The sequence below is a fragment of the Streptomyces sp. NPDC001599 genome, from assembly GCF_042893535.1.
Lineage (GTDB): Bacteria > Actinomycetota > Actinomycetes > Streptomycetales > Streptomycetaceae > Streptomyces.
Genome location: NZ_JBIAVA010000018.1, coordinates 56,529 through 114,199, shown reverse-complemented (window position 1 = coordinate 114,199; position 57,671 = coordinate 56,529). Strand labels below are relative to the sequence as shown.

Here is a 57,671-nt window from a genome sequence, read left to right as displayed (position 1 = left end):
CCGACGCCTCCCACCAGCTGCGCAACCCGCTCGCCGCCCTCCTGCTGCGCATCGAGCTGCTCGCCCTGGAACTGCCCGAGGGCAACGAGGAGATCGCCTCCGTCCAGACCGAGGGCAAACGCCTGGCCCGGGTCCTGGACGACCTGCTCGACCTGGCGCTGGCCGAGCACAGCCAGGCCGACCTGAAGGTCACCGACGTCGGCGCGCTGGCCGCCGAGCGGGTGGCCGCCTGGTCACCGACGGCCGACGCCAAGGGCGTACGGCTGGTCGGCGACTGCCCGCCGACCACGGGCTGGGCCGACCCGGTGGCCCTGTCGAGCGCCCTGGACGCGGTCATCGACAACGCGGTGAAGTTCACGCCCGACGGCGAGAGCGTCCGGGTCGAGGTCGCCTCCACCGGGGACGCCGCCACCGTCGTCGTCACCGACAACGGTCCCGGCCTCACCGACGAGGAGCTCACGCGCGTGGGCGACCGCTTCTGGCGCAGCGGACGGCACCAGAACATCAACGGCTCCGGCCTCGGCCTGTCCATCTGCCGGGCGCTGCTCGCGGCGGGCGACGGGGCGATCTCCTTCGGCCGCCACGAGCCGCACGGACTCCGGGTCACGGTCACGGTGCCCAGGACCGGCACGGTGCCCACGGAGCCCGAGCGGGCCTACGGCTTGACCGACCGGTAGTAGCGCCGGGCGCCCTCGTGCAGTTCGAGCGGGTCGGTGTAGATCGCGGTACGCAGGTCCACCAGCTGCGCGGAGTGCACGTGCGCACCGATGCCGTCGCGGCTGTCGAGCACGGTCCGGGTCAGCCACTCGGTGAGCCGCGGATCGACGTCCGCGCGGGTCACCAGCAGGTTGGACACCGCCATCGTCGGCACCACGGCGCCGTTCTGGACCGTGGGGTAGGCCGACTCCGGCATGTTGGTGGTGCGGTAGTAGCGGGTCGCGCCGCCCGACCGGTGCAGCTTGGTGACCAGGTCGTCGCCGATCGGCACGAACCGGAAGGCGGAGCTCTCGGCGATCTCCTTGAGGCCGTCCGTCGGCACCCCGCCGGACCAGAAGAACGCGTCCAGCTCGTCGCCCAGCCGTCCGGGGCCGGTGTCGATCCCGTCCGCCCGGGGCGTGATGTCCGTCTCCGGGTCGATGCCCACCGCCTTCAGCAGCCGGGTGGCGATCAGCCGTACCCCCGAGTTGGGCAGCCCTATGGCCACCCGCTTGCCACGCAGGTCCCGGACCGACTGGATGTCCGAGTCGCTCGGCACGACGAGCTGCACGTAGTCGTCGTAGAGCCGGGTGACCCCGCGCAGCCCTTCGGCACCCGGGCTGCCGGCCAGCTTGTACGTCTCGACCGCGTCGGCCGCGGCGATCGTGAAGTCGGCCTCCCCGGACGCCACCCGCTCGACGTTCTCCTGCGAGCCCGCGCTGGTCATCAGCCGCACGTCCAGGTCCGGCATGTCCTTGCGCAGCTCGGTGCGCAGCAGCTCGCCGTACTTCTGGTAGACGCCCGCGCGGGTACCGGTGCTGAACGTGATCGTCCCGCTCGGCGGCTTCTCGCCCAGCGGCAGCAGCCACCACAGCAGCAGCCCGAGCACGACGGCACCGGCGAGCGCGCCCTGGACGGCCCGGCGCCTGCCGATACGGGAGAGCAGCGTGGACATGGGGGCGATCCTGCCAGCCCGCACCCGCGCTGACCAGGGCCCACTGTCAGTGGCGGTCGCTACAGTCGTCGGCATGAGCAACACCCCGCCCGCCGAGACCGGCATGCCTTCCGCCGAGAGCGGCACCGCCTCCGCCGAGGGCCGCACCCCGCCCGCCGAGGGCAGGACGTCGCCCGCCGACCTGGTCCGTGCCTTCCACCTCGCCTTCGGGCTGGACGCCCGCAGCACTCCGACCGAGGTCCCGCCCGGCCTGGCCGCGCACAGAGGCGAGCTGCTCGCCGAGGAGGCGGCCGAGGTCGCCGAGGTGTCGGTGCGGGGCCCGCTCGACCGGCTCGCGCACGAACTGGCGGACGTGGTCTACGTGGCCTACGGCACCGCCCTCGTGCACGGCATCGACCTGGACGCGGTGATCGCGGAGGTCCACCGCTCCAACATGACCAAGCTGGGGCCCGACGGCCGCGTCAGCCGCCGGGCCGACGGCAAGGTCCTCAAGGGCGACCACTACGAGACACCGGACGTGTCCGGCGTGCTGCGCCGACAGGGCTGGACACCGCGGACGCCGGACGCCCCGGAGCCGACCGGCACCTGACCCCGGCGTACGACGACTCCGGCGCCCGACCCCGGAACACGACGACTCCGGCACCCGGGTGCCGGAGTCGTGCCGAAGGGCTGAGCCCGGTGCCGGTCAGTCGCCCACCGAGGCTTCCGCCTCCGCCGCGGCGGCCCGGGGTGTGCCCTCCGCGGGACCGCTCGGGCGGTCGGGGTTGTCGCGGCGCCGGAAGAGGCGCATCGCCAGCGGCTCGGTGAAGCGTGCCGTGAGGGGGCCGAGGACGACCAGGATGAGGACGTACGCCGTGGCCAGCGGGCCCAGGGACGGCTCGATGCCGGCCGAGACCGCGAGGCCCGCGATCACGATGGAGAACTCGCCGCGTGCCACCAGCGCACCGCCCGCCCGCCATCGGCCCTTGACGGAGATCCCGGCGCGCCGTGCCGCCCAGTACCCCGTGGCGATCTTCGTCACGGCGGTCAGCAGTGCCAGCGCCAGAGCCGGCAGCAGCACCGGCGGAATGCTGGCCGGGTCCGTGTGCAGCCCGAAGAAGACGAAGAAGACGGCCGCGAACAGGTCCCGCAGCGGGCTCAGCAGCGTGTGCGCGCCCTCCGCGACCTCTCCCGACAGCGCGATGCCCACCAGGAAGGCGCCCACCGCGGCCGACACCTGGAGCTGCTGCGCGACACCGGCGACGAGGATCGTCAGACCCAGCACCACGAGGAGCAGCTTCTCCGGGTCGTCGCTGGAGACGAAACGGGAGATGAGGCGGCCGTAGCGCACCGCCACGAACAGCACCAGGCCCGCCGCGGCCAGCGCGACCGCCAGCGTGATGCTCCCGGTCATCAGACCGGCGCCGGCGACCAGGGCCGTGACGATCGGCAGGTACACCGCCATCGCCAGGTCCTCCAGGACCAGCACGCTCAGGATCACCGGCGTCTCGCGGTTGCCGACCCGGCCCAGATCGCCGAGTACCTTCGCGATCACACCCGACGACGAGATCCACGTCACGCCCGCCAGGACGACGGCGGCCACCGGGCCCCAGCCCATCAGCAGCGCGGCCACCGCGCCCGGCACGGCGTTGAGCGCGCAGTCGACGAGACCCGCCGGATAGTGGGACTTGAGGTTGGTGACCAGGTCACTGGCCGTGTACTCCAGGCCCAGCATCAGCAGCAGGAGGATGACACCGATCTCGGCGCCGGTGGCGACGAACTCCTCGCTCGCGCCGAGCGGCAGCAGGCCGCCCTCGCCGAAGGCGAGACCGGCCAGCAGGTACAGCGGGATGGGCGACAGCCGGTAACGGCCGGCGAACCGGCCGAGCAGCCCGAGGCCCAGGATGATGGAACCGAACTCGATCAGGAGTACCGCGGAGTGCACGCGCTCACTCCTGCCCGAGTATCGCCGCGGCGGCGTCGACGCCCTCACGGGTGCCGATGACGATCAAGGTGTCACCACCCACGAGCCGGAAGTCCGGCGCCGGCGACGGAATCGCCTCGGCCCGCCGCAGCACCGCCACGATCGAGGCACCCGTGTCGGTCCGCATCCGGGTGTCGCCCAGCAGCCGTCCGTTCCACCGGGACGTGGCCGCCACCTCGATCCGCTCGGCGACCAGGCCCAGATCGGTGGTGTAGAGCAGGCTCGCGCTGTGGTGGGAGGGCTTCAGCGCGTCGATCAGCGCGCCCGCCTCGGGCCCCGTCAGCCGCAGCGAGTGGGCGCAGGAATCGGGGTCGTCGGACCGGTACACGTTCACCGTGCGGGCACCGTCGCGGTGGGCCACCACCGACAGGTGGCGGTGCTCGCGGGTCACCAGGTCGTACTGGACCCCGATACCCGGGAGCGGCGTCGCCCTCAGGCGTGGAGCTGACACGTGCTTTCCCCTCACTCGTCCTGCGTTGCCTGCCGCGTCTCCAGCTGCGCTTTCCGCACGTGGGTGCCGTGCCCGCGACCTCGCCATGCTGCCATCCGCACGTACGGTGGCGATATGGGTGTCGTGACGGATATACGCAGCCGGTCGCGGTCGGCGAAGCTGGCCGCGGGGGCGTCGTGCGAGCAGGCCGGGAGGAGCGGGAAGAGGAACGTGTCGCTGTTCTGGCGGATCTTCTCGCTCAACGCCGCCGGCCTGGTCGTCGCCACCGCACTGCTGCTGGGACCGGTCACCGTGTCGACCCCCGTGCTGGCCGGGGAGGCCCTCGTCCTGCTGGCCGGACTCGCGGCCCTGCTGGCCGGAAACGCGGTCGTCCTGCGCATCGGGCTCACCCCGCTGCACCGGTTGGGCCGGGCCATGTCCACCGCCGACCTGCTGGTGCCCGGGACCCGGCCCGAGGTCTCCGGACCGGCCGAGGCGGCGCAGCTCATCGCGACGTACAACACGATGCTGGACCGGCTCCAGGCCGAACGCGCCGCCGGTGCCGGCCGGGCCCTTCAGGCCCAGGAACGCGAACGCCACCGCATCGCCCGCGAACTCCACGACGAGGTGGGCCAGACCCTGACCGCCGTACTCCTCCAGCTCAAGCGCGTCGCGGACCGGGTTCCCGGGGAACTGCGCGACGAGGTGACCCTGGCGCAGGAGGCCACCAGGGCCGGGCTCGACGAGATCCGCCGTATCGCCCGCCGGCTGCGTCCGGGCGTCCTGGAGGAACTCGGTCTGGCCAGTGCCCTGCGCTCGCTGGCCGCCGAGTTCACCCACCACGGACTGACCGTCCAGCACCACATCCCCGGCGACCTGCCCCCGCTCGCCCCGGAGGACGAACTCGTGCTCTACCGGGTCGCCCAGGAGGGACTGACCAACACCGCCCGCCACGCCGACGCCGCCCGCGCGGCGCTCACCCTGCGCCCGCTGCCGCCGTCCGAGGGCGCCGGTGTCGAACTGCTCGTCCGCGACGACGGCACCGGTCTCGGCACGGCCGCCGAGGGCGCCGGTATCCGCGGGATGCGGGAGCGGGCCCTGCTGATAGGAGCCGAGATCCACTTCGAACCCGCCCCCGGAGGGGGCACCGACGTACGCCTGCGCGTCCCCGCGCCGCCGGGGGACCGTTTTGCAGACCGAACCGGAGACAGCCCCTGATGTCCGCACGGCCCCCGATCCGCGTCCTGCTCGCCGACGACCACACCCTCGTACGCCGCGGAGTCCGTCTCATCCTGGACGGCGAACCCGATCTGACGGTGGTCGCCGAGGCCGGTGACGGTGCCGAAGCGGTCGCTGCCGCGCGGGCCACCGAGATCGACCTGGCCGTCCTGGACGTCGCCATGCCCCGCATGACCGGCCTCCAGGCGGCCCGCGAACTCTCCCGGCGCCTGCCCGAGCTGCGCATCCTCATCCTGACCATGTACGACAACGAGCAGTACTTCTTCGAGGCCCTCAAGGCGGGCGCCTGCGGATACGTCCTCAAGTCCGTCGCCGACCGCGACCTGGTCGAGGCGTGCCGGGCCGCCGTGCGCGACGAGCCGTTCATCTACCCCGGCGCCGAGCGGGCCCTCGTCCGCTCCTACCTGGACCGTGTGCAGGGCGGTGGCGGCCTGCCCGATCGGCCCATCACCGAGCGCGAGGAGGAGATCCTCAAGCTCGTGGCCGAGGGACACACCTCTAAGGAGATCGGCGAGCTGCTGTTCATCAGCGCCAAGACCGTCGAACGCCACCGCGCGAACCTGTTGCAGAAACTGGGCGTACGCGACCGCCTGGAACTCACCCGGTACGCGATCCGCGCGGGCCTCATCGAGCCCTGAGACGCCGCCGCCGAAGCCGACCTGCCCCGCTCCCCGCGTGGCCGTCTGGCCCTCGGGGCGTCGGTCGGTGTCGGTGCCGGTGTCGGTGTCGGCGGCGGCGGCGCGCGCGGTCAGCAGCCGATCGGTGCGGAGCCCACGGCCACGTCGTCGAACCAGACCGTGTCGTCGCCCGTCGCGTAGCTCTCCCAGCCCAGTCGCAGGGCGGTCGGCCGGGGTGCGGTGCCGCGGGCGAGCCACTGCTGGTCGACGTCCTGCGTCGGCACCCCGTCGGCGTGCAGGCCCGGAACCCGCTCGTCGCCGAGCCAGGTGTCGAGGTTGGCGGCCGAGGTGTCGATCGCGAACCGCAGGCACTGCCAGCCGTCCGTCGGCAGCGGCCTGCTCAGCGCCACCCCGGCCGGGCTCTGCGCGGGCAGGGTGGCGTCGTCGCTCTCCCGGTTCCACTGCAGCGCGCCGTTCTGGCCGCCCACGCGCAGCGCCCGGCCCCCCTGCGCCGAGTCCGGCATCGACACGAAGGTGACGTGCGAGGTCGGCAGCGCGGTGGTGTGCCGGACCCACATGCGCACGTACATCACCGGGCCGACCGACGACAGGTCCGCGGTGTGGGCGACGAAGGCGTGGTTGCAGTACCCGGCCCGGCCGTCCACCCGGAGCGACCTGCCGCCCTCGTGCGACACCGCCGAGTCCACGGCGGCCGTGCCCGTGCCCTGGCAGTCGGGCGCGGTGAACCGCCAGTCGCCGGCGGGCTCGGGGCCGGTCTGGTCCTCGAAGCCCGAGCAGATCACGGCGTCACCGCACTCCGCGGACGGCGGTGGAGTCGTCGTGGGAGGCGTGGTCGGTGGTGTGGTGGGCGGTGTGCCGCCGTCTTCGCCGCAGGAGGTGCCGTTGAGCGCGAAGTCGTCCGGCGCGGGGTCGGCGGACCGCCAGGTCCCCTGCACTCCGAACTCGGCGGTGCCACCCGTGGACAGGGCGCCGTTCCAGCCGGCGTCGACGGCGACGACGGACCCGCCGGTCTGTGTGACGGTCGCGTTCCACGCCGACGTCACCTGCTGGTCGCCGGTGTAGGTCCAGGTCAGCCGCCAGTCGCTCACCGCGGGGCCGAGGTTGGTGATCCTCACCTGGGCGGTGTAGCCGCCCGCCCACGCGTCGACGCTGTAGTCGACCCGGCAGGTGGCCGCCGTCGCACCGCTCGCGGGCATCGCCACCAGGACCGACACCACCAGCGCCACGGCGGCCACCGCCGCGGTCCAGGGCCGGCGCAGTAATCGAAGGACTCGGGTGCGCACAGGGTGCCTCCAGTACGGGAGAAGGGATGCGTCAGCGCATGCCGGGGAGCACGCTCAGGAGCATGCATGGGAGCGCTCCCATGCATGACACCGACTCTGACTGTGTACTGTCAATACGTGCGCGGCGTCGGACGCGATCGTGACTCGCCTACTCTTGTTGCCATGAGCAGCATCGACCGGAGCCAGTCAGTGGGCGGCACGCGAACCTACGAAGTACGCACCTACGGGTGCCAGATGAACGTCCACGACTCCGAGCGATTGTCCGGCCTGCTGGAGGACGCGGGCTACGTCCGCGCCCCCGAGGGTGCCGACGGCGACGCCGACGTCGTCGTCTTCAACACCTGCGCCGTACGGGAGAACGCCGACAACAAGCTGTACGGCAACCTCGGCCACCTCGCCCCGAAGAAGGCGAGCCGCCCCGGCATGCAGATCGCGGTCGGCGGCTGCCTGGCGCAGAAGGACCGCGACACCATCGTGAAGCGGGCCCCCTGGGTGGACGTCGTCTTCGGCACCCACAACATCGGCAAGCTCCCGGTGCTGCTGGAGCGCGCCCGCGTGCAGGAGGAGGCGCAGGTCGAGATCGCCGAGTCCCTGGAGGCGTTCCCGTCCACGCTGCCCACCCGGCGCGAGAGCGCGTACGCGGCCTGGGTCTCCATCTCCGTCGGCTGCAACAACACCTGCACCTTCTGCATCGTCCCCGCGCTGCGCGGCAAGGAGAAGGACCGCCGCCCCGGCGACATCCTCGCCGAGGTCGAGGCCCTGGTCGCCGAGGGCGTCAGCGAGATCACCCTGCTCGGGCAGAACGTCAACGCCTACGGCTCCGACATCGGCGACCGCGAGGCGTTCAGCAAGCTGCTGCGCGCCTGCGGGAACATCGACGGCCTGGAGCGCGTCCGCTTCACCTCCCCGCACCCCCGCGACTTCACCGACGACGTCATCGCCGCCATGGCCGAGACGCCGAACGCGATGCCGCAGCTGCACATGCCGCTCCAGTCCGGCTCCGACCCGGTCCTCAAGGCGATGCGCCGCTCCTACCGCCAGGAGCGCTACCTGGGGATCATCGAGAAGGTGCGCGCCGCCATCCCGCACGCGGCGATCACCACCGACATCATCGTGGGCTTCCCCGGCGAGACCGAGGAGGACTTCGAGCAGACCCTGCACGTGGTGCGCGAGGCCCGCTTCGCCCAGGCCTTCACCTTCCAGTACTCCAAGCGCCCCGGCACCCCGGCCGCCGAGATGGAGAACCAGATCCCCAAGGCCGTCGTCCAGGAGCGCTACGAGCGCTTGGTCGCCCTCCAGGAGGAGATCTCCTGGGACGAGAACAAGCAGCAGGTCGGCCGCACCCTGGAGCTCATGGTCGCCGAGGGCGAGGGCCGCAAGGACGGCGCCACCCACCGCCTCTCCGGCCGCGCTCCCGACAACCGCCTGGTGCACTTCACCAAGCCCGACCAGGAGGTCCGCCCCGGCGACGTGGTGACCGTGGAGATCACCTACGCCGCACCGCACCACCTCCTCGCCGAGGGCGCGGTGCTCGACGTGCGCCGCACCCGCGCGGGCGACGCCTGGGAGAAGCGCAACACGACCGAGCAGGCCAAGTCGGCGGGCGTGCTCCTCGGCCTGCCGAAGATCGGCGTTCCCGAGCCCCAGCCGGTCGTGGCGAGCGGCTGCGGCTGCGACTGACCGCGGGGGGTGCCGCCGGGTGCGGCGGTACGGGGATACGCTGCCGATCATGCTTGTCGCCGCCGCCGTCTGCCCCTGCCCGCCGCTCCTCGTGCCGGAGGTCGCTGCGGGTGCCGCACCCGAGCTGGACGCCGCCCGCGCCGCCTGTACGGATGCGCTGGGCGTGCTCGCAGCGTCCCGGCCCGACCGGCTCGTGGTGGTCGGGCCCGCGGACTCCGCCGGGCCCGAGGTCTATCCGCGGGGCGCGCGGGGTTCCTTCCGCGGCTTCGGCGTGGACGTGGAGGTGTACCTGGGCGCCGACACCGGCGGTGCGGGCGGAGCCGAGCTGCCCCACGGCCTGGCCGTCGGCGCCTGGCTGCTGGGGCGGACGGGGTGGACCGACGCCCCCGTCGACGCCATCGGGGTGGGGGACGGGCTGTCCGCCGAGCGCTGTGCCGCCGTCGGCTGGGACATCGCCGCGCGGGCCGGACGGACGGCGCTGCTGGTGCTGGGCGACGCCAGCGCGTGCCGCACGCTGAAGGCGCCCGGCTACCTCGACGAGCGGGCGGCGCCCTTCGACGCGGGGGTGGGCCGCGCCCTGGAAGCGGCGGACCAGGCCGCGCTCGCCGCCCTGGACGTCGATCTCGCCCGCGAGCTCAAGGCGTCGGGCCGGGCACCCTGGCAGGTCCTCGCGGGCGCGTCCGGCGACTCGGACCTGGGCGGGGCGCTCCTGTACGAGGACGCGCCCTACGGGGTCGGCTACGTCGTGGCCACCTGGTCGTAGCGGCGGAGCGGCCACCGTTGGTGGCGGTCGGCGCGACACCCCGGACGGGGGCGGCAGGCGCGTCCGCGTGGTCGCAGCGGCGACGCGCGACTTGGTCGTACCGGCGGCGCGGCCATCTGGCCGTAGCGATCGACGCGGCGCCCCGGACGTCACCGGCGGACGTGGCGGCGCGGTCGCAGCGGCGAGGCGTCACCTGGTCGTAGTGGCGGTGCGGCGTCTGGTCGTAGTGGTCGGCGGGCGCCGCCCGACGTGGTGGCAGGCACGGCTGCATGGTCGTAATGCTCGTCGGTCGTCGCCCCCGGCGTGGTGGCAGGCGCGGCTGCATGGTCGTAGCGGTGGTGCGGCCACCTTGTCGTGGTGGCGGACGCGGCGCCCCGGCGGCAGCGGCCGACGCGGCGCCGCGCCACCTGTCCGCAGCGGCGGCGTGGCCGCCGTGGCGTAGTCGTCGGTGCGCCCGCGGACGGTCCGGAGGCGGCCCGGGGGCCGGGCTCCGTGACCGTCCGGCGGCGTACCGGGTCAGGAAGCCGGAGGCGGGCCGGCCGGAGGGGTGCCGCCGGGTGTGCCGCCGTCTTCTTCCCCGCCCCTGTCGTCCTTGTGGGCGAGACGGTCCATGGCGCCCTTGGCCTTGCCCGTGCCCGTCTGGATCCGGTCGCTGTACTTGCCCTTGGTCCTCTCGTCGACGGTCCGCGCCATCTTGTCGAGACCGCGATCGATCTTGTCACCGTGCTGCTGCGCGAGGTCGGAGACCTTGCCCTTCGCCGGTTCGAGTCTGGCCTTCAAGTTGTCCAGGAGACCCATGGTTCGCCTTCCCTCACGGGGCAGTCAGGTGCGGGCGCCCTTGTCGGCCTCGGCCTCGTTGTCGACGGCCTCCCCGGCGGACTGCTGCTTGGGGATGCCGACGCTCTCCGAGTCACCGGCCTCGGCGGCGGTCCCGTCGGTCTCGCCGGCCCCCGCCGTGTTCCGCGGGCCGGCGTCGGCCGCCTTCGCCTCCGCCGCGCTCCCGGTGTCCGGGATGTCGGTCCGCGTCTCCGCGCCCGACGCCTCCTCGGTGTTCTTCGACCTCCGAAAAAGCCGTGCAAAAACGCCCATATCAACTCCATACGTTACTCGTGCGGGCGAAATCCCGCGGCATCCGGTGCGTCCGTTTGCGTGGCCGGGGCCATGACCCGGTGGCCCGGGGAGCGGGAACCTCGCAACGGGCAACGACCCTGGACGCGGACCGTCACGTAACTCGTTCCAGGGCGAGGTGAGAGGTTTGCGAGACTGGTGCGGTGAGCAGCGCACCCCCCGCCCCCCGCGTCATCGCCGTAGTCGGACCCACCGCGGCCGGAAAGTCCGATCTGGGCGTCTTCCTGGCCGAGCGGCTCGGCGGCGAGGTCGTCAACGCCGACTCCATGCAGCTCTACCGAGGGATGGACATCGGCACCGCCAAGCTGACGCCCGAGGAACGCGGCGGCGTCCCGCACCATCTGCTGGACATCTGGGACGTGACGGTCACGGCGTCCGTCGCCGAGTACCAGCGCCTCGCGCGCGAGCGGATCGACGCGCTGCTCGCCGAAGGGCGCTGGCCGATCCTCGTCGGCGGTTCCGGTCTCTACGTCCGCGGGGCCGTCGACAACCTGGAGTTCCCCGGTACCGACCCCGAGGTCAGGGCCCGTCTCGAGGCGGAGCTCGAACTGCGTGGCCCGGGTGCGCTGCACGCCCGGCTGGCCCTCGCCGACCCGGAGGCGGGGCGGGCCATCCTGCCCAGCAACGGGCGCCGCATCGTGCGCGCCCTCGAAGTGATCGAGATCACCGGCAGGCCCTTCACCGCCAACCTCCCCGGTCACGACTCCGTCTACGACACCGTGCAGATCGGCGTCGACGTGGCCCGCCCCGAGCTGCACGAGCGCATCGCCCTGCGCGTCGACCGGATGTGGGAGGCCGGTCTGGTCGACGAGGTGCGCGCACTGGAGGCGCAAGGGCTGCGCGAGGGGCGTACGGCGTCCCGCGCGCTCGGCTACCAGCAGGTCCTCGCGGCGCTCGCCGGCGAGTGCACGCTCGACGAGGCGCGCGCCGAGACCGTCCGTGCCACCAAGCGCTTCGCGCGCCGTCAGGATTCATGGTTCAGGCGCGACCCGCGGGTGCACTGGTTGAGTGGGGGTGTGGCGGATCGCACGGAACTTCCGCGACTCGCCCTGTCGTTGGTCGAACGACCGGTTACAGCCTGATCACGTGATGGCATCGGGACGCCCCGGCCGTCATCCGGGCCTTCGGCGGCGTGCCATCATCGAGCTTCGATCGACCGAGTGAGTCCTAGTTGGGAGGGCGCGTGGCGATGGAGGCCGGCCCTCGCGACACCGCACCGAGCACCGAACACGGCACCGCCGACCACGGCGGACCGGAGCCGGACGGCGGCGCCCTGAGCCCCGACGGTCCCGACGAGACGCCGGACGGTGTCGCCGACGGCCCCGCGCCCGACGAGATGTACGGGGACGAGGTCGAGGTCGAGTTGCGGCCCCAGCGCCGGCTGCGGATCTGGCAGCTCGCGCCCATCGTGTGCCTGGCCGCGCTCGGCTCCCTGATGTTCGCCTTCCCGCTCGCCTTCGACTTCGGCGACAGCGGCGCCGTGATCGCGATGCTGGGACTGCTGATCTGCTCCTGCGCGGCCGGCTGGGGCATGATGGCCGCCCGCCGGGTCGGCTACACCTGGCCGGGCCTGCCCCAGCGCGGCTCGGGGCGCCGAGCCGACTGGCGGACGATCCTCGTGTACGCCCTGGCGGTCGCCGCGGTCGTCGCCCTGGCCGTGTGGCGGGTCGCCCGCCTTCGGAGCTGACGGGCCCTCCCGCCCCGGGCCCGGCTCCGCCCCTCGTCGTCGTGGCGCACCCACCCCGTACGATCGAGGAATGAGCACGCGGATCGCCTTCCTCAAGGGTCACGGCACCGAGAACGACTTCGTGATCGTTCCCGACCCGGAGAACGCCCTCGACCTGCCCCCCGCCGCCGTCGCCGTCCTGTGCGACCGCCGAGCGGGCCTCGGCGGGGACGGGCTGCTGCACGTGGTGCGGTCCGCGGCGCACCCCGAGGCCCGGGACATGGCCGCCGAGGCGGAGTGGTTCATGGACTACCGCAACGGCGACGGCTCGGTCGCGGAGATGTGCGGCAACGGCGTGCGGGTCTTCGCGCGCTACCTCCAGCGCGCCGGGCACGCCGCCGAGGGGGACCTCGCCGTCGCGACGCGCGGCGGCGTGAAGCGCGTGCACATCGCGAAGAACGGCGACGTCACCGTCGGGATGGGCCGGGCGCTGCTGCCCGAGGGCGAGGTCGAGGTGAGCGTGGGCGAGCGCGACTGGCCCGCGCGGAACGTGAACATGGGCAACCCGCACGCGGTCGCCTTCGTCGCCGACCTCGACCACGCGGGCGACCTGTACGCCCCGCCCTCCCACGCGCCCGCCGGCGCCTATCCGGACGGGGTCAACGTCGAGTTCGTGGTCGACCGGGGCCCCCGCCACGTCGCGATGCGCGTGCACGAGCGCGGCTCCGGCGAGACCCGCTCCTGCGGTACGGGCGCGTGTGCCGTCGCCGTCGCCACCGCCCGCCGGGACGGCCTGGACCCGGCGGTCACCGGAACCCCGGCCACCTACACCGTCGACGTGCCCGGCGGCACCCTGGTGATCACCGAGCGCCCGGACGGCGAGATCGAGATGACGGGGCCGGCCGTGATCGTCGCGGAGGGCGAGTTCGACTCCGCCTGGCTGGAAGGGGTACTCGCCTGAACCACGACCCGGTGACCGGAACCGCGGTGAACCACAGCGCGGTCCAAGACACTCAGTGCGAAAACGTAAACCCTCGGACCATCGCTCGAATGGGTGATCCGTTTCACGCTCGGCGAGAGGCGGTCGGCCGCACGTGATGGGCTCGATAGCATCAAGCACCGGCCCGGACGGGGGACCGACAGCATCCCCTGAGCCGTGTCCGCCCTGGGATTCCCCGTCCGCCGGTCCGCGCAGCCGGAGGTGCCCATGAATGCGGAGGCCGTGAATCCAGCGAGCCCGGGACCCGTGCCGCCCGCGGCCACCGGTGCCGTCACGCCGGCGCCCCGCAGGAAGGCCCGCCCCCGGATCGACCTGCGCCGTCTCGGCCGGGCCGCGCTGCTCGGCTCCGCCACCCGCAGCCGGGGCCTGCCCGACGCCATCGGCCACGTCGTCGAGGCCCATCGCGCCCACCACCCCGACGCCGACCTCGACCCGCTGCGCCGCGCCTACGTCCTGGCCGAGTCCTCGCACCGCGGGCAGATGCGCAAGAGCGGCGAGCCGTACATCACCCACCCCCTCGCCGTCACCCTGATCCTCGCCGAACTGGGCGCGGAGACCACCACCCTGACCGCCTCGCTCCTCCACGACACCGTCGAGGACACCGAGGTGACACTCGATCAGGTCGGCGAGCAGTTCGGCGCCGAGGTCCGCTACCTCGTGGACGGCGTCACCAAGCTGGAGAAGGTCGACTACGGCGCCGCCGCCGAACCCGAGACCTTCCGCAAGATGCTCCTCGCCACCGGCAACGACGTCCGCGTGATGTCGATCAAACTCGCCGACCGGCTGCACAACATGCGCACCCTCGGCGTCATGCGCCGCGAGAAGCAGGAACGCATCGCCAAGGTCACCCGCGACGTCCTCATCCCGCTCGCCGAACGGCTGGGCGTCCAGGCGCTCAAGTCCGAGCTGGAGGACCTCGTCTTCGCGGTCATGCACCCCGAGGAGTACGCGCACACGCGGGAGCTGGTCCAGGAGAACGCCGCCCGCGCGGACGACCCGCTCGCCGCGGTCGCCGACGAGGTGCGGGGCGTGCTGCGCGAGGCGGACATCCAGGCCGAAGTCCTCATCCGCCCGCGCCACTTCGTCTCGGTGCACCGTGTCTCCCGCAAGCGCGGCACGCTCCGCGGCGCGGACTTCGGCCGCCTCCTGGTGCTCGTCCAGGAGGACGCCGACTGCTACGCCGTCCTCGGTGAGCTGCACACCTGCATGACGCCCGTCGTCTCGGAGTTCAAGGACTTCATCGCCGTTCCCAAGTTCAACCTCTACCAGTCGCTGCACACGGCGGTCGCCCGCGCGGAGGACGGCCAGGTCGTGGAAGTCCTCATCCGCACCCACCAGATGCACAAGGTCGCCGAGGCCGGTGTGGTCGCGCTCGGCAACCCGTACGCGCCTCCGTCGGAGGAGCAGAGCGCGGGCGACGGCGAGCGCGCCGACCCCACCCGACCCGGCTGGCTCTCCCGGCTGCTCGACTGGCAGCGCGGCGCCCCCGATCCCGACACCTTCTGGTCCACCCTCCGCGAGGACCTCGCCCAGGACCGCGAGATCACCGTCTTCCGCCCCGACGGCGGCACCCTCGGCCTCCCCGAGGGCGCGACCTGCGTCGACGCCGCCTACGCCCAGTACGGCGAGGACGCACACGCGACCATCGGCGCCCGGGTCAACGGGCGGCTGGCGCCCATGAGCACGGTGCTGCGGGACGGCGACACCGTGCAGCTCCTGATGGGCCAGGACGCCGCCTCCGAGCCCTCCAGGGAGTGGCTGGAGCACGCCCACACCCCCGCCGCGCGGATCGCCATCCAGCGCCGGCTCGCCGCCCACCCGGAAGCGGCGCCCGACGCGCAGGAGCCGCCCCGCGGACCCGCCGTACCCGAGCCCCACGCCCACCCGGACGCGCCGCGACCGGCCCCGGACGCCGCACCCGCCCGCCCCGCCGCCACCGACGTCCTCGTCGACCCGCCTGGCGCGAACGTACGACTGGCCGGCTGCTGCACCCCCGTACCGCCGGACGAGATCACCGGTTTCGCCGTGCGCGGAGGCGTGGTGACCGTGCACCGCGCCCAGTGCGCGGTGGTGGCGCGCATGAAGAGCGCCGGGCGCGCGGAGGTCGGTGTGCGCTGGGGCGAGAGCACCGGATGCCGGGTGACCCTTCTCGCCGAATCGTTCGGCCGCCCGCACCTCCTGGCCGACCTCACCGAAGCCATGGCCCTCGAAGGCGCCGAAATCGTCTCCGCGACCGTCGAACCCCCGGACCGCCAGCGGGTCCGGCACAGCTACACGGTCGTACTCCCGGACGCCGCCCGGCTGCCCGCGCTCATGCGCGCCATGCGCGACGTGGCCGGCGTCTACGACGTCAGCCGCGCCCAGCCGCAGCCGACCGGCGCCTGAACCGGCACGGCGTCCCGTGCCCGTCTGATCCGGCATGGCGTATCGCGCCGGTCCGATCCGCTACGGCGTAGCGCGCCCGTCTGATCCGTGCGCCGCGCCGAACCCGTTCGGGTGCCCCGGGCGCGCGCCGTCGCCGCCGGACACGCGCGCGCTGATAGCCGTGAGGGATGCTGCACACCCCTCACCCCCCGACTCCGCGACTTCGCGCCCGCTCCCGGCGCCGGCTCAGGGCCGCGGCGCTGCTCGCCTCCGCCGTCTCCGTCGGCCTGGTCGCCGCGAGCGCCCCGCCGACCCCGCTGGGCGTCGGCGACCGCCTCTTCCCGCAGCTGGGCAACCCCGGGTACGACGTGGCGGCGTACGACCTCTCCTTCACCTACTCCGGCAGCAACAGCGAGCCGCTGAAGGCCGTCACCACCATCGAGGCCCGGACGACCGCCGACCTGGACCGGATCAACCTCGACTTCGCCCACGGGAAGGTCGACTCCGTCGAGGTCGACGGAGAGCCCGCCGGGTTCGCCACCGCGGGCGAGGACCTCGTCGTGACGCCCGAGGACGCGCTCGACGAGGGCGACTGGACGCGGATCACCGTGCGGCACAGCAGCGACCCGGTGTATCCCGAGGACCGCCAGGGCGGCTGGGTGCGCACCGCCGACGGCCTCGCCATGGCCAACCAGGCGGACGTCGCCCACCTGGTGTTCCCCTGCAACGACCACCCCTCCGACAAGGCGCGGTTCACCTTCCACATCACCGCCCCCGACGGACTCACGGCCGTCGCCAACGGACTGCCGACCCGCGTGGACCGCACCGGCGGATCGACCACCTGGACCTACCGGAGCCCGCACCCCATGGCCACCGAGCTGGCCCAGGTGTCCATCGGCCGCTCCACGGTGCTGCACCGCGCCGGGCCGCACGGACTGCCCGTCCGGGACGTGGTGCCCACCGAGCACCGCGCGGCGCTCGAACCGTGGCTGGCGAAGACCCCCGGCCAGATCACATGGATGGAGCAGAAGGTCGGGCGCTACCCCTTCGAGACGTACGGCCTGCTCATGGCCGACGCCACCACCGGCTTCGAACTCGAGACCCAGACGCTCACCCTCTTCGAGCGGGAGCTGTTCACCGAGCCGGCCTACCCGAAGTGGTACGTCGAGTCGATCATGGTGCACGAGCTGGCCCATTCGTGGTTCGGCAACAGCGTCAGCCCGGCCACCTGGTCCGACCTGTGGCTCAACGAGGGACACGCCACCTGGTACGAGGCGCTGTACGCGGAGGAGACCGCGGACAAGCCCATGGCGGCCCGTATGAAAGCCGCCTACGGAGCCTCCGACCGCTGGCGTACGGCGGGCGGGCCCCCCGCCGCCCCCAAGCCGCCGAAGAACGGCAGCAAGACCGGGATCTTCCGCGCCAACGTCTACGACGGCGCCGCGCTCGTGCTCTACGCCCTGCGCCAGGAGATCGGCCGCTCCGCCTTCGAACGCGTCGAGCGTGCGTGGGTCGCCCGCAACCAGGACGGCACGGCGACGACCGCCGACTTCGTCCGGCTCGCCTCCGAGACCGCGGGCCGGGACCTTAGCGGCTTCTTCCAGGCCTGGCTGTACGGCGCGAAGACCCCGCCGATGCCCGGCCACCCGGACTGGAAGCAGAACCCCGTCGGGAAGGCCGCCGGGAAACAGCCCGCCAAGGCGTCCCGGAAGGCACACGGGGAATAAGCCGGTGACGAGACGGCCCGTGCCGTGCGACCATCTTCGGGACGGCGCGGTACGGGCCCCGGGAATCTCCCCGGTGGTTCGCACGTTGTACAGCATGTCGCGGCCCGTGCGCCGCGCCGACCCCTTCCCAGCTACGTAAGGATCCAATGACCTCCTCTTCTTCCCCCTCCCAGGACACCAAGCGTCTCGCGCAGACCTATCCCGAGGGCCTCCGGGCCGATGCCCTGATGGAAGAGGACGTCGCCTGGAACCGCGGAAACGACTCGCAGTGGGACGGCGAGCAGTTCGACCGCTCCGACCGCGCGGCCCTGCGGCGCGTGGCGGGCCTCTCCACCGAGCTCGAGGACGTCACCGAGGTCGAGTATCGCCAGCTCCGTCTGGAGCGGGTCGTCCTCGTGGGCGTCTGGACCTCGGGCACCGTGCAGGACGCGGAGAACTCACTGGCCGAGCTGGCCGCCCTCGCGGAGACGGCGGGCGCGCTCGTGCTCGACGGCGTCGTCCAGCGCCGCGACAAGCCCGACGCCGCCACCTACATCGGCTCCGGCAAGGCCGAGGAGCTGCGGGACGTCGTGCTCGACACGGGCGCGGACACCGTCATCTGCGACGGTGAGCTGAGCCCGGGGCAGCTGATCCACCTCGAGGACGTCGTCAAGGTCAAGGTCATCGACCGCACGGCCCTGATCCTGGACATCTTCGCCCAGCACGCCAAGTCCCGAGAGGGCAAGGCGCAGGTCGCGCTCGCGCAGATGCAGTACATGCTGCCGCGGCTGCGCGGCTGGGGCCAGTCGCTGTCCCGGCAGATGGGCGGCGGCAAGGGCGGCGGCCTCGCCACCCGTGGTCCCGGTGAGACCAAGATCGAGACGGACCGGCGCCGGATCCGCGAGAAGATGGCGAAGATGCGCCGGGAGATCGCGGAGATGAAGACCGGCCGCGAGATCAAGCGCCAGGAGCGCAAGCGCCACAAGGTGCCCTCCGTCGCCATCGCGGGCTACACCAACGCCGGCAAGTCCTCGCTGCTCAACCGCCTCACGGGCGCGGGCGTACTGGTCGAGAACGCCCTGTTCGCGACCCTCGACCCGACCGTGCGCCGGGCCGAGACCCCCAGCGGGCGGCTCTACACCCTGGCCGACACCGTCGGCTTCGTCCGGCACCTGCCGCACCACCTGGTCGAGGCGTTCCGCTCCACGATGGAGGAGGTCGGCGACTCCGACCTGATTCTCCACGTGGTCGACGGTTCGCACCCCGTCCCGGAGGAGCAGCTGGCCGCCGTGCGCGAGGTGATCAGGGACGTCGGCGCCACCGACGTACCCGAGATCGTCGTGATCAACAAGGCCGACATGGCCGACCCGCTGGTGCTCCAGCGACTGCTGCGGGTCGAGAAGCGGGCCATCGCCGTCTCGGCGCGCACCGGTCAGAACATCGACCAGCTGCTCGCCCTGATCGACAACGAGCTGCCGCGTCCCTCGGTCGAGATCGAGGCGCTCGTGCCGTACACCCACGGCAAGCTGGTGGCCCGTGCCCACGACGAGGGCGAGGTGATCTCCGAGGAGCACACCCCGGAGGGCACCCTGCTCAAGGTGCGGGTGCACGAGGAGCTGGCGGCGGAGTTCGCGCCGTACGTTCCGGCGCCGCTCGCCTGAGACCGCACGGCCGGACCGCAGGCCGACCGACCGAGGGCCCGTCCCCTGCCTCGGCAGGGGACGGGCCCTCGGTCATGTACGGGCCCATGTACGGGCCCATGTACGGGCCCATGTATGGATCCATGTATGGATCCACGTACGGATCACTGACCGCCGTACGTCTTGCTCATGTTCTGGTACATCGCCTCGGCCGACGGACCGAGCTGCGGTCCCGCCAGCCAGGTGTTCTCCAGCGGGCCGATCGAGGTGTTCGAGACCAGCTTGGTCTCGCCGTCCACCACCCGGAACCAGCCGCCGCCGGACGAGCCGCCGGTCATGGTGCAGCCGATGCGGTACATCGTCGGCAGCGACGCGCTCAGCGACAGCCGGCCGGGCCGGTCGACGCACTTGAACATCTCCAGGCCGTTGTACGGCGGTGCCGCCGGGTAGCCCCAGGCGCCCATGCTGGACACCTCCGTCGCCGACGGGGCGGAGAAGTCCACTTCCAGCGCGGCGCCGACCGTCTCCTCCAGGGACTTGCCGCCCTGCTCCGGCTTCACGTGCAGCACCGAGTAGTCGTACGCGGCCCCGTCGCCGCCGCTCTCCGAACCGCCCTTGATCCACTGGTCCGAGGTCGCCGCCCAGTCGGCCCACCAGGTGCCGTACGGGGCCATCTCGGTGGTCGTCGCGTTCGCCAGCTCCGCCTCGGACTTGCCGTAGTCGTTGTACGACGGGACGAAGGCGATGTTGCGGTACCAGCCGCCGCTGCCGCCCGCGTGCACGCAGTGGCCCGCCGTCCACACCAGGTTGGACTTCCCGGGGTGGTTCACGTCCTTGACCACCGTGCCGGAGCAGACCATCGAGCCCTCGGGGGAGTCGAAGAAGACCTTGCCCACCGGGGCGGCGTTCTCGTGGTAGGGCTTCTTCTCGGCCACGGCCTCGACGGGCGCCGGTTCCGGGTCGGTGGCGCCCTGGTCGGCGGCCGCGTCCTTGGTGGTGACGGTCTTGTCGGCCTCCTTCGCGGACTTCATCCGGTCCGGCTCCCACAGGCCCTCGATCACCGGGTTGACGAAGTCCTTGGCCTCACTGAGCCACTTGTCCTCGTCCCAGTTCTTCCAGCCGCCGTCCTTCCACTGGTCGACGTCGATGCCGTGCTCCTTGAGCCGGTTGGCGAGGCCGGCCGCCAGCCCGCCCTCGCCGCCACCGGTGTCTCCCGCGTCGGCGGCCCGGGAGGCGCCGCCGCCGGGCTCGGCGTCGGCCTCGTCCTGCGCCGATCCGCCGCAGGCGGTCGCGGTGAGCGTGAGCGCGGCGACCAGTCCGGCCGCGGCGAGTGCGGTGCGCCGCCCGCGCCGTGGCGCGGCGGACACAGGTGTGGAACGCATGGTGCGACGACCCCCGTTGAAACGTGTGAATGCGTGCATGTCTGTCAAGGAACGCACGGCGGGGTGCCGGGCTCGGGCCCGGCGCACCCCACCGTCCTCACTGGTCGGCGAACTTGCCGCTGACCGCGTCGAACACGCCCTTGGCCTGCTCGCCCAGGCGCGGACCCGCCAGCCAGCCGGCGGTCACCGGGCCGATCGAGGTGTTGGAGACCAGTGCGGGCTTGCCGTCGGAACCGGCGGCGACCCAGCCACCGCCGGACGAGCCGCCGGTCATGGTGCAGCCGATCCGGTACATCGTCGGGTCCGAGGCGTTGAGCGACAGCCGTCCGGGCTTGTCCTGGCACTGGTACAGCTTCTGGCCGTCGTACGGCGGCGCGGCCGGGTAACCGATCGCCTTCATGCTCTCGATCTCCGGCACGGCGGGCGCGTCGAAGTCGACCGGGAGCGCGGCGCCGACCGTTTCCTCCAGCGACTTGCCGCCGCTGCCCTTCTCCGGCGTCACATGGATCACGGCGAAGTCGTACGAGGCGCCGTCACCGCCGGTCGCCCCGCCCTGCTCGATCCACTGGTCCGAGGTCTGCGCCCAGTCGCCCCACCAGACGCCGTAGGGAGCGAGCTCCTCCTTGGTGGCGTTCTGCAGCTCCTCCACGGACTTGTCCGCGTCGTTGTACGAGGGGACGAAGGCGATGTTGCGGTACCAGCCGCCGCTCTTGCCCGCGTGCACGCAGTGACCGGCCGTCCAGACCATGTTGGACTTGCCGGGGTGGGCCGGGTCCTTCACGACCGTCGCCGAGCACACCATCGAACCCTTGGGGGAGTCGAAGAGGAGCTTGCCGGCCGTGGCGGCGTTGTCGTGGTACTTGGCCGGTACGGCCTCCGCCTCGACGGGTGCGGGCTCCGGGTCGGTGACGCCCTGGTCGCCGGAGATGTCGTTCTCGTCGACCTCCTGGTCCGGCTCCTCGGCGTCCCGCATCCGGTCCGGGTCCCACAGGCCCTCGATGATCGGGTTGACGAAGTCCTGCGCCTCGCGCAGCCAGTCGTCCTTGTTCCAGTTCTTCCAGGCGCCGTTCTTCCAGTCGTCGACGTCGATCCCGTGTTCCTTGAGCTTGTCCTTGATGTCGTCCGGGATCCGGATGCCGCCGTTGCCGTCGTCCGCGGCGGACGCGGAGGCCGAGGCGTCGCCGCCCGCCTCGGGGTCGCCGTCCTCGCACGCGGTGGCGGTGAGCGCGAGCGCCGAGACGAGCGCCACGGCGGCGGCCGCGGAGGAGGTTCCGCGCCGTCCGCGTCTGTTTCCGCGCGTGCTGAACGACGGCCGTATGGATCGCATGGTGTTGACTCCCCCTGCTGTGAACGAACGTGGTGCCGCGGCCGAACCGCCGAACGACGACGACCGGGAACGGCACCACACACTATGCGGTGGCTGTGGGGGAGTTCCGACGGAACGGCAACGGTTCGGATACAGCCGCCTGACCTGGCACGCGTCGCCCGCCGGACCGGACCGCCGGGTCGCGGAGCCGGAGCGGACCGGGAAACGCCCGCGGAAATCCCCGTCCCGGCAACGATCTTCAGACAGGCCGTAACCCCGTGAACGGTCCTCGGTTGGTAGCGGTGGGGGGCCCGCTGTCCGGACGCGGTCCCCCATGCCGGGAGCGCCCGGCACGTCGGGTCGTGTCCGGACTGCGGGAGGTCGACGAGCCGTGGCGGGGTCCCCGTACGGAGGGTGCACGGGCGCGGGCGGGAACGCCGGGCAAAGGGGCGCTCTGAGGCGCCAGACGGCGCGGGAACCGGCGGCACGTACCTACGCGCGCGCCCTCCCGGTCGTACCCGTCCGCGCCCGGGGACTCACCATCGAGGGTGCCGACGGCCGCCGTTACCTGGACTGCGTCTCCGGCGCGGGCACCCTGGCCCTGGGCCACAACCACCCCGTCGTCCTCGATGCGATCCGGACGGTCCTCGACTCCGGTGCGCCCTTGCACGTCATGGACCTCACCACGCCGGTCGAGGACGCCTTCGTCACCGAGCTGCTGCGCACCCTGCCGCCGGGACTCGCGGACCGCGCGCGCGTGCGGTTCTGCGGCCCGGCCGGCACGGACCCGGTCGACGCCGCCGTCGCGCTGGCCCGCGCCGCCACCGGACGGACCCGGGTGGTCACCGTCACCGATGCCCATGCCCATGCCCACACCCATGCCGACGCCGACGAGACGGTTCTCGACGACGACCGCGACGGCCGGCCGGGACGGGAGCGGCCTGCCGGTCTCCTCCTGGAACCGGTCCGGAGCGAGGCCGGGGTGCGTCCGGTGCCGGACGGCCTGGTGCGGCGCCTGCGGGCCCGCGCGGCCGACCGGGCCGTCCCGCTCATCGTCGACGAGACCGGGACGGGCGTCGGCCGGACCGGCGCCTACTGGGCCTTCGAACACAGCGGAGTCACGCCCGACGTGGTGGTCCTCGACAAGGCGATCGGCGGCAGCCTCCCCCTGGCCGTGCTGGTTCACCGCGAAGACCTGGGCGAACCGGACCGTACGGCCGGCGCCTTCCGCGGCAACCAACTGGCCCTGGCCGCGGGAGCCGCCACCCTCGCCCACGTCCGCGAGCACCGGCTCGCCGAACACGCCGCCACGCTGGGCGGCCGGATGCTGGCCGGACTGCGCGCCCTGGCCGCGGAGTTCCCGTGCGTCGGCGACGTGCGCGGGCGGGGCCTGATGGCCGGTGTCGAGCTGGTGGCGCCGGACAGGGCGCCCGACGTCCCCGCCCATGGCGCCCGCCCCGGTACCGCCGTCCGCCCCGGTACCCCCGCCGACCTCGCCACCGCCGTCCGCCGGGAGTGCCTGCGCCGCGGGCTGATCGTGGACATCACGGGCCCGCGCGCGAACGTCGTACGGCTGCTGCCCCCGCTCATCGTGACCGAGGAGCAGATGTCCGCCGTCCTCGACCGACTCGCCGACGCCGTACGGGCGGTGGACCGCGACCGCCCCGGCGGCCCCGTCCCGTTACGCGGGGAGCGCGCCCCGAGATGAGACCCCCCGGACACGGCACGCCAGGAGGACCCGCGTTGCACACCGACCCCGCCCCCGAACCGGCCCCCGCGGCCACCTCCGCACCCGGGACCCCGGCTGCTCCGGGGCCTGTTGCCGCTCCGGACGCCGCGCGCGACGCCGCTTCGGCGTCCGACGGACCGCCGGACGCCGCATCACGGCTTGCCCCGGCGCACGCCGCCCTCCCCGGGCCGCGGCCCGCGCCGCACACCCTTCGGTCCGCGGCCGACCCCCTGGACGACCTCGATCCCTGCGCCGCCGCCCAGGCCGCGGGCGCGGAGAACCTGATCCGCTGCTGGGTCCGGGAGGCCGACGTGTCCGCCCCCGACGACGGCGTACTCCACGTGCCGCTCCCGGCCTCCGGTACGGCGCTCGTCGTTCCCGTCCGCTACTGGTCGCCGACCGGGGCACACCGCTTCGGCCCCCCGCGGCTTTCCGGTTCCCCCGCGTCGGCACCGCCCGTGGACGCGGTCACGCTCGCCGCGCTGCTCGTGCGCGAGACGGCCGGGGCCCGGGGGCCGGACGGTCCCGACCTCGTCGCGCGCGTGGCCGACTCCGTCCGCCGCACCGCCGTCTTCCTCCGGGACCGTGCCGGTCCAGGAGAACGCGGCGGACCCGACCTCTTCCTCGCCGCCGAACAGGCGCTGCTCCTCGGGCACCCGCTGCATCCCACCCCGAAGAGCCGGGAGGGCCTCACCGAGGACGAGGCACGCCGGTACTCGCCGGAGCTGGGCGGCTCCTTCCCGCTGCACTGGCTGGCCATCGCCCCCGCCGTACTCGGCACCGACTCGGCCTGGACCGAGCGCGGCCGCCCGGTCACCGCGCCCGCGCTCACCGCACGGCTCGCGGCGGACGGCCCGGCGGCACCGGAGGGGTACGCCCTCCTGCCTCTGCACCCGTGGCAGTTCCGCGCGGTGCTGCACCGGCCGGACGTCGCCGCCCTCCTGGACTCCGGGCTGGTCAGGGACCTCGGCGCCCGGGGGCCGGCGTGGCATCCCACGTCCTCCGTGCGCACCGTCCACCGTGGCGGCGCCCCCGCCATGCTCAAGCTCTCGCTGGGCCTGCACATCACCAACTCCCGCAGGGACAACCTCCGCAAGGAGCTCCATCGCGGCGTCGAGGTGCACCGCCTGCTGCGCCGCGGCCTGTCCCGCCAGTGGCAGGCGGCCCACCCGGACTTCGACATCGTCCGCGACCCGGCCTGGCTCGCCGTCGACGGACCCGACGGCGCGCCCGTGCGCGGGCTCGACGTGGTCGTCCGGCACAACCCCTTCCGGCCCTCGGACGACGTCAGCTGCGTGGCCTCCCTCGTGTCACCGCGGCCGCACACCCGGCTGGCCGAGCTGGTCACCCGGCTCGCCGGGCGGACCGGCCGTCCGCGCGGGGCGGTCGCCGTCGAGTGGTTCCTGCGCTACCTCCACCACGTCGTACGCCCCGTCCTGTGGTTGGACGCCCGCGCGGGGATCGCCCTGGAGGCGCACCAGCAGAACACGCTCGTCCTGCTGGACGCCGACGGCTGGCCCGCGGGCGGCCGCTACCGCGACAACCAGGGCTACTACTTCCGCGAGTCCCGGCGTGCGGAACTAGACGCCAGGCTCCCCGGGATCGGCGCACACAGCGACACGTTCGTGGCCGACGCCGTCATCGACGAGCGCTTCGCCTACTACCTCGCCGTCAACAACGTGTTCGGTCTCATCGGCACCTTCGGCTCCGAGCGTCTCGCCCCGGAGGGCACGCTGCTCGCGGCCTTCCGCCGCTTCCTCGGCGAGCTGGACTCGGGCCCCGACCCCCAGGGCGGCCCGCTCCCCGCCCACCTCCTGGACTCACCCGTGCTGCGCTGCAAGGCGAACCTGCTGACCCGGCTGCACGGCCTCGACGAACTCGTCGGCCCGGTGGACACCCAGTCCGTCTACGTCACCATCGCCAACCCCCTGCATGCCTGAGCGGGCCGCCCTCCCGAAGGAGCGACACTGTGAATCCCACCGACGCGAGCGCCGACGACACCCTGGACCTGCATGTGCCCGAGGAGTTCGTCGCCCTGTTCCGGACCGCGGTGAACGACCCCGCGGAAGCGGCGACGGCACGCGCGCGTGAGGACCTGCCCGCGCCTGCGGACCTGCGCGCGCGTGCCGACCTCCTCGACGGCATCGCCGACTGGGGGCCGAGCGACACCCCCGCCGGAGTCTTCCACCTGGTCCCCGTCGACCCGGAACGGGACGTCGCGCTCATCGCCCGCTGGATGAACGACCCCGCCGTCGCGGCGTACTGGAAACTGACCGGACCGCAGAGCGTGACCGCGGACCATCTACGGGCCCAGCTGACCGGCGACGGGCGCAGCGTCCCGTGCGTCGGGACGCTGGACGGGGTGCCGATGAGCTACTGGGAGATCTACCGCGCCGACCTCGATCCGCTGGCCCGGTACTGCCCGGTCCGGCCTCACGACACCGGCGTGCACGTGCTGATCGGCGACGGCACCCACCGCGGGCGGGGCCTCGGAACCGAGCTGATCGGGGCCGTCGCCGAACTCGTCCTCGCGAAGCGCCCCGCCTGCACGCGCGTGCTCGCCGAACCCGACGTCCGCAACAGGCCGTCCGTCGCGGCGTTCCTCGGCGCCGGGTTCCGGCCGACGGGGGAGGTGGAGCTGCCCGCCAAGCGCGCCGTCCTCATGATCCGGACACGGGAGGCCTGGGAACAGTCGCCGTGAAGCGCGGCGCCCGCCGTCCCGCCCCCGTTTCGCCGCCCAGGAGCCCCCTTGCCCCGCCTGTCCCCACAGTCACTCACGCCGCTCGCCCCCGCCTTGCCGACCCGTTTGTCAGTCCCGGGCCGTAGGGTGGTCGCGCTATGACGAAGCCCTCACTCCCCGAACTCCTGCACGCCGCCGTCACCGCCGTCGGCGGCACGGAGCGTCCCGGCCAGGTGGCCATGGCCGAAGCCGTCGAGGACGCCATCGACGGCGGCTCCCATCTGCTGGTCCAGGCCGGCACCGGCACCGGAAAGTCGCTGGGGTACCTGGTGCCCGCGCTGGCGCACGGGGAGCGCGTGGTCGTGGCCACGGCGACCCTGGCCCTGCAGCGCCAGCTGGTCGAGCGGGACCTGCCCCGCACGGTCGACGCGCTCCACCCGCAGCTGCGCCGCCGCCCCGAGTTCGCGATGCTCAAGGGCCGGTCGAACTACCTGTGCCTGCACCGGCTGCACGAGGGCGTCCCGCAGGACGAGGAGGACGGCCTCTTCGACCAGTTCGAGGCCGCCGCCCCCACCAGCAAGCTGGGCCAGGACCTGCTGCGGATGCGCGACTGGGCGGACGAGACCGAGACCGGCGACCGCGACGACCTGACGCCCGGAGTCTCCGACCGTGCCTGGGCTCAGGTGTCCGTGTCCTCCAGGGAATGCCTGGGCGCCACGAAGTGTGCCTACGGCGCCGAGTGCTTCGCCGAGTCCGCCCGTGAGCGTGCCAAGCTCTCCGACGTCGTCGTCACCAACCACGCGCTGCTCGCGATCGACGCCATCGAGGGGGCGCCCGTCCTGCCGCAGCACGAGGTGCTGATCGTCGACGAGGCGCACGAGCTGGTCTCCCGGGTCACCGGAGTCGCCACCGGCGAGCTGACCCCCGGCCAGGTCAACCGTGCGGTGCGCCGCGCCGCGAAGCTGGTGAACGAGAAGGCCGCCGACCAGCTCCAGACCGCCGCGGAGGGCTTCGAGCGGCTGATGGAGCTGGCGCTGCCGGGCCGCCTCGAGGAGATCCCGGAGGACCTGGGCTACGCCCTGATGGCGCTGCGGGACGCCTGTCGCACGGTCATCTCGGCGATCGGGACCACGCGCGACAAGTCCGTGCAGGACGAGGACGCGGTCCGCAAGCAGGCGCTGGCCTCCGTGGAGTCCGTGCACGACGTGGCGGAGCGGATCACGAACGGCTCCGAGTGGGATGTCGTCTGGTACGAACGCCACGACCGGTTCGGTGCCTCGCTGCGGGTCGCTCCGATGTCCGTCTCCGGTCTGCTGCGGGAGAAGCTCTTCACCGACCGCTCGGTGGTCCTGACCTCCGCGACCCTGAAGCTGGGAGGCGACTTCAACGGCGTCGGGGCGTCCCTCGGCCTCGCACCCGAGGGCACCGAGGGCGACGACGTGCCCCAGTGGAAGGGTGTCGACGTGGGCTCGCCCTTCGACTACCGCAAGCAGGGCATCCTCTACGTCGCCAAGCACCTGGCCCGGCCCGCGCGGGACGGCGACCGCGGCGACATGCTGGACGAGCTGACCGAGCTGATCCAGGCGGCGGGCGGTCGCACCCTGGGGCTGTTCTCCTCGATGCGCGCGGCCCAGCTGGCCGCCGAGGAGCTGCGCTCCCAAATCCCGGAGTACCCGATCCTGCTCCAGGGCGAGGAGACCCTCGGGGAGCTGATCAAGAACTTCGCGGCCGATCCGCGGACCTGCCTCTTCGGCACCTTGTCCCTGTGGCAGGGCGTAGACGTGCCCGGGCCCAGCTGCCAGCTGGTCGTCATGGACAAGATCCCGTTCCCGCGTCCGGACGACCCTCTGATGAGCGCCCGCCAGAAGGCGGTGGAGGAGGCGGGGGGCAACGGCTTCATGGCGGTCGCCGCCACCCACGCCGCGCTGCTCATGGCCCAGGGCGCGGGTCGGCTGGTCCGCGCGTCGGGCGACCGCGGGGTGGTCGCCGTACTGGACCAACGGCTGGCGACGGCCCGGTACGGCAGCTATCTGAAGGCGTCCCTGCCCGACTTCTGGTTCACCACGGACCGCAACCAGGTCCGCAAGTCACTCGCCGCCATCGACGCGAAGGCCAGGCAGACCGAGGGCTCCGAGCAAGCCGAGCAAGCCGAGCAGACCGAGGGCGACTGACGCGGCCGCGTGCCGGGGTGGCCGTGCGCCCGGCACGGCCGGTCCCCGAACAGCGCTGGGCCCCGGAACCGGCGCAGAGGTCCCGGGGCCCGGTCGGGTCGGCGGGGCGCTGTCGCGCGTACCCGCCCGCCGTGGCGCTCAGACGCGACGCAGTACGGCCACCACCTTGCCGAGGATGGTCGCGTCGTCACCGGGAATCGGCTCGTACGCCGAGTTGTGCGGGAGGAGCCAGACGTGGCCGTCCTCGCGCTTGAAGCGCTTGACGGTGGCCTCGCCGTCGAGCATCGCGGCCACGATGTCGCCGTTCTCCGCGACCGGCTGGCGGCGGACCGTGACCCAGTCGCCGTCGCAGATCGCGGCCTCGATCATCGAGTCGCCGACGACCTTCAGGACGAACAGCTCGCCGTCGCCGACCAGCTGCCGGGGGAGCGGGAAGACGTCCTCGACGGACTCCTCGGCCAGGATCGGGCCACCGGCGGCGATACGGCCGACCAGCGGGACGTACGAGGCGGCCGGCTTTCCGGCGGTGTCCGTGGGCTGCACGGAGGCGGCCTGGTCGGAGCCGCGCACCTCGTAGGCACGCGGGCGGTGCGGGTCCCGGCGCAGGAAGCCCTTGCGCTCCAGTGCCATCAGCTGGTGCGCCACGGACGAGGTGCTGGAGAGGCCGACGGCCTGGCCGATCTCCCGCATCGACGGCGGGTACCCGCGCCGCTGCACGGAGTCGCGGATGACCTCGATCACCCGGCGCTGGCGGTCGGTGAGCCCCGAGCTGTCCGCCCGGATGCCGGGAGGTCGTCCTGGCAGGGAGCGCTTGTGCCCCTCGGGATTCGCGGCGTCGCTCATCGCGTGCACCGGCTCAGGTCGGCCCTGGGGGCGTTCCTGGGCAGTGATGGTGGCACTGTCGGCGGTGGTGGTCACGTCGGCCCCTCTCGATGGTCTCCCTGCTGCACAACGGTAGTAGCTTTCGAAAGGTTGCGCCAAACACACGTTCGAGTGAAAAAACGCGAATCGCTCGCTCGTCTTGCATGTCTGGGTGTATGGCTACCGTGGCGCCTGGCGGACAAAAGGGCTCATTGCTGTACTCTTCACCGCCGTGGTGACAACCTCCGGGATGTCGCCCCAGTCTGCCATCCGGCATCCCGTTCGACGGGGCGGGGCTCCCATCTGTTGCGGTAGTCCCACGTCCCCTCCCCGTGGTGCCCACGGTATCTCCGCATGCTCCGGGCGGCACGAGCCCGACACGGCTGCGACACGCCCGGGCGACGGCTGGGCGCAAGTGACGCGGCGCGGGTGGCCGCGCACACACAGGCGCGACACGCGTGCAGGGCGTGTATGTATGAGCCAATCCCCACATCTAGTGGTTGGATAGCGAGAGCAGCCCACAAGTTGTGGTCCCCCGGGTCTTCGAGCCCGCCGCGATCGCCTATGCTGGGGGCTGCTTCGAGGGGCCTGAAGGGCCTTTCGAGGCTGTTGAGTCTGCTGTGAGGAGGGTTCGGAGTCCATGCACTGCCCCTTCTGCAGGCACCCCGACAGCCGTGTCGTCGACAGTCGTACGACCGACGACGGCACGTCGATCCGCAGGCGCCGCCAGTGCCCTGACTGCTCCCGTCGGTTCACGACCGTGGAGACGTGCTCGCTCATGGTGGTGAAGCGGTCCGGGGTCACCGAACCGTTCAGCCGCACCAAGGTGATCAACGGTGTGCGCAAGGCCTGTCAGGGCCGGCCCGTCACCGAGGACGCGCTCGCGCAGCTCGGCCAGCGGGTCGAGGAGGCGGTGCGGGCCACCGGAAGCGCCGAGCTGACCACCCACGACGTGGGACTGGCCATCCTCGGACCGTTGCAGGAACTCGATCTCGTCGCCTATCTGCGATTCGCCTCGGTCTACCGGGCGTTCGACTCGCTCGAGGACTTCGAGGCCGCGATCGCGGAACTGAGGGAGACGACGGGGTACCCCGGCGAGGACGACGACACCGGCACGGGGAGCCAGGAGAACGACCGCGGGTCCACGGGGGCAGGACAGGTCCCCGAGCCCGCACGCGCCGCCGACTGATCGGCGGGCCGGACCCGGACTTCGGCGCCCGGGCCCGGCCGGACGGCGGCGAGCGAACAAGACCTGTTGCGGGCGGTGCGAGAGATGCCCGCAACACCAGACAGAACACCGTGCCCACGGGAACAATCGGGGCACTTCAGGGCGTTTTCGCCCGTACAGGGAGGCGGCATGACAGAGACGGCGAGCGGTCCGGCACGGAGTTCCCGCGCCAAGGCCACCAAGGCGGGCAAGGGACTCCGCGTCGAGCGCGTCCACACCACTCCCGGCGTCCACCCCTACGACGAGGTGGCCTGGGAGCGTCGTGACGTCGTCATGACCAACTGGCGCGACGGCTCGGTCAACTTCGAGCAGCGTGGCGTCGAGTTCCCCGAGTTCTGGTCGGTGAACGCGGTCAACATCGTCACCAGCAAGTACTTCCGGGGCGCCGTGGGCACCCCGCAGCGCGAGGTGAGCCTGAAGCAGCTCATCGACCGCATCGTGAAGACGTACCGGAAGGCCGGCGAGGACAACAAGTACTTCGCCTCGCCCGCCGACGCCGAGATCTTCGAGCACGAGCTGGCCTACGCCCTCCTGCACCAGATCTTCAGCTTCAACAGCCCGGTGTGGTTCAACGTCGGCACGCCCCAGCCGCAGCAGGTCTCCGCCTGCTTCATCCTGTCCGTCGACGACTCCATGGAGTCGATCCTCGACTGGTACAAGGAAGAGGGCATGATCTTCAAGGGCGGCTCCGGCGCCGGCCTGAACCTCTCCCGGATCCGCTCCTCCAAGGAACTCCTCTCCTCCGGCGGCAACGCCTCGGGACCGGTCTCCTTCATGCGCGGCGCCGACGCCTCCGCCGGCACCATCAAGTCCGGCGGTGCCACCCGCCGCGCGGCCAAGATGGTCATCCTCGACGTCGACCACCCCGACATCGAGGACTTCATCCAGACCAAGGTGAAGGAGGAGGAGAAGATCCGCGCCCTGCGCGACGCGGGCTTCGACATGGACCTGGGCGGCGACGACATCACGTCCGTCCAGTACCAGAACGCCAACAACTCGGTCCGCGTGAACGACACGTTCATGAAGGCCGTGCAGGACGGCGGCAAGTTCGGCCTGACGTCCCGCATGACCGGCGAGGTCATCGAGGAGGTCGACGCCAAGGCGCTCTTCCGCAAGATGGCCGAGGCCGCCTGGGCCTGCGCCGACCCGGGCATCCAGTACGACGACACCATCAACGCCTGGCACACCTGCCCGGAGTCCGGCCGCATCAACGGCTCGAACCCGTGCAGCGAGTACATGCACCTGGACAACACGTCCTGCAACCTCGCCTCGCTGAACCTGATGAAGTTCCTGAAGGACGACGGCAAGGGCCACCAGTCCTTCGACGCCGAGCGCTTCTCCAAGGTCGTCGAGCTGGTCATCACCGCGATGGACATCTCCATCTGCTTCGCGGACTTCCCGACCCAGAAGATCGGCGAGAACACCCGCGCCTTCCGCCAGCTCGGCATCGGCTACGCCAACCTCGGCGCCCTGCTGATGGCGACCGGCCACGCGTACGACTCCGACGGCGGCCGCGCCCTGGCCGGTGCCATCACCTCCCTGATGACCGGCACGTCGTACCGCCGCTCCGCCGAACTCGCCGCGATCGTCGGCCCGTACGACGGCTACGCCCGCAACGCCAAGCCGCACCTGCGGGTCATGAAGCAGCACTCCGACGAGAACGCCAAGGCCGTCCGCATGGACGACCTCGACACGCCGATCTGGGCCGCGGCCACCGAGGCCTGGCAGGACGTGCTGCGCCTCGGCGAGAAGAACGGCTTCCGCAACTCCCAGGCGTCCGTCATCGCCCCGACCGGCACCATCGGTCTCGCGATGTCCTGCGACACCACCGGCCTCGAGCCCGACCTCGCCCTGGTCAAGTTCAAGAAGCTGGTCGGCGGCGGCTCGATGCAGATCGTCAACGGCACCGTCCCGCAGGCCCTGCGCCGCCTGGGCTACCAGGAGGAGCAGATCGAGGCGATCGTCGCCCACATCGCCGAGCACGGCAACGTGATCGACGCGCCCGGTCTCAAGCACGAGCACTACGAGGTGTTCGACTGCGCGATGGGCGAGCGCTCCATCTCCGCGATGGGCCACGTCCGCATGATGGCCGCCATCCAGCCGTGGATCTCCGGCGCCCTGTCCAAGACGGTCAACCTGCCGGAGTCGGCGACCGTCGAGGACGTCGAGGAGGTCTACTTCGAGGCCTGGAAGATGGGCGTCAAGGCGCTCGCCATCTACCGCGACAACTGCAAGGTCGGCCAGCCCCTCTCCGCCAAGACCAAGTCCGCCAAGGACGAGAAGGCGGAGATCACGGAGAAGACCGAGGCGGCCATCCGCGAGACGGTCGAGAAGGTCGTCGAGTACCGCCCGGTCCGCAAGCGCCTCCCGAAGGGACGTCCCGGCATCACCACGTCCTTCACCGTCGGCGGCGCCGAGGGCTACATGACCGCCAACTCCTACCCGGACGACGGTCTCGGCGAGGTATTCCTGAAGATGTCCAAGCAGGGCTCGACCCTCGCGGGCATGATGGACGCCTTCTCCATCGCGGTCTCCGTCGGCCTCCAGTACGGCGTGCCGCTGGAGACGTACGTCTCGAAGTTCACCAACATGCGCTTCGAGCCGGCCGGCATGACGGACGACCCGGACGTGCGGATGGCGCAGTCGATCGTCGACTACATCTTCCGCCGCCTGGCGCTGGACTTCCTGCCCTTCGAGACGCGTTCCGCGCTCGGCATCCACTCCGCCGAGGAGCGTCAGCGCCACCTGGAGACCGGGTCGTACGAGCCGTCCGACGACGAGCTGGACGTCGAAGGCCTGGCGCAGTCCGCGCCCCGCGCCCAGGAGCTGGTGGCCGTCGCCACGCCGAAGGCCGAGGCCGAGGCCGCCAAGCCCGCTCCGCAGCAGGCGCACACCAGCGCCGAACTGGTGGAAATGCAGCTGGGCATCCAGGCCGACGCCCCGCTCTGCTTCTCCTGCGGCACGAAGATGCAGCGCGCCGGCTCCTGCTACATCTGCGAGGGCTGCGGCTCGACCAGTGGTTGCAGCTGACGCGTAGGCGTTCGTAGTCGCTCATGAGTAATGGGCGCCCACCTTGGTGGGCGCCCCTTACTCATGTACCGGCACCCGTCAGGGCCGCCGCGCCGCGCCCATCACCCGCGTGAACGTCGCGGGATCCCCCTCGAATCCGTGCACGCCGGCCCGGAACTCCCACGCCCCCGTCTCGTCCCGGACGAACTCCGCGACCGTCGCCGCAGTGGCGCCCCGGACGCCGCCGAAGTCCTCCGCGGCCAGGTCCGTGTATCCCTCACGGATACGCAGGCCCGGGTTGGCGACGTCGCCGAAGGTCCGGTCCTCGGTGTGCTGCTGGATGGCGACGCCCACCACCACGCGCGCGTAACGCACGTCGAGCCGCTCCAGCTCCAGTGTCATGACCTCGTCGAAACCGAAGCCCTTGCCGTCCTTGCTGTCCCGGTTGAGGTAGATCGTGCCGTCCGGCGAGCGGCTGTCGAAGTGCACCACGTAGGCGGGAGTGCCGTACGGGTCACCGGCCGGATAGGTCCCGGCGACGAGGTCCAGATCGGCGGGTGGCTGCCCCGCCGGACTCGGGTCCCACCGCAGCGCGACCTCGACCTTGCGCATGCCCTTGCTGAGGCCGTTCACAGACTTCCCCTTCCCAGGTCCCCCGCCCTGCCCGGCCACCGGAACTGCCGGACGGTGACGGCCGGTTGTCCATCCTGCCACGCACCGGGACCGGGGGTGCGGGCAAGCGGTCCCGCGGAGAGCGACCGGTGCCGGGTTCCCTGGCCTTACCATGGCGCGGTGCTGGTCAAGTGGATTCGCTGCACCGTGGTGGACCGCCGCGGTTTCGAGCGGGGGCAGCGGAAGTGGGCGGGGCTTCCGGGGGAGCCGGGTTTTCGGGGACAGGGGGGTGGCTGGAGCCGGGGGCGGCCGGACGTGGCGCACGTCTTCGCCTTCTGGGAGAGCCGTGCCTTCTACGACTCCTTCATGGCCCGCTCCCACGACCGGCTGGCCTCGGCCCAGGTGGGCACCTTCAAGGACGCCCAGGTCAGGCTCTTCGACTACCGCTTCGACGTGAAGACCGGGTTCGAGCCGCGCTTCACCGACGCCGACCTGCTGCGGGTGGCGCTGTGCCGGGTCCACGAGGAGCGGGCGGAGCACTACGTCCTCATGCAGGAGAAGGTCTGGAACCCGGCGATGGCCGGCTCGCCCGGCATGATCCGCGGCCTGTTCGGCGAGGCCCCGGGGAACGGGTACAACGAGTACCTCGTGCTGTCCATGTGGCTGTCGGCCGCCGAACACGGGAAGTACCGCACCGAGCGGGTGGAGCGGCTCGCCCTGCGCGCCCAGACGGAGGCCGACATCGCGGCGCTGACGGGCGACATCGTGCAACTGGAACCTTCCTGGACCGTTTGAGATCCGAACCCGCAACCCGCAACCCGCAACCCGCAACCCGCATACCTCCCCCCAGGTGTGGAAACTGTGTGACGTACGCCGTACGGAGCCCGTACGGGTGCTTGGTTCCGCCCGTCTCGATCTAGGGTTCTGGCATGGCACGACCACGGCGCATCGTTCTTGTCCGGCACGGCGAGTCGACCGGCAACGTCGATGACACCGTGTACGAGCGCGAACCCGACCACGCGCTCGCCCTCACCGACCGGGGCCGGGCGCAGGCCGAGGAGACCGGCAAGGGGCTGCGCGAGGTGTTCGGCGGCGAGCGGATCAGCGTGTACGTCTCCCCGTACCGCCGCACCCACGAGACGCTTCGCGCCTTCCACCTCGACCCGGACCTCATACGGATACGTGAGGAGCCCCGGCTGCGGGAGCAGGACTGGGGCAACTGGCAGGACCGCGACGACGTGCGCCTGCAGAAGGCCTACCGCGACGCCTACGGGCACTTCTTCTACCGCTTCGCCCAGGGCGAGTCCGGCGCCGACGTGTACGACCGGGTCGGCGGCTTCCTGGAGAGCCTGTTCCGCAGCTTCGAGGACCCCGACCATCCCCCGAACGTGCTGCTGGTGACGCACGGGCTCGCCATGCGGCTGTTCTGCATGAGGTGGTTCCACTGGACGGTCGCGGAGTTCGAGTCGCTGTCCAATCCCGGGAACGCCGAGATGCGGATGCTCGTTCTCGGTGAGGACGGCAAGTACACCCTTGACCGGCCCTTCGAACGCTGGCGAGATCCGGAACCGTATGGGATCACCGGATAGGGTGGCGGGGCGATGACCCTTCATTCTTCTTCTGACAGGCGCCTGGACCGCGCCCTTTCCAGCCTGCGCGGACTTTCGGTCGGGGACGCGCTGGGCTCACAGTTCTTCGTTCCCGCGAACTACCCGCTGCTGGGGCGCCGTGAGCTGCCGTCCGGTACCTGGCAGTGGACGGACGACACGGAGATGGCCTGTTCCGTCGTCTCCGTGCTGGCCGCCCATCACCGCATCGACCAGGACGCCCTGGCGCAGTCCTTCGCCCACCACCACGACTTCGACCGGGGATACGGACCCGCGGTCAACCGGCTGCTGCGGCTGGTCCGCGAAGGCGGCGACTGGCGCGAGCTGGCCGCGGCGCTGTTCAACGGCCAGGGCTCCTGGGGCAACGGCGCCGCCATGCGCATCGCCCCGCTCGGCGCCTGGTACGCGGACGATCCGGAACAGGCGACCCACCAGGCGGAGATCTCGGCCTACCCGACACACCAGCACCGCGAGGCGGTGGTCGGCGCCATGGCCGTCGCGGCGGCCGCGGCGCTGGCCGCCGATCCGGCCGGCCCGCCCTCCGCGCACACGCTCCTCGACGGGGTGATCGGGCTCGTACCGAAGAGCGCGGTGGGCGCCGGACTGCGACGCGCCCGGGACATGCTCGACTACGGCGACGCGGCCACGGTGGCGGCGGTCCTGGGCTGCGGTCGGCGTACGACCGCCCATGACACGGTCCCGTTCGCCCTCTGGTCCGCGGCGCGCGCCCTCCGGGACTACGAGACCGCGTTCTGGACCACCGCCCAGGTCGGCGGCGACGTCGACACCACCTGTGCCATCGTGGGCGGGGTGATCGCGGCCGGCGAGGCGGGGGCGCCCCCGGCCGAGTGGGCGGACCGGGTCGAGGCGCTGCCCGCCTGGATGACGACGCCGGCCTGACCGGATCCCCGAGTGGAAACTCTCCGTGTTCGGTGGGAACTCCACGTGACCGCGTGCGCGTTGTCATGACAACCGCTGTGCGGGGCACGGCCCCGGGCGGACAGGAAGGTCATGGGGGTGGGACGTGGAGGCGCTGTCGGTGTTCGTCGCGCTGCTGTCCGTCGCGCTACTGTCCGTCGTGCTCCGTGCCGCCCCGCTCGGTCGGCCGAGCGGGGCGGCGGCTTCAGGCGTCCGTAGTGCGGGGGTGTCAGCCCATACCCGGCCCGGCCGTGCCGGACAGGGCGTCCAGGTCGCTCTTGCGTACCCGTATGACCAGCCAGGCCGTGGCCAGGGCGAGTACGGCCATGGCCGCGGCCGGGATGAAGGCGGCCGAGATGCCCTGTGCCAGCACGTCGTGCGACCAGGGCGCGGGCAGCTGGTGCGTCTGGGCGAACTCCGCCTTCTGCTCCGGCGAACCGTTGGTGAGGAAGTCGGGCACCTGCTTCTCCGCCTCGTCCCTGCTGGCCGTGCCGAAGACCGTCGTCAGGATGGCGAGACCGATCGACCCGCCCACCTGCTGCATCGCGTTGAGAAGACCCGACGCCGCGCCCGCCTCGTGCTGGGCGACGCCGGAGACCGCGGTCAGCGTCAGCGTGACGAAGTTCAGCCCCATGCCGAAGCCGAAGATCAGCATCGGTCCCAGGATTCCCCCGACATACGAGCTGTCGGAGCTGATGAGGGCCTGCCAGCCGAGCCCGAGCGCGGCGAGCGCCGAGCCCGCGATCATGAACGGCTTGGGGCCGAACACGGGCAGGAAGCGCTGCGACAGACCGGCACCGAGCGCGATCACGACCGTGACCGGCAAGAAGGCCAGACCGGCCTCGATGGGGGTGTAGCCGAGCACGTTCTGCACGAACAGCACGATGTAGAAGAACATGCCGAACATCGCCGCGGCCAGGCTCAGCATGATCACGTACGTGCCGGAGCGGTTGCGGTCGGCGAACATCTTCAGCGGCGTGATCGGTTCCTTGGCCCGCTGCTCGATCAGGACGAAGGCAAGCAGCAGAACCGCGGCGGCCGCGAAGGAGCCGATGGTCAGGTTGTCCCGCCAGCCCTCGTCCGCGGCCCGGATGAAGCCGTAGACGAGAGAGGCCATGCCCGCCGTCGAGGTGACCGCTCCGGCGATGTCGAAGCGGCCGGAGTGCCGTTCGGACTCGCTGATGTAGAGCGGCGCGAGCACGGCGATCAGTACGCCGATCGGCACGTTGACGAAGAGCACCCAGCGCCAGTCGAGCCACTCGGTGAGCATGCCGCCCGCCAGCAGGCCGATGGCACCGCCACCCGCGGAGACGGCGGCGAAGACGCCGAAGGCCCGGTTGCGTTCCGGTCCCTCGGGGAAAGTGGTGGTAATAAGGGCCAGCGACGTGGGCGACGCGATCGCGCCTCCCATGCCCTGAAGGACGCGCGCGGCCAGCAGCTGCCAGGGTTCCTGGGCGAAGCCGCCGAGCAGCGAGGCGAAGGTGAACAGCAGGATGCCCGTCATGAAGACCCGGCGCCTGCCGAGGATGTCACCGGCTCGGCCGCCGAGCAGGAGCAGGCCGCCGAAGGTGAGCGTGTAGGCGCTGACGACCCAGGTGAGGTCGGTGGTGCTGAATTCGAGCGCGTTCTGGATGTGCGGGAGCGCGATGTTCACAATCGTCGCGTCGAGTACGACCATGAGTTGGCAGGCCGCGATGACGGCGAGTGCGATGCCGGGGTGCCCCTCCCGGCGGGCCGCTCCCGGCTTCTTGTCTTTGATCAGAGAAGAGGTTGTCACTATGTGTCCCCCACGAACGATTTAGTGAACGCTCGCGTTCACTGTTGCTTCAACGTTAGTGACTCGGAGACAGTGAACGCAACCGTTCACTTGTCGTGTCCTCGTGCGTCCGGTCCCCGTCACGGCCGCGCGATGCATACCTCATCCCCGAATACCCGTTTTCACCGCTTTTCTGGAGACCTCCGACATGGTTGCTTCGCACTGGGCGTCCGCCTCCGCCCAGACGCCCTCCCGCCGGCGTGGTGCGGTCCTGGAGCGCGCGATCCTCGAGGCCGCGCTGGACCAGCTCGGCACCGTCGGCTGGAAGGGTCTGACGATGGAGGGGGTGGCCGCGGGCGCGCAGACCGGCAAGGCCGCCGTCTACCGACGCTGGCCCTCCAAGGAGGACCTCGTCGCGGATGCGCTGCGGTCCGGGCTACCGGACTACGACACGGCCCCCGACCGTGGCAGCGTGCGCGAGGACCTGATGGAGCTGTGCCGCAGGGCGCGCGACGCGATGTTCTCCCGGCCCGGATTCGCTCTGCGCTCCGTGATTCACGAATGCGACACCACACAGGCCGAGCGCTTCCATGCGGTGATCATCAAGGGTGTTGTCGAGCCGACCCTCAAGCTGCTCCGCGAGGTCATCGAGCGCGGAGTGGAGCGGGGGGAGGTCAGGCGGGACGCGGTCAACGCATACGTCTGCGACGCCATCCCGGCGATGATGATGTACCGCTCCAAGATTTGTGCAAGCGAATGGACGGATCGCGAGCTCGAGGAAATGATCGACCAGTTGATGGTCCCGCTGCTGCGCCCCGACAACCCCTGACCCCGGCCGGCCAGGAGGCCGCTCCCGTTTTGGGCGACCGGGGTGTCGCCCGGCGATCGCAGCGGCGTACGCTAGGGGCGCCATGCCGTACGAACCACCTACTCACACCGTCGAGCGCTCCCTTCGCGCCACGACCGGAGCGAAGATCATTGCCGGTGTCGACGAGGTGGGGCGCGGCGCGTGGGCCGGTCCGGTCACCGTCTGTGCCGCGATCACCGGACTGCGCCGGCCCCCGGTCGGCCTGACCGACTCCAAGCTGCTCACCCTCAAGCGACGCACCGAACTCGAGGTGGAGTTGCGGACCTGGGTCACGTCCTACGCCCTGGGGCACGCCTCCCCGGAGGAGATCGACGCGCTGGGGATGACCGCCGCGCTGCGACTGGCGGCGGTGCGGGCCCTGGAGACCTTGCCCGTCCGCCCCGATGCCGTCATCCTCGACGGCAAGCACGATTATCTCGGGGCCCCTTGGCGGGTTCGCACGGTGATCAAGGGCGATCAGTCCTGTGTCGCCGTCGCGGCGGCGTCGGTGCTCGCCAAGGTCCAGCGCGACAAAATGATGGCCGAACTGGGTGTCGACCATGCAGACTTCGGTTTTGCGGACAACGCCGGGTATCCGTCGCCCGTGCACAAGGCCGCACTGGAGGAGCGGGGCCCCACCCCGCACCACCGGTTGTCGTGGGCGTATCTTGATGCGCTGCCCCAGTGGCGGCACCTCAAGAAGGTCCGCAGTTGGGTGGAGGGAAGCGTTCCGGAAATCGAGGGTCAGCTCGGATTCGATTTCTGACGGTTCCGCTCGCAGGTATGTGCCACCCGCCGACGCGAGCCGCACCAACGTTTGATAAATATCAGCTCATGCCTCTCATTCCCGAGGAGCCTCAGATTCACGAGAAGGCCCAGGGTCCCCGCGCCACTTCGGCCAGTGGCCGCACCGCGCCGACCCCCCGCCCCGTACCCGGCCCCCGTCCCGCGGCTCCGCCGCGCCCCGGCCGTCCCGGCCCGGTGCGGCCGGCACCGCCGGCGCAACGCGCGTCGCGCGACACGGCCGCGGCCGCCAAACCCGGACCTTCGGGTCCGGCCGCCCCGGCCGCCCCGGAAGCCACCGCGGCCGCCCCGCAGATCCAGTTGATCCCGGCCACGCCCGACGGCGCGCTCGACGCCGCCGAAGAGGCCGTGGACCTGCTGCTGGACTCGGGGCGTACCCCCGGTGACGTGCTGGTGATCACCACCGGCGAACTCCACCCGTGGGCGGCCCACGAACTGTCCTTCGGCGATGCCGCCTACTGGGCGCAGCACGACGCGGGCGACGACGTCTTCTACACCGACGCCGCCGTCGCCGACCGTGCCGCGTCGCGGGCCGTGGTCGTGGTCGCGCTCAACGGCGGCCCCGAGGCCGCCGCTGTCACCGCCCTGACCGTGGCCCACTCCCGGGCCGGTGCCCTGCTGATCGTCTGCGGTGATCCGCAGCGGATCAACTCGGTGCTGGGCGCGGGCGTCTGAGCCCGTTCCGCCGAGCGCGGCGGACGCCGGTGCGACACAGGGCGTGCCCGGCCGGAGCCCCCTGGCACGGTGGCGGCTTCGGGCTGCCCGAGTGCCCCGAGGGTCTCCGGTGTCCGACCGGTCCGGGCCCGGCGCGGGAAACCGGTGCACCGGCAGGTGCACGTGCCTGTCGCCGGGACTCGGACTCCGTCCGGACGCTGCCGGACGCCCGGCACGGTCGGCGCCGACCGGTCTCGCGCCGGTCGAGGCGCCGAAGGGGGCAACCGCCCGGGCCGCGTTCCGTCGTGGCCCCCGTCGTGGCGGCCTCGCCGAGTCCGCCCGTCCGGGGTGCTCAGCGGGCCGCGGCGCGGCGCAGCACGTCCGAGGCGACACCACCGGTGCGTGGCGGCGGGGGCGGCGACTCCGCCGTGGCGAAGGGCTCCGGCGCCGACGCCGCGTTGGGCCGACGCCCGCCGCGGCCCTCGCCGAGGACCTGCCAGCCGTCCCGGGTCAGCGTGATGTACGCGCCGCAGCGCAGCCCGTGCAGTGTGCACGCGTCCCGCAGCCCCCACATCCACGCGCCGTCCTCCTGCGTCCAGCGCCCGTCGCCCTCACGGCAGTAGAGCAGCACGGCGGTGCGCACCGGAGTGCGCCGCCGCAGGTCGTGTGGGATGACGCGGCGCAGCTGGGACAGCAGCGCGTTGCGGAACATCCATCCGTCGGCGGGGGAGCGGCGGCTGGTGAACGAGGCGCTGGCGCGCAGCCGTTCGTCCGGGTCGAGTACGGCCACGACCGCCGTCGCCGGTTCGGGACGGTGCCGTGAGTGCAGCCCGGTGACGACCTCGCGGGGATTGCGCAGCAGTGGGATTCCGGCGGCGGCCCACTCCGCCGGTTCGAGCATGCGAGTGGCGGAAACGGCGGACGACGAAAACGAGGCCGCCGAGGACGGAGCGAATCCGAAGGTCACGTTCCTCCCTTCGGCTACGCGCCCACACTGCGGGCAGGGTCGGATTCGGGGAGCGCGCACCGCAGCGAAGCCCTGCCGGGTCACGGAGGGCCGTGCGGGGAGCGGACTTCAATTCTTCCTGTCGAACTTGGATGCGGCAACGAGCAATTGAGACCGAGGACCCATATCGGCCGATGTGCGTTCTATATCCCTACCCGGAGTGTCACCGGGCGACGCATGGGGCACGGCACACGCCACGGCCCGTTCCGGATTCGCCGATTGTCAGTGCCATCGGGTTGCATGGGGGCATGGACCACGTGGAACTCCGTACCGAAGCCGACGCCGTCCTCGCCGAGCTCGTCGGCGACCGTGAGGGCTCGGCACGGCTTCGGGAGGATCAGTGGCAGGCGGTTGAGGCCCTGGTGGAGGAGCACCGGCGGGCCCTGGTGGTGCAGCGCACCGGCTGGGGCAAGTCGGCCGTGTACTTCGTCGCCACCGCCCTGCTGCGCCGGCGTGGCGCGGGACCCACGGTGATCATCTCGCCGCTGCTGGCGCTGATGCGGAACCAGGTCGAGGCGGCCGCGCGGGCGGGAATCCGGGCGCGCACGATCAACTCGGCGAACCCGGAGGACTGGGAGGCGATCTACGGGGAGGTCGAGCGGGGTGAGACGGATGTCCTGCTGGTGAGCCCCGAGCGCCTCAATTCCGTCGACTTCCGCGATCAAGTACTGCCGAAGCTCGCGGCCACGACCGGCCTGCTCGTGGTGGACGAGGCGCACTGCATCTCCGACTGGGGCCACGACTTCCGCCCCGACTACCGAAGGCTGCGCACGATGCTGGCCGAGCTGCCGGCCGGGGTGCCGGTGCTGGCCACCACGGCGACCGCCAACGCGCGGGTCACGGCCGACGTGGCGGAGCAGCTGGGCACGGGCGGCGGGGACGCTCTGGTGCTGCGGGGGCCGCTCGACCGGGAGAGCCTCCGGCTGGGCGTGCTCGAGCTGCCGGACGCGGCGCACCGGCTGGCGTGGCTGGGGGAGCGGCTGGGGGAGCTGCCCGGTTCCGGGATCATCTACACCCTGACGGTGGCTGCGGCGGAGGAGGTCGCGGCGTTCCTGCGGCAGCGCGGCCATCCGGTGGCCTCCTACACGGGGAAGACGGAGAACGCCGACCGGTTGCAGGCGGAGGAGGATCTGCTGGCGAACCGGGTGAAGGCACTCGTGGCGACGTCGGCGCTGGGCATGGGCTTCGACAAGCCCGACCTGGGCTTCGTCGTGCATGTGGGGTCGCCCTCGTCCCCCATCGCCTATTACCAGCAGGTGGGACGCGCCGGGCGTGGCGTGGACCATGCGGACGTCCTGCTGCTGCCCGGACGGGAGGACGAGGCGATCTGGGCGTACTTCGCCTCGGTGGGCTTCCCGCCGGAGGAGCAGGTCCGGCGCACGCTGGCGGTGCTGGAGGAGGCGGGGCGGCCCATGTCGCTCCCGGCGCTCGAGCCGTTGGTGGACCTTCGCCGGTCGCGGCTGGAGACCATGCTCAAGGTCCTGGACGTGGACGGCGCGGTCAAGCGGGTGAAGGGCGGCTGGACCGCCACGGGACAGGCATGGGCGTACGACGCGGACCGGTACGCCTGGGTGGCCCGGCAGCGGCAGGCGGAGCAGCAGGCCATGCGGGACTACGTGTCCACCACGCGGTGCCGGATGGAATTCCTGCAGCGGCAGTTGGACGACGAGAAGGCAGCCCCGTGCGGTCGCTGCGACACCTGCGCCGGCCCCTGGCTCGACCCCGCCGTCTCCTCCGCGGCCCTCGCGGCGGCGACGGGCGAGCTGGACCGCCCGGGCGTGGAGGTCGAGCCGCGCAAGATGTGGCCGACCGGGCTCGCCGCGGTGGGCATGGACCTCAAGGGCCGCATCCCCGCGGGCCAGCAGGCACTCACCGGGCGGGCACTGGGAAGGCTGTCGGACATCGGCTGGGGCAACCGTCTGCGACCGCTCCTGTCGGCGCAGGCGGCGGACGGTCCGGTACCGGACGATGTGCTGCGCGCCGTCGTGACGGTGCTGGCCGACTGGGCCCGCTCACCGGGTGGCTGGGCCACCGGCTCCCCCGACGCGGTCGCGAGGCCCGTGGGTGTCGTCGCCGTGCCCTCCCGCGCCCGTCCCCAGCTGGTCGCCTCACTGGCCGAGGGAGTGGCGCGGGTCGGCAGGCTCCCGCTGCTGGGCAGCCTCGCCCACACCCCCCATGCCGACGAGTACGCCGCCCACCGCAGCAACTCCGCCCAGCGGCTGCGTGCCCTGGCCGAGTCGTTCACCGTGCCCGGCGAGCTCGCCGCGGCGCTGGCCGCCACCGACGGTCCGGTCCTGCTCGTCGACGACTTCACCGACTCCGGCTGGACCCTGGCCGTGGGCGCACGCCTCCTGCGCCAGGCCGGTGCCGACGAGGTGCTCCCGCTCGTCCTGGCCCTGGCCGGATAAGGAGGTTCCGGCCCTCGGAGGCTGTCGTCCGGCAACGCGTCGAGGCCGGGCGCGACGGCACGTCGATGCGGTTCCGCGATGGCAGGTGCGCTTCCCCGATGGCAGGGAACACCCGAGGTGACGTGTCCCTGCCGGTAGTTGTCCACAGGGCAAAGCGGAGTTTTCCGATCCGCGAGATCGTCCAGTCATGACGAACCACAGCGAATCGACTGGATCCTCCGAGAACGGCGACATCTCGCGAGCCGCGGAGCGGGAGCCGGAGAGGGCGGACGGCCCCAGGCCCGAGAGCCCCGCAGACGAACAGCAGGTCACCCTGCGTACCCCCGCCGAGCTCGCGGACGCCTTGCCGTACCTGCTCGGGTACCGCCCCGAGGACAGCATCGTCCTGGCGGCTCTGCGCGACAGGGACGGCCGGGGCCGGTTCGGCGGCCGCGCGCGGCTCGGCATCCCGGCGAGCCCGGACGACTGGGCGGGCGCGGCCGGTCAACTGGTTCACGGCCTGGTGACGGGGAGTGAGCGCCGAGGGGTGCGGCCCGAGCAGATGGTCGCCTACCTCTGCCAGGAACCTCGCCGGGGCGAGACCGGCCGGGAGGTGATGGAGCGACTGCGGCCGCTGGCCCAGAAGCTCCGTGTCGAGTGCGGTGCCCTCGACATTCCCGTCGTCGAAGCCCTGTGCATCTCGGACGGGCGCTTCTGGTCGTACTGCTGCGACGAAGAGGCCTGCTGCCCCGCCGACGGACTCCCCGTGGGGCTGCCGGGTACGTCGGTGCTGGCCGCGGCGGCCACCTACGCCGGTATCCAGGTGCGTGGCTCGCTCACCGAGCTGCGGGCCAGGATGCTTCCCAGGGAGAACGCGGTGGCGGCCGGGCAGACGGCCGCCCTGGACACGGCCGCCACGACGCTGGTCGCCAGGATCCTGGACGCCGACGGCCGGGCGGAGGTGGCCGAGGAGACGCTGGAGACGGCGGAGCGGCTCATGCGGCGCCTCGCCGCGGCCCCGCCCGTGTCCGGCGTGCCGGCCGAGGACGTGCGGGACGATCAACTGCTCGGGCACGACGAGGCGGCGGCACTGATCCTGGGACTCCAGGACCGTACGACGCGGGACCGTGCCGCCGCCTGGATGGAGGGCGCCGAGGCGGGACCCGCGATGCGCCTCTGGCGGGCCCTGGCCCGACGCTGCGTCGGACCGTACGGCGAACACGCGGCAGCGCCCCTCACCCTCGCGGGATGGGTCGCCTGGTCCACCGGTGACGAACTGGAGGCGCGGGAGGCACTGGCCATGGCCCTCGGCGCGGACCCCGACTACCTCTTCGCCCGGCTCCTGCACCAGGCGTGCAACGAGGGCCTCGACCCCGAGTCGATCCGCCGCTGCCTGCGTCAGGGCAGGGAAGGCGGCCAAGGCACGGGAGACACCACCGCTGACGACGACGGACGCGGTGGCGCGGCCGTAGAGGGGGGACGGGAAGGGGAGCCGGCCCGGCCGTCGTCCGCCGCGCCGCCCGGCCGTCGGCGCCGCAGGCGCTCCCTCGCCGCGCCCTCCGGCCTACGACGCCGGACGAGGGCGGGGGCGGGGGCGGGGGACCACCGGCCCGGCACCGAGACCACGCCCACCGGCACCGCCCCCGGGGCCGGCCGCCCCGGCGTGCCACGCACGGTCCGGACCCGCCCCCACGCTCCGGCGACACCGGTCACCGGCCGGGAGGACGCCCGCCCGGAGGGCGCGGGCACGGGAGAGCGCGGGAGCCACGGGGACAGGGAGCGCCCCTGAGACGGACGGCGGAGGCATGGACGTACCGCGGGCGCTGACGGACGGGGAGGCGCAGGTCGGGAGGAAGTGGATCAGCGGCGAAGCGGTTGGCGAAGGGAGTGTTTATCGTCAGGCAGACGACTATGATCGCCGCATGCCCTACGACCCGTCAGCTTTTCCGCCCTTCGCCGTCACCGTGGACCTCGTCGTGCTGACCGTGCGTCGCCACTCACTGTGCGCGCTGGCGGTGCGCAGGGGCGAGCCGCCGTTCCAGGGCCGTTGGGCCCTGCCCGGCGGGTTCGTACGGGCCGGCGAGGACCTGGCGCAGGCGGCGGCGCGGGAGCTGGCCGAGGAGACCGGGCTGTGCGTCCACGACCCTGCCGCACCGACCCAGGACAACGGCGCCCACCTGGAGCAGCTCGCGACGTACGGTGACCCCGAGCGCGACCCCCGCATGCGGGTGGTCAGCGTCGCCCATCTCGCGCTCGCCCCCGACCTGCCCGCACCGCGAGCGGGCGGCGACGCCAGCAACGCCCGCTGGGCGCCGGTCGAGGAACTGCTCGAACAGAGCGGTTACGGGCGTGCCGACGAGGTGGTGGCGCCCCTCGCCTTCGACCACGCCCAGATCCTGGCGGACGGCGTGGAGCGAGCCCGCTCCAAGATCGAGTACTCGTCCCTGGCCACCGCCTTCTGCCCGCCCGAATTCACCGTGGGCGAGCTTCGCCGTGTCTACGAGGCGGTCTGGAGCGTGGCGCTCGACCCCCGCAACTTCCACCGCAAGGTGACGGGCACCCCGGGCTTCCTCGTCCCCACCGGCGGGACGACCACCCGCCAGGGCGGCCGTCCCGCCCAGCTCTTCCGCGCGGGTGGCGCGACCCTCCTCAACCCGCCGATGCTCCGTCCCGAGGTGTGACGCCGAGCCCGTGCGATGCCCGAAAAAACGGATATCACACGCTATCTTGCTACGGGTGATCCAGGCCTTCGGACTGACCAGCAACCCCCGCAAGGAGCTTCCGCCCGCCGTCGACGACGTCTCCTTCGAGGCTCGCGCGGGCCGCGTCACCGCGCTGCTCGGAGCATCGGGCGCCGGCAAGACGACGGCACTCAGACTCATGCTCGATCTTCAGCAGGGCCGTGGTCTCACCTACTTCAGAGGCCGCCCCCTGCACCGCATCGCCCATCCCTCACGCGAGGTGGGCGTGCTGCTGGGGGACGTCCCGGGACACCCCGCCCGTACGGTGCGTGGCCATCTCCGCATGCTGTGCGCCGCCGCCGGCGTTCCCGTCCGCAGGGCCGACGAGGTCCTGGAGTCGGTCGGTCTCCTGAGCCTGCGCGACGAACGCCTCGGCACCCTCTCCCGGGGCATGGACCGGCGCCTCGGGCTGGCCTGCGCACTGGTTCCCGACCCGCACACCCTGGTCTTCGACGATCCCGCCGGCGCGCTCTCCGCCCACGATGCCCGACGACTGCACGGAGCACTGCGCGCGCATGCCGCACAGGGCGGCACGGTCCTGTTCAGCACGGCGGATCCCAAGGAGGCCGCGCGCAGCGCCGACCACGTCGTCACGCTCGAGCGGGGCAGAGTCGTCGCCGACCAGGAGGCGGCGGAGTTCTCCCGTACCCGGCTGCGCCCCCGCGTCGCCGTACGCAGCCCGTACGCCGCCCGCCTCGCGTCCCTGGTGACCAAGGAGGCACGCGCGGCACGCCGTTCCGTCGAGGTGGTACGAGAGGGCGGCAACCGGCTGGCGGTGTACGGCAGTACGTGCGCCGACATCGGCGAGACGGCCTTCCGGCACGGCATCCTCGTGCATCAACTCGCCGACGAGGTGGGTGACATGGGCCCCGGGGCCGATGAGATTCCCGCAACCCGGCGGCAGGAGCAACCGGAGACGGACAGTGATCGAGCGCCGGGCACAGGCACGCCGGGCGCAGGGAGGCAGGGTCCCGAGACGCCGAGCGCGCTCCTCCCGTCACCCGCCACGGACGGCGACACTCGCGGGGGTGGAGACGGAGACGGGCCCAGCGTCGGGCACGGAGGCGCGGACGGCCCCGCATCCGGGACCGTCCCGAACAGAACTCCAGGCCCCCGCCAGGCCCCCGTCCCCGGCCACGACCCCGCACCCGCGCCCCTTCCCAGTCCCTCCGCACCCGCTCCCAGTCCCTCCGGACCCGTTCCCAGTCCCTCCGCGCTCGACGCCGCTCCGCCGGGCGCCCCGCGCCCGCTCCGCGCCCTCGCCCCGGGCAGCGCGCGGACCCGGGAAGCGGCCGCCACGCTGCCGCCGCCGATCTCCGTCCGCTCCGCCCCCAGCCCCCTCCGTCCGCTGCGCTACGAACTCCGTCGGGCGGTGGGCGTCCGTACCGGGTTCGTCACCGGTGCGGCGGTGCTGCTCGTGTCCGCCGTCACCGCCGTGTTCCTGGCCCGAGTCGGACACACCCCGCAGCCGCGCATCCTGGCCGCCTGGCCGCGGGAGCTCCCGCTGCCGCCCGCCGCGCTCGGCGCCGGGCTGCTCGGCGCCCTCGCCTTCGGCGACGAGTTCCGCCACCCCGCCCTGGCGGCGGACCGCGGCACGGTGCCCCGCCGTATGGGGCTGCTGACCGCCAAACTCCTCGTCTCCGCGGCCACCGCGCTGCTGCTGGCCGCGCTGACGGTGGGCTGCGACGCCGAGGTGCTCCGCCTCTTCTACGGGCCGGAGCTCGCGGAGGCCCCCGCCGACTGGCCCGCGCTGAGTGCGGGTTGGCTCGGGCTCGTCGTCGGGTGCGCCTGGTCCGGAGTGCTCGCCGCGGGCATCTTCCGGTCCACCACCGCCGGGCTGGCGGCGGTGGTCGCCGTCCCGGTCGTCGTCGTACCGCTCGTACAGAAGGTCTGGGAGGGCCCGTCCGTGCGGACGGCCGCCGGAATGCCGATGCGGGTGCGCGAGGTCCTTCTGACCCAGTGGCCGTTCGGAGGCGAGCGGTACGTGGCGGAGGTCCTGCGCCTGATCGCTCAACCGGTCGGCGGTGCAATGACGTTGTCGCTGACCGCTCTGCTCTGCGCCTATCTGCTCACGACCCTGCGCAGCAGGGTTTGACGACCCCTGTCCCACCCTTCCGTTCCGACCGTGTGCGCAACTCCCCGGGGAAAGCCCATTTCTTTCCGATAAGGCGTCAATTGCGACGGGGTGAGCGATCACCCTTTCGTGTGCTTTTCACCAAAGACCTCAAGGGAGTTGAGGTCAGCGCCGACAAAGGATGCGTGAGTACCCTTGCGCACACCATGATGACCGCCGCCCGTTCCGCCGACTCCGGCCTCGCGAACCCGGGCGAACTCGACCGCTACCCGTACGCCGAGACGCCCGCCGTCGACCGCGTCGGGGCGCCCTCCTGGGAAGGGGTGGAGCCCGAGCTGGGCCGCGTGGGCCGCCGCACCGCGGGCAACCGTGGCCGCGGACTGCACGGGCAACTCGTCCAGCAGCTGGGCCAGATGATCGTTTCCGGCGACCTGGGTGCCGACCGCCCGCTGGTGCCCGAGGAGATCGGACAGCGTTTCGAGGTCTCCCGCACCGTGGTGCGCGAGTCCCTTCGCGTGCTGGAGGCCAAGGGGCTGGTCAGCGCCCGCCCCAATGTCGGCACCCGCGTGCGCCCCGTCAGTGACTGGAACCTCCTGGATCCGGACATCATCGAATGGCGCGCCTTCGGCCCGCAGCGCGACGACCAGCGCCGCGAGCTGAGCGAGCTGCGCTGGACGATCGAGCCGCTCGCCGCGCGCCTGGCCGCCGGGCACGGGCGCGAGGACGTCCAGCAGAGGCTGTCCGACATGGTCGGGATCATGGGCCACGCCATGGGGCAGGGCGACGCGCTCACCTTCTCGCGCGCCGATGCCGAGTTCCACACCCTGCTCATCCAGATCGCGGGCAACCGGATGCTGGACCACCTCTCCGGGATCGTCTCCGCCGCCCTCCATGTCTCCGGCGGTCCGGTCACGGGCTGTGACCGGCCGAACGACGTGTCGCTCGCGCAGCACGGCAGGATCGTCGACGCCCTTGCCACCGGTGACGGCGCGGCGGCCGAGGCGGCCATGCGACAGCTTCTGACCGTCCACCCCGAGGTGGAACGCGTGGTGCCCGCCCCCCGCGAGCACTGATCGCCTTCCGCCGGAACGGCGCGGTCCGGACACGCCAAACCCCTCCTGTGGCTGTGGCCGGCCACCGCCGTCACCTTCGGACCCCACGGAGCCGCCAGCGGTTCCACGGGGTCCGAAGGTGTGATGAGAGGCTGAGCCTTCTCGGTGCGGTCGCAAGGTAGGAGTTGATGACCTTGTTTATCCGCATCTGACCGATTTTGATCGCTTACGGGGTGTGACTCGGGCCACGCGGATTGGGCGTAACGCTCTTGGGAACAACACGATGACCTAAGAGGTGACAGCCGCGGAGGGAATACGGACGCCGTTCACGGCGCTGTGCATCTCCCCGGCCCGCCCGCACCGTCGGCCCATTCCCAAGCCGGTGGTCGGCCCCTGTCCGCCGTGGACGGGGCCGGAAGCCGTTTTTCAACGTTCCGAGAGGTTGTTCGTGTCGGCCAGCACATCCCGTACGCTCCCGCCGGAGATCGCCGAGTCCGTCTCTGTCATGGCGCTCATTGAGCGGGGAAAGGCTGAGGGGCAGATCGCCGGCGATGACGTGCGTCGGGCCTTCGAAGCTGACCAGATTCCGGCCACTCAGTGGAAGAACGTACTGCGCAGCCTCAACCAGATCCTCGAGGAAGAGGGTGTGACGCTGATGGTCAGTGCCGCAGAGCCCAAGCGCACCCGAAAGAGCGTCGCAGCGAAGAGTCCCGCCAAGCGCACCGCCACGAAGGCGGTCGCGGCGAAGCCGGTGACCAGCAGGAAGGCGGCCGCTCCCGCCGCCCCGGCGGCGCCCGCGGCCGAGCCCGCCGCCGTCGAGGAAGAGGCACCCGCCAAGAAGGCGGCGGCCAAGAAGACGACTGCCAAGAAGACGGCGGCGAAGAAGACCACCGCCAAGAAGACGGCGGCCAAGAAGACCACCGCCAAGAAGGAAGACGGCGAGCTTCTCGAGGACGAGGCGACCGAGGAGCCGAAGGCCGCGACGGAGGAGCCCGAGGGCACCGAGAACGCGGGCTTCGTGCTGTCCGACGAGGACGAGGACGACGCCCCGGCCCAGCAGGTCGCCGCGGCCGGTGCCACCGCCGACCCGGTCAAGGACTACCTCAAGCAGATCGGCAAGGTCCCCCTGCTCAACGCAGAGCAGGAGGTCGAGCTCGCCAAGCGCATCGAGGCCGGTCTGTTCGCCGAGGACAAGCTGGCGAACTCCGACAAGCTGGCGCCCAAGCTCAAGCGCGAGCTGGAGATCATCGCCGAGGACGGCCGCCGCGCCAAGAACCACCTGCTGGAGGCCAACCTCCGCCTGGTGGTCTCGCTGGCCAAGCGCTACACCGGCCGCGGCATGCTCTTCCTGGACCTCATCCAGGAGGGCAACCTCGGTCTGATCCGCGCGGTGGAGAAGTTCGACTACACCAAGGGCTACAAGTTCTCCACGTACGCCACCTGGTGGATCCGTCAGGCGATCACCCGCGCGATGGCCGACCAGGCCCGCACCATCCGTATCCCGGTGCACATGGTCGAGGTCATCAACAAGCTCGCGCGCGTGCAGCGCCAGATGCTCCAGGACCTGGGCCGCGAGCCCACCCCGGAGGAGCTGGCCAAGGAGCTCGACATGACCCCGGAGAAGGTCATCGAGGTCCAGAAGTACGGCCGCGAGCCCATCTCGCTGCACACCCCGCTGGGCGAGGACGGCGACAGCGAGTTCGGTGACCTCATCGAGGACTCCGAGGCGGTCGTCCCGGCCGACGCGGTCAGCTTCACACTCCTGCAGGAGCAGCTGCACTCCGTTCTCGACACCCTGTCCGAGCGCGAGGCGGGCGTTGTCTCCATGCGCTTCGGACTCACCGACGGTCAGCCGAAGACCCTCGACGAGATCGGCAAGGTGTACGGCGTCACGCGTGAGCGCATCCGCCAGATCGAGTCGAAGACCATGTCGAAGCTGCGCCACCCCTCGCGCTCCCAGGTGCTCCGCGACTACCTCGACTAGGTCGTAGTCGGCAGTACGAGCAGGCAGTACGAGCGACGGAGGCCCGGTCCCGCCAAGTGCGGAACCGGGCCTCCGTGCTGGGCAGCGGGTGCGCGACACGACGTACTGGATCACTCTGGGTGTCTCATGACCACCTAGGAGTGAGGAGCCCGCATGCGTCGTCTCTTTGCCCGGACACTGGCCCGGCCGCTGGTGCTGGCGGCCGCGGCGACCGCGATACCGCTGGGGTCCGCCGCCCCCGCGGCCGCCGACAGCATCGTCGTCGGAGGCTTTCCGGTCGAGGTGTCCGACAGCCCGTGGACCGTCGCCCTGTCCAGCCGTGACCGGTTCGGGGGTACGCGGGCGGGACAGTTCTGCGGCGGAGTGGCCGTCGGCCGGACCACCGTGCTCACGGCGGCCCACTGTCTGGGGGAGGAGGTACTCGGGTCGCCGCCGGAACAGGTGGACGACCTGAGAGTCATCGCGGGCCGGACCGATCTGCTGTCGGACCAGGGCCAGGAGATCCCCGTCCGCTCCGTGTGGGTGAATCCGGGGCACGACGACGGCAGCAACGCCGGCGACTTCGCGGTACTCACGCTCTCCGAAGCCCTCCCCGCCGGCTCGGTCATAGGGATGGCGGCGGAAGGCGACCCCGCGTACACACCGGACACCGGGGCCCTTGTCTACGGCTGGGGGGACACCTCGGGCGCCGGAGACTACGCGAACGGCCTGCACGCGTCCCGAGTGCGCGTACTCCCCGACGCGTCCTGCGAGCGGGCGTATCCGGGCGATGACGACGGGCGCTATCTCCCGAGCACCATGCTCTGTGCCGGGGAGGAGGCCGGTGGCCGGGACGCCTGTCAGGGGGACAGCGGAGGACCGCTGGTCGGTCAGGGCAGGCTCATCGGTCTCGTGTCCTGGGGGAGTGGCTGCGGGCGCCCGGGCAGTCCCGGGGTGTACACGCGCGTCTCCTCGATACTGCGGACGCTGGGCTGGGACGGCACGGCCGCGCGGCAGCGCGGTGGCCTCTGAGGGCCGCTGAGAGCCTTTCGGGTACGAGCACGGGCGGCCGCCTCCGGGTTCCGGAGGCGGCCGCCCGTTCACCGGCCTGTGCCGGTTCGGCTCGTCGTCGGGCGCGTTGAGTCAGCGCTCTTCCTCGGCGGAAGATGCCGGAACGGCCGTCAGCCGCTCCGTCTCGTCCTGTATCTCAGCGGCGATCTTCTTGAGTTCCGGCTCGAACTTGCGACCGTGGTGGGCGCAGAAGAGCAGTTCTCCGCCGCTCAGCAGGACGACGCGCAGGTATGCCTGGGCGCCGCAGCGGTCGCAGCGATCGGCGGCCGTCAGCGGGCTTGCGGAAGTCAGAACAGTAGTCACGTCGCCTCTTCTCTAGCTCGACGAGCTGTCGTACCAGGGTCAACATCCAACCAGCCCCAAAACGTTCCCGCTCGTGGCTTTTCCTCGAAAAAACTTTCCGAGGGGCCGGCTGTTGCCGATTGGCGGCGAATGTGCCGTATTGCGTGTCTCTGTGTCGTACGGGTTCGCGCAGTCGGTCAGTGTCGGTCCCGCCGGCTGGGTTGCCGGTTTGTTCATGAGGACGTGCCCGGAGCCTAAATGGTTCATGCGTCGAAGGGAACGTGATGTGTACTTCACCCCATCGAGGGATCGAACAGGCATGCGACCCTGGACTAGGGTGTGTGCGTGACGAGGGTGGCGTTACAACGGCTCTACCAGGCCTCGGTACCCTCTGACCGGTGAACAGAGCCGCGCCCTTACCCAGCGGGGCCCCATCTGAAATTCAGCGAGGAGCGAACCGCGTGACCGCCGAGACATCCGTGCCGTCCACTGCGCTGCTGGCAGGAGCAGACCGGGACGGATCCAACTACACCGCGCGGCACCTGCTCGTCCTCGAGGGGCTCGAGGCCGTGCGCAAGCGTCCGGGCATGTACATCGGATCGACCGACAGCCGTGGCCTGATGCACTGCCTGTGGGAGATCATCGACAACTCCGTCGACGAGGCCCTGGGTGGTTACTGCGACCACATCGAAGTGATCCTCCACGACGACGCCTCGGTGGAGGTCCGGGACAACGGCCGGGGCATCCCGGTCGACGTCGAGCCCAAGACCGGCCTGTCCGGCGTCGAGGTCGTCATGACCAAGCTGCACGCCGGCGGCAAGTTCGGAGGCGGCGCCTACGCCGCCTCCGGCGGTCTGCACGGTGTCGGCGCCTCCGTGGTGAACGCCCTGTCCGCCCGCCTGGACATCGAGGTCGACCTCGGCGGGCACACCCACGCCATCAGTTTCCGGCGCGGCGTCCCGGGGACGTTCGCGAAGGCCGGACCGGACGCGAAGTTCGAGGCCGGGAGCGGCCTGCGCAAGGTGAAGAAGGTCCCCAAGAGCCGCAGGGGCACGCGCGTGCGGTACTGGGCGGACCGCCAGATCTTCCTCAAGGACGCGAAGCTCTCCCTGGACACGCTGCACCAGCGGGCCCGCCAGACCGCGTTCCTGGTGCCCGGACTGACCATTGTCGTCCGTGACGAGTTCGGTCTCGGCGACGGCGGCAGCAAGGGCGAGGAGTCGTTCCGCTTCGACGGGGGCATCAGCGAGTTCTGCGAGTTCCTGGCCGGCGACCGGCCTGTCTGCGACGTCCTGCGCTTCAGTGGGCAGGGCAGCTTCAAGGAGACGGTCCCGGTCCTGGACGAGGACGGACAGATGACCCCCAGCGAGGTCACCCGCGACCTCGGAGTCGACGTCGCACTGCGCTGGGGCACCGGTTACGACACCACCGTCAGGTCGTTCGTCAACATCATCGCCACGCCCAAGGGCGGCACCCACGTCGCCGGCTTCGAGCAGGCCGTGGCCAAGACGATGAACGAGGTGCTGCGCACCAAGAAGATGCTGCGCGTCGCCGAGGACGACATCGTCAAGGACGACGCCCTGGAAGGGCTGACGGCGGTCGTCACCGTCCGCCTCGCCGAGCCGCAGTTCGAGGGCCAGACCAAGGAGGTCCTCGGCACCTCGGCGGCCCGCCGGATCGTGAACAACGTGATCAGCAGGGAACTGAAGGCGTTCCTCACCTCGACCAAGCGTGACGCGGCCCAGCAGGCCCGGGTGGTCATGGAGAAGGCCGTCGCCGCGGCCCGCACCCGTATCGCGGCGCGCCAGCACAAGGACGCCCAGCGCCGCAAGACGGCCCTGGAGTCGTCGTCGCTGCCCGCGAAGCTCGCCGACTGCCGCAGCGACGACGTCGACCGCAGCGAGCTGTTCATCGTCGAGGGCGACTCCGCGCTGGGCACCGCCAAGCTCGCCCGCAACTCCGAGTTCCAGGCGCTGCTGCCGATCCGGGGCAAGATCCTCAACGTCCAGAAGTCGTCCGTGACGGACATGCTGAAGAACGCCGAGTGCGGGGCGATCATCCAGGTCATAGGAGCCGGGTCGGGCCGTACCTTCGACATCGACGCGGCCCGCTACGGCAAGATCATCATGATGACCGACGCCGATGTGGACGGCTCCCACATCCGCACCCTGCTGCTGACCCTCTTCCACCGCTACATGCGGCCCATGGTCGAGGCCGGCCGGGTGTTCGCCGCGGTGCCGCCGCTGCACCGCATCGAGCTGGTCCAGCCGAAGAAGGGCCAGGACAAGTACGTCTACACGTACTCGGACCGCGAGCTGCGCGACAAGCTCATGGAGTTCCAGAGCAAGAACATCCGGTACAAGGACTCCATCCAGCGCTACAAGGGCCTCGGCGAGATGGACGCCGACCAGCTGGCGGAGACCACCATGGACCCGCGCCGCCGGACCCTGCGCCGGATCAACCTGACCGACCTGGACTCCGCCGAGCAGGTCTTCGACCTGCTGATGGGCAACGACGTCGCACCCCGCAAGGAGTTCATCTCCAGCTCGGCGGCGACGCTGGACCGGTCGCGCATCGACGCGTGAGGCAGCTCGGCCGTCGGACCGGGCCCGGGAGCGAGAACCGGGCCCGGTCCTTCGTGTGCGGTCCGCCGTCCTCTCCACCCCTGGGTGGAGTGCTGTGCCAGGCAGAGCTCCACCCATGATCCACCCGGGCTCCGATTCCGTGAGCTCGCCGTTTCCGTAGCGTCGAAGGCGTCGGCGGGACCGCCGCCGGCATCACCCTTCTTCCGCTCACGGAGGCACGATGTCCGGGCTCGTCGACGCGTTGGCCATCACGGCGGTGGCCGGCCTGGTGATCACTCGGCAGTTCCGCGCGAGCCGGATCGACACCGGCCGACGCCGGTGGGTGCTGCCCGTGGTGCTGGGCATCGTCGCGCTGCGCGAACCGGGCATGATCGACGCCCACCACCAGACGGCTGCCCTGCTGCTGTTCGCCGCCGAGGTGATCGTCGGCCTGCTCACCGGGGCCGGGTGGGCCTGGACCACCCGGATATGGGTCGAGGCCGACGGCGCGGTGTGGAGCAGGGGCACCAGGGCGAGCGTCGCCGTGTGGGCCGTCGGAATCGCGCTGCGCGCCGGGCTCTACGGGATCGGTGCGGTCCTGGGAGTGCGACAGGACGGCTCGGCCCTGCTGTTCGCCCTGGCGGTGACCCTGCTGGTCCGGTCCGGCGTGCTGGCCTGGCGCGTTCAGAGCCCACGCCCGGCCGGAGCACCCGGCCCGGCGTACCGTGACGCCGTGCCCCGGCCCACCTGGAAGGAGCCCGCGTGACGGAGAACATCTGGACGAGGTGGCCTTCCAGGGAGGCACTCCTGCCCGAGAGTGTCTCCCGGCCCCGCCGCCTGCTCTCCGGGGCGGTGCGCCTGGTGGTGTTCGGGATGCTGCTGTGGGGTGCGTTCACCAGCAGCCGTCTGCACGGGTGGGGATCGGTCGCGGCGGCCGTCGGCCTCGTGGCCGCCGTGTGCGCGGCATGGGCCTTCTTCCGGACCACGCTCGCACACCGGTTGTGGCCGTCCCTGGCACTCGTCGTCGTCCTGCTCGCGATCGCGGTGGCCGCCCGGTCCGTCGGCTTCGGTGTCCCCGCACTGGTCATCTGGTGCGGCTGCGCCGTTGTGGCGCTGGAACGGTTGCCCATCGCCGCCGCACTGCCCGTGGCCTCGGTCGCGCTGGCCTCCTACGCCGCGGTCAGCGACGACGCATGGCTGACCACGGTGGCGACGGCGGGCGGACTGGTGCTCGCCGGATACGTCCTGCGACTTGACGCCGAGGCGCGGGGGAGCGCGCAGCGGCTGCTGGACCAGGAGCGGGCCGCCCGTGCGGCCGAGGCGGAGACGGCGGCACTCGCGGAGCGGGCCCGTATCGCCCGGGAGATCCACGACGTGCTGGCGCACAGCCTCTCGGCGCAGATGGTGCACCTGGAGGCGGCCCGATTGCTCATCGAGCGGGACGCGGACCGGCAGCAGATCCTGGACCGGGTGGTGGCGGCGCGGGGGATGGCCCGCGACGGACTCGCCGAGACCCGGCAGGCGCTGTCCGCGCTGCGCGGCGACCTGACGCCGCTGGAGGACTTCCTGGCCCAGCTCGTCGAGACGGCAGGGGGCACGGCAGAGGTCACCATTACGGGGGAACGCAGACCGCTGCCGGCCGAGGCGTCACAGGCCGTGCGCAGGGTGGCCCAGGAGGCGCTGACGAACGCCCGAAGGCACGCCCCCGGCGCCGGCGTGCGGGTGCGGCTGGACTACAGCGCCCGTGAAGTGGTGCTGGACGTACGGGATTCGGGTGGTCCGCCCGGCGAACACACCGGCGCCGGAGGTGGGTACG

At 71.9% G+C, this 57,671-nt stretch carries 47 protein-coding genes (2 of these 47 cut by a window edge); 34 read left to right on the top strand and 13 right to left on the bottom strand.

Going from position 1 to position 57,671, the window contains the following annotated elements:
• Positions 1-677, top strand: partial view of an ATP-binding protein gene (locus ACFYZ3_RS32960; protein WP_388525489.1) — the 3' end only. Its footprint begins 769 nt before the window's first position; the window shows 677 of its 1,446 coding nt (coding positions 770-1,446); the start codon falls outside the window, past its left edge; the stop codon is at positions 675-677.
• Here ACFYZ3_RS32960 and ACFYZ3_RS32955 read toward each other — a convergent pair.
• Entirely contained in the window at positions 656-1,651 is a 996-nt protein-coding gene (locus ACFYZ3_RS32955) for a TAXI family TRAP transporter solute-binding subunit (RefSeq protein ID WP_388525486.1), read from the bottom strand. The two genes, ACFYZ3_RS32960 and ACFYZ3_RS32955, sit on opposite strands and share 22 nt — an antisense overlap.
• A gap of 73 nt (positions 1,652-1,724) precedes the next feature.
• On the opposite strand from ACFYZ3_RS32955, the gene ACFYZ3_RS32950 reads away from it, so the two are divergent.
• Positions 1,725-2,240 (top strand): MazG nucleotide pyrophosphohydrolase domain-containing protein, encoded by a 516-nt coding sequence (locus ACFYZ3_RS32950; protein WP_388525483.1) that lies wholly within the window; start codon positions 1,725-1,727, stop codon positions 2,238-2,240.
• A gap of 96 nt (positions 2,241-2,336) precedes the next feature.
• Here ACFYZ3_RS32950 and ACFYZ3_RS32945 read toward each other — a convergent pair whose 3' ends face one another.
• Positions 2,337-3,575, bottom strand: coding sequence for a cation:proton antiporter (locus tag ACFYZ3_RS32945; RefSeq protein ID WP_361007086.1), 1,239 nt, complete (start codon positions 3,573-3,575; stop codon positions 2,337-2,339).
• A 4-nt stretch (positions 3,576-3,579) separates the two neighbouring features.
• Positions 3,580-4,065: a cation:proton antiporter regulatory subunit gene (locus ACFYZ3_RS32940; protein ID WP_102928754.1), complete on the bottom strand. Its 486-nt coding sequence runs from the start codon at positions 4,063-4,065 to the stop codon at positions 3,580-3,582.
• A 114-nt stretch (positions 4,066-4,179) separates the two neighbouring features.
• On the opposite strand from ACFYZ3_RS32940, the gene ACFYZ3_RS32935 reads away from it, so the two are divergent.
• Together ACFYZ3_RS32935 and ACFYZ3_RS32930 are read left to right on the top strand one after the other, a co-directional pair.
• A complete protein-coding gene (locus ACFYZ3_RS32935; RefSeq protein ID WP_388525479.1) occupies positions 4,180-5,262 on the top strand; it encodes a HAMP domain-containing sensor histidine kinase in 1,083 nt (360 codons plus the stop codon).
• Positions 5,262-5,921, top strand: coding sequence for a response regulator transcription factor (locus tag ACFYZ3_RS32930; RefSeq protein WP_356862334.1), 660 nt, complete (start codon positions 5,262-5,264; stop codon positions 5,919-5,921). The genes ACFYZ3_RS32935 and ACFYZ3_RS32930 overlap by 1 nt, the downstream gene beginning before the upstream one ends.
• Positions 5,922-6,031: 110 nt before the next feature.
• Here the strand turns inward: ACFYZ3_RS32930 and ACFYZ3_RS32925 are convergent, their stop codons facing one another.
• Positions 6,032-7,204 (bottom strand): cellulose-binding domain-containing protein, encoded by a 1,173-nt coding sequence (locus ACFYZ3_RS32925; protein WP_388525475.1) that lies wholly within the window; start codon positions 7,202-7,204, stop codon positions 6,032-6,034.
• 162 nt (positions 7,205-7,366) lie between these two features.
• Between ACFYZ3_RS32925 and miaB the strand changes: the two genes are divergently transcribed.
• Positions 7,367-8,884 carry a tRNA (N6-isopentenyl adenosine(37)-C2)-methylthiotransferase MiaB gene (miaB, locus tag ACFYZ3_RS32920; RefSeq protein WP_388525472.1) on the top strand — a complete coding sequence of 506 codons (1,518 nt, stop codon included), beginning with the start codon at positions 7,367-7,369 and terminating at the stop codon, positions 8,882-8,884.
• Between the two features lie 49 nt (positions 8,885-8,933).
• Complete coding sequence (locus ACFYZ3_RS32915; RefSeq protein ID WP_388525469.1) at positions 8,934-9,647, top strand: class III extradiol dioxygenase subunit B-like domain-containing protein; 714 nt, start codon at positions 8,934-8,936, stop codon at positions 9,645-9,647.
• Between the two features lie 516 nt (positions 9,648-10,163).
• Here the strand turns inward: ACFYZ3_RS32915 and ACFYZ3_RS32910 are convergent.
• Both ACFYZ3_RS32910 and ACFYZ3_RS32905 read right to left on the bottom strand, forming a co-directional pair.
• A complete protein-coding gene (locus ACFYZ3_RS32910; RefSeq protein WP_388525466.1) occupies positions 10,164-10,445 on the bottom strand; it encodes an antitoxin in 282 nt (93 codons plus the stop codon).
• A gap of 24 nt (positions 10,446-10,469) precedes the next feature.
• The gene (locus ACFYZ3_RS32905; RefSeq protein WP_388525463.1) at positions 10,470-10,736 is read right to left on the bottom strand and encodes a hypothetical protein; all 267 of its coding nucleotides are present in this window, start codon (positions 10,734-10,736) and stop codon (positions 10,470-10,472) included.
• A gap of 182 nt (positions 10,737-10,918) precedes the next feature.
• On the opposite strand from ACFYZ3_RS32905, the gene miaA reads away from it, so the two are divergent.
• The 6 genes from miaA to hflX all read left to right on the top strand — a co-directional run bounded on the left by miaA (position 10,919) and on the right by hflX (position 19,172).
• Positions 10,919-11,857 carry a tRNA (adenosine(37)-N6)-dimethylallyltransferase MiaA gene (miaA, locus tag ACFYZ3_RS32900; protein WP_361007068.1) on the top strand — a complete coding sequence of 313 codons (939 nt, stop codon included), beginning with the start codon at positions 10,919-10,921 and terminating at the stop codon, positions 11,855-11,857.
• A gap of 107 nt (positions 11,858-11,964) precedes the next feature.
• The gene (locus ACFYZ3_RS32895) at positions 11,965-12,462 is read left to right on the top strand and encodes a hypothetical protein (RefSeq protein ID WP_361007165.1); all 498 of its coding nucleotides are present in this window, start codon (positions 11,965-11,967) and stop codon (positions 12,460-12,462) included.
• Positions 12,463-12,532: 70 nt separating this feature from the next.
• On the top strand, positions 12,533-13,402 hold the full coding sequence (gene dapF / locus ACFYZ3_RS32890; protein ID WP_388525460.1) for a diaminopimelate epimerase: 870 nt from the start codon (positions 12,533-12,535) through the stop codon (positions 13,400-13,402).
• 246 nt (positions 13,403-13,648) lie between these two features.
• Positions 13,649-15,826 carry a RelA/SpoT family protein gene (locus ACFYZ3_RS32885; RefSeq protein WP_388525457.1) on the top strand — a complete coding sequence of 726 codons (2,178 nt, stop codon included), beginning with the start codon at positions 13,649-13,651 and terminating at the stop codon, positions 15,824-15,826.
• A 167-nt stretch (positions 15,827-15,993) separates the two neighbouring features.
• The gene (locus ACFYZ3_RS32880) at positions 15,994-17,532 is read left to right on the top strand and encodes a M1 family metallopeptidase (protein ID WP_388525454.1); all 1,539 of its coding nucleotides are present in this window, start codon (positions 15,994-15,996) and stop codon (positions 17,530-17,532) included.
• A 146-nt stretch (positions 17,533-17,678) separates the two neighbouring features.
• Complete coding sequence (gene hflX, locus ACFYZ3_RS32875) at positions 17,679-19,172, top strand: GTPase HflX (RefSeq protein WP_388525451.1); 1,494 nt, start codon at positions 17,679-17,681, stop codon at positions 19,170-19,172.
• A 143-nt stretch (positions 19,173-19,315) separates the two neighbouring features.
• Here the strand turns inward: hflX and ACFYZ3_RS32870 are convergent, their stop codons facing one another.
• Positions 19,316-20,533, bottom strand: coding sequence for a trypsin-like serine peptidase (locus tag ACFYZ3_RS32870; RefSeq protein ID WP_388525448.1), 1,218 nt, complete (start codon positions 20,531-20,533; stop codon positions 19,316-19,318).
• A 97-nt stretch (positions 20,534-20,630) separates the two neighbouring features.
• Complete coding sequence (locus ACFYZ3_RS32865; RefSeq protein ID WP_388525445.1) at positions 20,631-21,860, bottom strand: trypsin-like serine peptidase; 1,230 nt, start codon at positions 21,858-21,860, stop codon at positions 20,631-20,633.
• A 313-nt stretch (positions 21,861-22,173) separates the two neighbouring features.
• Between ACFYZ3_RS32865 and ACFYZ3_RS32860 the strand changes: the two genes are divergently transcribed.
• The 4 genes from ACFYZ3_RS32860 to ACFYZ3_RS32845 all read left to right on the top strand — a co-directional run bounded on the left by ACFYZ3_RS32860 (position 22,174) and on the right by ACFYZ3_RS32845 (position 28,419).
• A complete protein-coding gene (locus ACFYZ3_RS32860; protein WP_388525442.1) occupies positions 22,174-23,547 on the top strand; it encodes an aminotransferase class III-fold pyridoxal phosphate-dependent enzyme in 1,374 nt (457 codons plus the stop codon).
• Positions 23,544-25,508 (top strand): IucA/IucC family protein, encoded by a 1,965-nt coding sequence (locus ACFYZ3_RS32855; RefSeq protein WP_388525439.1) that lies wholly within the window; start codon positions 23,544-23,546, stop codon positions 25,506-25,508. The genes ACFYZ3_RS32860 and ACFYZ3_RS32855 overlap by 4 nt, the downstream gene beginning before the upstream one ends.
• Positions 25,509-25,537: 29 nt before the next feature.
• Positions 25,538-26,269 carry a GNAT family N-acetyltransferase gene (locus ACFYZ3_RS32850; protein WP_388525435.1) on the top strand — a complete coding sequence of 244 codons (732 nt, stop codon included), beginning with the start codon at positions 25,538-25,540 and terminating at the stop codon, positions 26,267-26,269.
• Between the two features lie 137 nt (positions 26,270-26,406).
• Positions 26,407-28,419, top strand: a complete 2,013-nt coding sequence (locus ACFYZ3_RS32845) for an ATP-dependent DNA helicase (protein ID WP_388525432.1) — start codon at positions 26,407-26,409, stop codon at positions 28,417-28,419.
• Positions 28,420-28,557: 138 nt separating this feature from the next.
• On the opposite strand, the gene lexA is transcribed toward ACFYZ3_RS32845, so the two are convergent.
• Complete coding sequence (lexA, locus tag ACFYZ3_RS32840) at positions 28,558-29,337, bottom strand: transcriptional repressor LexA (protein ID WP_003973219.1); 780 nt, start codon at positions 29,335-29,337, stop codon at positions 28,558-28,560.
• Positions 29,338-29,920: 583 nt separating this feature from the next.
• Here lexA and nrdR point away from each other — a divergent pair.
• Positions 29,921-30,469: a transcriptional regulator NrdR gene (nrdR, locus tag ACFYZ3_RS32835; RefSeq protein ID WP_388525429.1), complete on the top strand. Its 549-nt coding sequence runs from the start codon at positions 29,921-29,923 to the stop codon at positions 30,467-30,469.
• A 168-nt stretch (positions 30,470-30,637) separates the two neighbouring features.
• Positions 30,638-33,538: a vitamin B12-dependent ribonucleotide reductase gene (locus ACFYZ3_RS32830; protein ID WP_361007046.1), complete on the top strand. Its 2,901-nt coding sequence runs from the start codon at positions 30,638-30,640 to the stop codon at positions 33,536-33,538.
• A 78-nt stretch (positions 33,539-33,616) separates the two neighbouring features.
• On the opposite strand, the gene ACFYZ3_RS32825 is transcribed toward ACFYZ3_RS32830, so the two are convergent.
• Positions 33,617-34,150 carry a TerD family protein gene (locus ACFYZ3_RS32825; RefSeq protein ID WP_388525426.1) on the bottom strand — a complete coding sequence of 178 codons (534 nt, stop codon included), beginning with the start codon at positions 34,148-34,150 and terminating at the stop codon, positions 33,617-33,619.
• Between the two features lie 159 nt (positions 34,151-34,309).
• Between ACFYZ3_RS32825 and ACFYZ3_RS32820 the strand changes: the two genes are divergently transcribed.
• The 3 genes from ACFYZ3_RS32820 (at position 34,310) to ACFYZ3_RS32810 (ending at position 36,636) form a co-directional block, all read left to right on the top strand.
• The gene (locus ACFYZ3_RS32820) at positions 34,310-34,924 is read left to right on the top strand and encodes a YdbC family protein (protein WP_373903497.1); all 615 of its coding nucleotides are present in this window, start codon (positions 34,310-34,312) and stop codon (positions 34,922-34,924) included.
• Positions 34,925-35,058: 134 nt separating this feature from the next.
• On the top strand, positions 35,059-35,718 hold the full coding sequence (locus ACFYZ3_RS32815) for a histidine phosphatase family protein (protein ID WP_361007040.1): 660 nt from the start codon (positions 35,059-35,061) through the stop codon (positions 35,716-35,718).
• 12 nt (positions 35,719-35,730) lie between these two features.
• Positions 35,731-36,636: an ADP-ribosylglycohydrolase family protein gene (locus tag ACFYZ3_RS32810; protein WP_388525421.1), complete on the top strand. Its 906-nt coding sequence runs from the start codon at positions 35,731-35,733 to the stop codon at positions 36,634-36,636.
• Positions 36,637-36,883: 247 nt separating this feature from the next.
• On the opposite strand, the gene ACFYZ3_RS32805 is transcribed toward ACFYZ3_RS32810, so the two are convergent.
• Positions 36,884-38,431 carry an MFS transporter gene (locus tag ACFYZ3_RS32805; RefSeq protein ID WP_388525418.1) on the bottom strand — a complete coding sequence of 516 codons (1,548 nt, stop codon included), beginning with the start codon at positions 38,429-38,431 and terminating at the stop codon, positions 36,884-36,886.
• Positions 38,432-38,618: 187 nt separating this feature from the next.
• On the opposite strand from ACFYZ3_RS32805, the gene ACFYZ3_RS32800 reads away from it, so the two are divergent.
• The 3 genes from ACFYZ3_RS32800 to ACFYZ3_RS32790 all read left to right on the top strand — a co-directional run bounded on the left by ACFYZ3_RS32800 (position 38,619) and on the right by ACFYZ3_RS32790 (position 40,736).
• Positions 38,619-39,239: a TetR/AcrR family transcriptional regulator gene (locus ACFYZ3_RS32800; protein ID WP_388525415.1), complete on the top strand. Its 621-nt coding sequence runs from the start codon at positions 38,619-38,621 to the stop codon at positions 39,237-39,239.
• Positions 39,240-39,321: 82 nt separating this feature from the next.
• The gene (locus ACFYZ3_RS32795; RefSeq protein WP_388525412.1) at positions 39,322-40,023 is read left to right on the top strand and encodes a ribonuclease HII; all 702 of its coding nucleotides are present in this window, start codon (positions 39,322-39,324) and stop codon (positions 40,021-40,023) included.
• A 68-nt stretch (positions 40,024-40,091) separates the two neighbouring features.
• Complete coding sequence (locus ACFYZ3_RS32790; protein ID WP_388525409.1) at positions 40,092-40,736, top strand: hypothetical protein; 645 nt, start codon at positions 40,092-40,094, stop codon at positions 40,734-40,736.
• Between the two features lie 331 nt (positions 40,737-41,067).
• Here the strand turns inward: ACFYZ3_RS32790 and ACFYZ3_RS32785 are convergent, their stop codons facing one another.
• Positions 41,068-41,682, bottom strand: a complete 615-nt coding sequence (locus tag ACFYZ3_RS32785) for a hypothetical protein (protein ID WP_361007028.1) — start codon at positions 41,680-41,682, stop codon at positions 41,068-41,070.
• A gap of 287 nt (positions 41,683-41,969) precedes the next feature.
• Between ACFYZ3_RS32785 and ACFYZ3_RS32780 the strand changes: the two genes are divergently transcribed.
• From ACFYZ3_RS32780 to ACFYZ3_RS32750, 7 genes are all read left to right on the top strand, one after another.
• Positions 41,970-44,129: a DEAD/DEAH box helicase gene (locus ACFYZ3_RS32780; RefSeq protein WP_388525405.1), complete on the top strand. Its 2,160-nt coding sequence runs from the start codon at positions 41,970-41,972 to the stop codon at positions 44,127-44,129.
• 187 nt (positions 44,130-44,316) lie between these two features.
• Positions 44,317-45,897, top strand: a complete 1,581-nt coding sequence (locus tag ACFYZ3_RS32775) for a DUF4192 domain-containing protein (RefSeq protein WP_388525402.1) — start codon at positions 44,317-44,319, stop codon at positions 45,895-45,897.
• Between the two features lie 133 nt (positions 45,898-46,030).
• Positions 46,031-46,789, top strand: a complete 759-nt coding sequence (locus tag ACFYZ3_RS32770) for an NUDIX domain-containing protein (protein WP_388525399.1) — start codon at positions 46,031-46,033, stop codon at positions 46,787-46,789.
• 55 nt (positions 46,790-46,844) lie between these two features.
• Positions 46,845-48,944, top strand: a complete 2,100-nt coding sequence (locus ACFYZ3_RS32765; RefSeq protein WP_388525396.1) for an ATP-binding cassette domain-containing protein — start codon at positions 46,845-46,847, stop codon at positions 48,942-48,944.
• 164 nt (positions 48,945-49,108) lie between these two features.
• Entirely contained in the window at positions 49,109-49,996 is an 888-nt protein-coding gene (gene whiH / locus ACFYZ3_RS32760) for a sporulation transcriptional regulator WhiH (protein WP_385360158.1), read from the top strand.
• 427 nt (positions 49,997-50,423) lie between these two features.
• Positions 50,424-51,959, top strand: a complete 1,536-nt coding sequence (locus ACFYZ3_RS32755; protein ID WP_388525393.1) for an RNA polymerase sigma factor — start codon at positions 50,424-50,426, stop codon at positions 51,957-51,959.
• Between the two features lie 153 nt (positions 51,960-52,112).
• Positions 52,113-52,970: a S1 family peptidase gene (locus ACFYZ3_RS32750; protein WP_388525390.1), complete on the top strand. Its 858-nt coding sequence runs from the start codon at positions 52,113-52,115 to the stop codon at positions 52,968-52,970.
• Positions 52,971-53,081: 111 nt separating this feature from the next.
• On the opposite strand, the gene ACFYZ3_RS32745 is transcribed toward ACFYZ3_RS32750, so the two are convergent.
• A complete protein-coding gene (locus ACFYZ3_RS32745) occupies positions 53,082-53,312 on the bottom strand; it encodes a hypothetical protein (RefSeq protein ID WP_007445070.1) in 231 nt (76 codons plus the stop codon).
• Positions 53,313-53,752: 440 nt separating this feature from the next.
• Between ACFYZ3_RS32745 and ACFYZ3_RS32740 the strand changes: the two genes are divergently transcribed.
• From ACFYZ3_RS32740 to ACFYZ3_RS32730, 3 genes are all read left to right on the top strand, one after another.
• Positions 53,753-55,876 (top strand): type IIA DNA topoisomerase subunit B, encoded by a 2,124-nt coding sequence (locus ACFYZ3_RS32740; protein ID WP_388525387.1) that lies wholly within the window; start codon positions 53,753-53,755, stop codon positions 55,874-55,876.
• A 220-nt stretch (positions 55,877-56,096) separates the two neighbouring features.
• Complete coding sequence (locus ACFYZ3_RS32735) at positions 56,097-56,621, top strand: DUF1453 domain-containing protein (RefSeq protein WP_388525384.1); 525 nt, start codon at positions 56,097-56,099, stop codon at positions 56,619-56,621.
• Positions 56,618-57,671: the 5' portion of a sensor histidine kinase gene (locus ACFYZ3_RS32730; protein WP_388525381.1), read on the top strand. It continues 101 nt past the right edge of the window; the window shows 1,054 of its 1,155 coding nt (coding positions 1-1,054); its start codon is at positions 56,618-56,620; its stop codon lies off the right edge, out of view. The genes ACFYZ3_RS32735 and ACFYZ3_RS32730 overlap by 4 nt, the downstream gene beginning before the upstream one ends.

Excerpts from the sequence above, each read along its gene's own strand:
- ACFYZ3_RS32780 (WP_388525405.1), top strand. The coding sequence starts at position 41,970 with ATGGACCACGTGGAACTCCGTACCGAAGCCGACGCCGTCCTCGCCGAG.
- nrdR (WP_388525429.1), top strand. The coding sequence starts at position 29,921 with ATGCACTGCCCCTTCTGCAGGCACCCCGACAGCCGTGTCGTCGACAGT.
- ACFYZ3_RS32880 (WP_388525454.1), top strand. The coding sequence starts at position 15,994 with ATGCTGCACACCCCTCACCCCCCGACTCCGCGACTTCGCGCCCGCTCC.
- ACFYZ3_RS32860 (WP_388525442.1), top strand. The coding sequence starts at position 22,174 with ATGCCGGGAGCGCCCGGCACGTCGGGTCGTGTCCGGACTGCGGGAGGT.
- ACFYZ3_RS32895 (WP_361007165.1), top strand. The coding sequence starts at position 11,965 with ATGGAGGCCGGCCCTCGCGACACCGCACCGAGCACCGAACACGGCACC.
- ACFYZ3_RS32800 (WP_388525415.1), top strand. The coding sequence starts at position 38,619 with ATGGTTGCTTCGCACTGGGCGTCCGCCTCCGCCCAGACGCCCTCCCGC.
- ACFYZ3_RS32950 (WP_388525483.1), top strand. The coding sequence starts at position 1,725 with ATGAGCAACACCCCGCCCGCCGAGACCGGCATGCCTTCCGCCGAGAGC.
- ACFYZ3_RS32930 (WP_356862334.1), top strand. The coding sequence starts at position 5,262 with ATGTCCGCACGGCCCCCGATCCGCGTCCTGCTCGCCGACGACCACACC.
- ACFYZ3_RS32830 (WP_361007046.1), top strand. The coding sequence starts at position 30,638 with ATGACAGAGACGGCGAGCGGTCCGGCACGGAGTTCCCGCGCCAAGGCC.
- ACFYZ3_RS32775 (WP_388525402.1), top strand. The coding sequence starts at position 44,317 with ATGACGAACCACAGCGAATCGACTGGATCCTCCGAGAACGGCGACATC.
- ACFYZ3_RS32910 (WP_388525466.1), bottom strand. The coding sequence starts at position 10,445 with ATGGGTCTCCTGGACAACTTGAAGGCCAGACTCGAACCGGCGAAGGGC.
- ACFYZ3_RS32790 (WP_388525409.1), top strand. The coding sequence starts at position 40,092 with ATGCCTCTCATTCCCGAGGAGCCTCAGATTCACGAGAAGGCCCAGGGT.
- ACFYZ3_RS32955 (WP_388525486.1), bottom strand. The coding sequence starts at position 1,651 with ATGTCCACGCTGCTCTCCCGTATCGGCAGGCGCCGGGCCGTCCAGGGC.
- ACFYZ3_RS32770 (WP_388525399.1), top strand. The coding sequence starts at position 46,031 with ATGCCCTACGACCCGTCAGCTTTTCCGCCCTTCGCCGTCACCGTGGAC.
- hflX (WP_388525451.1), top strand. The coding sequence starts at position 17,679 with ATGACCTCCTCTTCTTCCCCCTCCCAGGACACCAAGCGTCTCGCGCAG.
- ACFYZ3_RS32865 (WP_388525445.1), bottom strand. The coding sequence starts at position 21,860 with ATGCGATCCATACGGCCGTCGTTCAGCACGCGCGGAAACAGACGCGGA.
- ACFYZ3_RS32810 (WP_388525421.1), top strand. The coding sequence starts at position 35,731 with ATGACCCTTCATTCTTCTTCTGACAGGCGCCTGGACCGCGCCCTTTCC.
- ACFYZ3_RS32855 (WP_388525439.1), top strand. The coding sequence starts at position 23,544 with ATGAGACCCCCCGGACACGGCACGCCAGGAGGACCCGCGTTGCACACC.
- ACFYZ3_RS32905 (WP_388525463.1), bottom strand. The coding sequence starts at position 10,736 with ATGGGCGTTTTTGCACGGCTTTTTCGGAGGTCGAAGAACACCGAGGAG.
- ACFYZ3_RS32750 (WP_388525390.1), top strand. The coding sequence starts at position 52,113 with ATGCGTCGTCTCTTTGCCCGGACACTGGCCCGGCCGCTGGTGCTGGCG.
- ACFYZ3_RS32815 (WP_361007040.1), top strand. The coding sequence starts at position 35,059 with ATGGCACGACCACGGCGCATCGTTCTTGTCCGGCACGGCGAGTCGACC.
- ACFYZ3_RS32870 (WP_388525448.1), bottom strand. The coding sequence starts at position 20,533 with ATGCGTTCCACACCTGTGTCCGCCGCGCCACGGCGCGGGCGGCGCACC.
- ACFYZ3_RS32915 (WP_388525469.1), top strand. The coding sequence starts at position 8,934 with ATGCTTGTCGCCGCCGCCGTCTGCCCCTGCCCGCCGCTCCTCGTGCCG.
- miaB (WP_388525472.1), top strand. The coding sequence starts at position 7,367 with ATGAGCAGCATCGACCGGAGCCAGTCAGTGGGCGGCACGCGAACCTAC.
- ACFYZ3_RS32885 (WP_388525457.1), top strand. The coding sequence starts at position 13,649 with ATGAATGCGGAGGCCGTGAATCCAGCGAGCCCGGGACCCGTGCCGCCC.
- ACFYZ3_RS32935 (WP_388525479.1), top strand. The coding sequence starts at position 4,180 with ATGGGTGTCGTGACGGATATACGCAGCCGGTCGCGGTCGGCGAAGCTG.
- dapF (WP_388525460.1), top strand. The coding sequence starts at position 12,533 with ATGAGCACGCGGATCGCCTTCCTCAAGGGTCACGGCACCGAGAACGAC.
- ACFYZ3_RS32845 (WP_388525432.1), top strand. The coding sequence starts at position 26,407 with ATGACGAAGCCCTCACTCCCCGAACTCCTGCACGCCGCCGTCACCGCC.
- ACFYZ3_RS32795 (WP_388525412.1), top strand. The coding sequence starts at position 39,322 with ATGCCGTACGAACCACCTACTCACACCGTCGAGCGCTCCCTTCGCGCC.
- ACFYZ3_RS32735 (WP_388525384.1), top strand. The coding sequence starts at position 56,097 with ATGTCCGGGCTCGTCGACGCGTTGGCCATCACGGCGGTGGCCGGCCTG.